The organism is Streptomyces sp. NPDC102441, assembly GCF_044765585.1.
GTDB lineage: Bacteria > Actinomycetota > Actinomycetes > Streptomycetales > Streptomycetaceae > Streptomyces.
Genome location: NZ_JBIWKH010000023.1, coordinates 56,907 through 112,305, shown reverse-complemented (window position 1 = coordinate 112,305; position 55,399 = coordinate 56,907). Strand labels below are relative to the sequence as shown.

Annotated in this window: 54 protein-coding genes and 2 pseudogenes (2 of these 56 only partly in view); 29 read left to right on the top strand and 27 right to left on the bottom strand. The window is 69.9% G+C overall.

The window, feature by feature from the left end; translation table 11 throughout:
• The 5 genes from ACIREO_RS36905 to hemB form a co-directional block, all read left to right on the top strand.
• Positions 1-573 carry the 3' portion of a redox-sensing transcriptional repressor Rex gene (locus ACIREO_RS36905; RefSeq protein WP_404118676.1) on the top strand. 207 nt of this gene lie to the left of the window's left edge, so only the last 573 of its 780 coding nucleotides appear in the window; its start codon lies beyond the left edge, outside the window; its stop codon occupies positions 571-573.
• Positions 570-2,060, top strand: coding sequence for a glutamyl-tRNA reductase (locus ACIREO_RS36900; RefSeq protein WP_404118674.1), 1,491 nt, complete (start codon positions 570-572; stop codon positions 2,058-2,060). The genes ACIREO_RS36905 and ACIREO_RS36900 overlap by 4 nt, the downstream gene beginning before the upstream one ends.
• A complete protein-coding gene (gene hemC, locus ACIREO_RS36895) occupies positions 2,057-3,043 on the top strand; it encodes a hydroxymethylbilane synthase (RefSeq protein WP_404118673.1) in 987 nt (328 codons plus the stop codon). Before ACIREO_RS36900 ends, hemC begins: the two co-directional genes overlap by 4 nt.
• The gene (locus ACIREO_RS36890; RefSeq protein WP_404118670.1) at positions 3,040-4,707 is read left to right on the top strand and encodes a uroporphyrinogen-III synthase; all 1,668 of its coding nucleotides are present in this window, start codon (positions 3,040-3,042) and stop codon (positions 4,705-4,707) included. The genes hemC and ACIREO_RS36890 overlap by 4 nt, the downstream gene beginning before the upstream one ends.
• A 132-nt stretch (positions 4,708-4,839) precedes the next feature.
• Positions 4,840-5,835 (top strand): porphobilinogen synthase, encoded by a 996-nt coding sequence (gene hemB, locus ACIREO_RS36885; protein ID WP_404118668.1) that lies wholly within the window; start codon positions 4,840-4,842, stop codon positions 5,833-5,835.
• A 17-nt stretch (positions 5,836-5,852) separates the two neighbouring features.
• Here the strand turns inward: hemB and ACIREO_RS36880 are convergent, their stop codons facing one another.
• From ACIREO_RS36880 to ACIREO_RS36870, 3 genes are read right to left on the bottom strand one after another with little or no spacing between them, the layout of a single operon-like run.
• Positions 5,853-6,512 (bottom strand): response regulator, encoded by a 660-nt coding sequence (locus tag ACIREO_RS36880; protein ID WP_404118665.1) that lies wholly within the window; start codon positions 6,510-6,512, stop codon positions 5,853-5,855.
• Positions 6,509-7,657, bottom strand: coding sequence for a sensor histidine kinase (locus ACIREO_RS36875; RefSeq protein ID WP_404118662.1), 1,149 nt, complete (start codon positions 7,655-7,657; stop codon positions 6,509-6,511). Before ACIREO_RS36875 ends, ACIREO_RS36880 begins: the two co-directional genes overlap by 4 nt.
• Complete coding sequence (locus ACIREO_RS36870) at positions 7,654-8,490, bottom strand: lysostaphin resistance A-like protein (protein ID WP_404118660.1); 837 nt, start codon at positions 8,488-8,490, stop codon at positions 7,654-7,656. Before ACIREO_RS36870 ends, ACIREO_RS36875 begins: the two co-directional genes overlap by 4 nt.
• 179 nt (positions 8,491-8,669) lie before the next feature.
• Between ACIREO_RS36870 and ACIREO_RS36865 the strand changes: the two genes are divergently transcribed.
• Positions 8,670-9,986, top strand: coding sequence for a hypothetical protein (locus ACIREO_RS36865; RefSeq protein WP_404118657.1), 1,317 nt, complete (start codon positions 8,670-8,672; stop codon positions 9,984-9,986).
• A 21-nt stretch (positions 9,987-10,007) separates the two neighbouring features.
• On the opposite strand, the gene ACIREO_RS36860 is transcribed toward ACIREO_RS36865, so the two are convergent.
• Positions 10,008-10,358, bottom strand: coding sequence for a hypothetical protein (locus tag ACIREO_RS36860; protein ID WP_404118655.1), 351 nt, complete (start codon positions 10,356-10,358; stop codon positions 10,008-10,010).
• Between the two features lie 169 nt (positions 10,359-10,527).
• Between ACIREO_RS36860 and ACIREO_RS36855 the strand changes: the two genes are divergently transcribed.
• Positions 10,528-11,817, top strand: coding sequence for a lipase (locus tag ACIREO_RS36855; protein ID WP_404118653.1), 1,290 nt, complete (start codon positions 10,528-10,530; stop codon positions 11,815-11,817).
• Between the two features lie 70 nt (positions 11,818-11,887).
• Here ACIREO_RS36855 and ACIREO_RS36850 read toward each other — a convergent pair whose 3' ends face one another.
• The 5 genes and pseudogenes from ACIREO_RS36850 to ACIREO_RS36830 all read right to left on the bottom strand — a co-directional run bounded on the left by ACIREO_RS36850 (position 11,888) and on the right by ACIREO_RS36830 (position 14,460).
• The gene (locus ACIREO_RS36850) at positions 11,888-12,343 is read right to left on the bottom strand and encodes a glutaredoxin domain-containing protein (RefSeq protein ID WP_404118650.1); all 456 of its coding nucleotides are present in this window, start codon (positions 12,341-12,343) and stop codon (positions 11,888-11,890) included.
• A gap of 11 nt (positions 12,344-12,354) precedes the next feature.
• Positions 12,355-13,074: pseudogene (locus ACIREO_RS36845) on the bottom strand (phosphotransferase family protein); the annotation flags it as partial.
• Positions 13,075-13,239: 165 nt separating this feature from the next.
• Positions 13,240-13,497: pseudogene (locus ACIREO_RS36840) on the bottom strand (aminoglycoside phosphotransferase family protein); the annotation flags it as partial.
• 52 nt (positions 13,498-13,549) lie between these two features.
• Entirely contained in the window at positions 13,550-13,675 is a 126-nt protein-coding gene (locus ACIREO_RS36835; protein ID WP_404118647.1) for a hypothetical protein, read from the bottom strand.
• A gap of 29 nt (positions 13,676-13,704) precedes the next feature.
• Complete coding sequence (locus ACIREO_RS36830; protein ID WP_404118644.1) at positions 13,705-14,460, bottom strand: DUF4232 domain-containing protein; 756 nt, start codon at positions 14,458-14,460, stop codon at positions 13,705-13,707.
• 395 nt (positions 14,461-14,855) lie between these two features.
• Here ACIREO_RS36830 and ACIREO_RS36825 point away from each other — a divergent pair, with 395 nt between their 5' ends.
• A complete protein-coding gene (locus ACIREO_RS36825; RefSeq protein WP_404118641.1) occupies positions 14,856-16,226 on the top strand; it encodes a helix-turn-helix domain-containing protein in 1,371 nt (456 codons plus the stop codon).
• Positions 16,227-16,349: 123 nt separating this feature from the next.
• Here ACIREO_RS36825 and argS read toward each other — a convergent pair whose 3' ends face one another.
• A complete protein-coding gene (argS, locus tag ACIREO_RS36820) occupies positions 16,350-18,119 on the bottom strand; it encodes an arginine--tRNA ligase (protein WP_404118639.1) in 1,770 nt (589 codons plus the stop codon).
• Positions 18,120-18,265: 146 nt separating this feature from the next.
• On the opposite strand from argS, the gene lysS reads away from it, so the two are divergent.
• Positions 18,266-20,026 carry a lysine--tRNA ligase gene (gene lysS / locus ACIREO_RS36815; protein ID WP_404118636.1) on the top strand — a complete coding sequence of 587 codons (1,761 nt, stop codon included), beginning with the start codon at positions 18,266-18,268 and terminating at the stop codon, positions 20,024-20,026.
• A gap of 63 nt (positions 20,027-20,089) precedes the next feature.
• Here lysS and ACIREO_RS36810 read toward each other — a convergent pair whose 3' ends face one another.
• From ACIREO_RS36810 to ACIREO_RS36800, 3 genes are all read right to left on the bottom strand, one after another.
• Positions 20,090-21,427, bottom strand: coding sequence for a DUF2637 domain-containing protein (locus tag ACIREO_RS36810; protein ID WP_404118633.1), 1,338 nt, complete (start codon positions 21,425-21,427; stop codon positions 20,090-20,092).
• 181 nt (positions 21,428-21,608) lie between these two features.
• Positions 21,609-22,406: a DUF3558 domain-containing protein gene (locus ACIREO_RS36805; protein ID WP_404118630.1), complete on the bottom strand. Its 798-nt coding sequence runs from the start codon at positions 22,404-22,406 to the stop codon at positions 21,609-21,611.
• Positions 22,407-22,596: 190 nt separating this feature from the next.
• Positions 22,597-23,439, bottom strand: a complete 843-nt coding sequence (locus tag ACIREO_RS36800) for a DUF3558 domain-containing protein (protein WP_404118628.1) — start codon at positions 23,437-23,439, stop codon at positions 22,597-22,599.
• A 172-nt stretch (positions 23,440-23,611) separates the two neighbouring features.
• On the opposite strand from ACIREO_RS36800, the gene ACIREO_RS36795 reads away from it, so the two are divergent.
• Positions 23,612-24,805: an RtcB family protein gene (locus tag ACIREO_RS36795; RefSeq protein WP_404118626.1), complete on the top strand. Its 1,194-nt coding sequence runs from the start codon at positions 23,612-23,614 to the stop codon at positions 24,803-24,805.
• Positions 24,806-24,871: 66 nt separating this feature from the next.
• Here ACIREO_RS36795 and ACIREO_RS36790 read toward each other — a convergent pair whose 3' ends face one another.
• Positions 24,872-25,630, bottom strand: a complete 759-nt coding sequence (locus ACIREO_RS36790; RefSeq protein ID WP_404118624.1) for an SDR family NAD(P)-dependent oxidoreductase — start codon at positions 25,628-25,630, stop codon at positions 24,872-24,874.
• Positions 25,631-25,869: 239 nt separating this feature from the next.
• Here ACIREO_RS36790 and ACIREO_RS36785 point away from each other — a divergent pair, with 239 nt between their 5' ends.
• Positions 25,870-26,370, top strand: a complete 501-nt coding sequence (locus ACIREO_RS36785) for a hypothetical protein (protein ID WP_404118621.1) — start codon at positions 25,870-25,872, stop codon at positions 26,368-26,370.
• Positions 26,371-26,421: 51 nt separating this feature from the next.
• On the opposite strand, the gene ACIREO_RS36780 is transcribed toward ACIREO_RS36785, so the two are convergent.
• Both ACIREO_RS36780 and ACIREO_RS36775 read right to left on the bottom strand, forming a co-directional pair.
• On the bottom strand, positions 26,422-27,171 hold the full coding sequence (locus ACIREO_RS36780) for a Mut7-C RNAse domain-containing protein (RefSeq protein WP_404118619.1): 750 nt from the start codon (positions 27,169-27,171) through the stop codon (positions 26,422-26,424).
• Between the two features lie 102 nt (positions 27,172-27,273).
• Positions 27,274-28,110 (bottom strand): DUF6597 domain-containing transcriptional factor, encoded by an 837-nt coding sequence (locus tag ACIREO_RS36775; protein ID WP_404118616.1) that lies wholly within the window; start codon positions 28,108-28,110, stop codon positions 27,274-27,276.
• Positions 28,111-28,183: 73 nt separating this feature from the next.
• On the opposite strand from ACIREO_RS36775, the gene ACIREO_RS36770 reads away from it, so the two are divergent.
• Positions 28,184-28,756: a TIGR03086 family metal-binding protein gene (locus ACIREO_RS36770; protein WP_404118613.1), complete on the top strand. Its 573-nt coding sequence runs from the start codon at positions 28,184-28,186 to the stop codon at positions 28,754-28,756.
• Here the strand turns inward: ACIREO_RS36770 and ACIREO_RS36765 are convergent.
• Positions 28,689-29,000: a hypothetical protein gene (locus tag ACIREO_RS36765; RefSeq protein WP_404118611.1), complete on the bottom strand. Its 312-nt coding sequence runs from the start codon at positions 28,998-29,000 to the stop codon at positions 28,689-28,691. The genes ACIREO_RS36770 and ACIREO_RS36765 overlap by 68 nt on opposite strands.
• Before the next feature lie 193 nt (positions 29,001-29,193).
• Positions 29,194-29,790, bottom strand: a complete 597-nt coding sequence (locus tag ACIREO_RS36760; protein ID WP_404118608.1) for a hypothetical protein — start codon at positions 29,788-29,790, stop codon at positions 29,194-29,196.
• Positions 29,791-30,083: 293 nt separating this feature from the next.
• Between ACIREO_RS36760 and hemL the strand changes: the two genes are divergently transcribed.
• The 7 genes from hemL to ccsB all read left to right on the top strand — a co-directional run bounded on the left by hemL (position 30,084) and on the right by ccsB (position 37,739).
• A complete protein-coding gene (gene hemL, locus ACIREO_RS36755; protein ID WP_404118606.1) occupies positions 30,084-31,391 on the top strand; it encodes a glutamate-1-semialdehyde 2,1-aminomutase in 1,308 nt (435 codons plus the stop codon).
• Positions 31,388-32,077 carry a histidine phosphatase family protein gene (locus ACIREO_RS36750; RefSeq protein ID WP_404118604.1) on the top strand — a complete coding sequence of 230 codons (690 nt, stop codon included), beginning with the start codon at positions 31,388-31,390 and terminating at the stop codon, positions 32,075-32,077. The genes hemL and ACIREO_RS36750 overlap by 4 nt, the downstream gene beginning before the upstream one ends.
• Before the next feature lie 187 nt (positions 32,078-32,264).
• On the top strand, positions 32,265-33,518 hold the full coding sequence (locus tag ACIREO_RS36745) for a hypothetical protein (RefSeq protein WP_404118601.1): 1,254 nt from the start codon (positions 32,265-32,267) through the stop codon (positions 33,516-33,518).
• Between the two features lie 67 nt (positions 33,519-33,585).
• Positions 33,586-34,191, top strand: coding sequence for a TlpA family protein disulfide reductase (locus tag ACIREO_RS36740; protein WP_404118600.1), 606 nt, complete (start codon positions 33,586-33,588; stop codon positions 34,189-34,191).
• Positions 34,188-34,961 (top strand): cytochrome c biogenesis CcdA family protein, encoded by a 774-nt coding sequence (locus ACIREO_RS36735; protein ID WP_404118597.1) that lies wholly within the window; start codon positions 34,188-34,190, stop codon positions 34,959-34,961. The genes ACIREO_RS36740 and ACIREO_RS36735 overlap by 4 nt, the downstream gene beginning before the upstream one ends.
• A gap of 4 nt (positions 34,962-34,965) precedes the next feature.
• Positions 34,966-36,660: a cytochrome c biogenesis protein ResB gene (locus ACIREO_RS36730; RefSeq protein WP_404118595.1), complete on the top strand. Its 1,695-nt coding sequence runs from the start codon at positions 34,966-34,968 to the stop codon at positions 36,658-36,660.
• Positions 36,657-37,739: a c-type cytochrome biogenesis protein CcsB gene (gene ccsB, locus ACIREO_RS36725; protein WP_404118592.1), complete on the top strand. Its 1,083-nt coding sequence runs from the start codon at positions 36,657-36,659 to the stop codon at positions 37,737-37,739. The genes ACIREO_RS36730 and ccsB overlap by 4 nt, the downstream gene beginning before the upstream one ends.
• Before the next feature lie 63 nt (positions 37,740-37,802).
• Here the strand turns inward: ccsB and ACIREO_RS36720 are convergent, their stop codons facing one another.
• Together ACIREO_RS36720 and ACIREO_RS36715 are read right to left on the bottom strand one after the other, a co-directional pair.
• The gene (locus ACIREO_RS36720) at positions 37,803-39,128 is read right to left on the bottom strand and encodes an aldehyde dehydrogenase family protein (protein ID WP_404118589.1); all 1,326 of its coding nucleotides are present in this window, start codon (positions 39,126-39,128) and stop codon (positions 37,803-37,805) included.
• A complete protein-coding gene (locus ACIREO_RS36715; RefSeq protein ID WP_404118587.1) occupies positions 39,125-39,820 on the bottom strand; it encodes a type 1 glutamine amidotransferase domain-containing protein in 696 nt (231 codons plus the stop codon). The genes ACIREO_RS36720 and ACIREO_RS36715 overlap by 4 nt, the downstream gene beginning before the upstream one ends.
• 167 nt (positions 39,821-39,987) lie before the next feature.
• Between ACIREO_RS36715 and ACIREO_RS36710 the strand changes: the two genes are divergently transcribed.
• Positions 39,988-40,428, top strand: a complete 441-nt coding sequence (locus ACIREO_RS36710; protein WP_031098390.1) for a MarR family winged helix-turn-helix transcriptional regulator — start codon at positions 39,988-39,990, stop codon at positions 40,426-40,428.
• A 2-nt stretch (positions 40,429-40,430) separates the two neighbouring features.
• On the opposite strand, the gene ACIREO_RS36705 is transcribed toward ACIREO_RS36710, so the two are convergent.
• A complete protein-coding gene (locus ACIREO_RS36705; protein WP_404118584.1) occupies positions 40,431-40,826 on the bottom strand; it encodes a PLD nuclease N-terminal domain-containing protein in 396 nt (131 codons plus the stop codon).
• An 89-nt stretch (positions 40,827-40,915) separates the two neighbouring features.
• Between ACIREO_RS36705 and ACIREO_RS36700 the strand changes: the two genes are divergently transcribed.
• Together ACIREO_RS36700 and mqnP are read left to right on the top strand one after the other, a co-directional pair.
• Complete coding sequence (locus ACIREO_RS36700; RefSeq protein ID WP_404118582.1) at positions 40,916-42,373, top strand: menaquinone biosynthesis decarboxylase; 1,458 nt, start codon at positions 40,916-40,918, stop codon at positions 42,371-42,373.
• Positions 42,370-43,275, top strand: a complete 906-nt coding sequence (gene mqnP, locus ACIREO_RS36695; protein WP_404118579.1) for a menaquinone biosynthesis prenyltransferase MqnP — start codon at positions 42,370-42,372, stop codon at positions 43,273-43,275. The genes ACIREO_RS36700 and mqnP overlap by 4 nt, the downstream gene beginning before the upstream one ends.
• A 3-nt stretch (positions 43,276-43,278) precedes the next feature.
• On the opposite strand, the gene ACIREO_RS36690 is transcribed toward mqnP, so the two are convergent.
• Entirely contained in the window at positions 43,279-43,884 is a 606-nt protein-coding gene (locus tag ACIREO_RS36690; RefSeq protein ID WP_404118577.1) for a rhomboid family intramembrane serine protease, read from the bottom strand.
• A 91-nt stretch (positions 43,885-43,975) separates the two neighbouring features.
• The gene (gene tnpA, locus ACIREO_RS36685) at positions 43,976-44,404 is read right to left on the bottom strand and encodes an IS200/IS605 family transposase (RefSeq protein ID WP_404118575.1); all 429 of its coding nucleotides are present in this window, start codon (positions 44,402-44,404) and stop codon (positions 43,976-43,978) included.
• Positions 44,405-44,453: 49 nt separating this feature from the next.
• Between tnpA and ACIREO_RS36680 the strand changes: the two genes are divergently transcribed.
• On the top strand, positions 44,454-45,668 hold the full coding sequence (locus ACIREO_RS36680; protein ID WP_404118709.1) for an RNA-guided endonuclease InsQ/TnpB family protein: 1,215 nt from the start codon (positions 44,454-44,456) through the stop codon (positions 45,666-45,668).
• 138 nt (positions 45,669-45,806) lie between these two features.
• Positions 45,807-46,472: a UbiX family flavin prenyltransferase gene (locus ACIREO_RS36675; protein ID WP_404118707.1), complete on the top strand. Its 666-nt coding sequence runs from the start codon at positions 45,807-45,809 to the stop codon at positions 46,470-46,472.
• Between the two features lie 10 nt (positions 46,473-46,482).
• On the opposite strand, the gene ACIREO_RS36670 is transcribed toward ACIREO_RS36675, so the two are convergent.
• On the bottom strand, positions 46,483-46,632 hold the full coding sequence (locus ACIREO_RS36670) for a hypothetical protein (protein WP_404118714.1): 150 nt from the start codon (positions 46,630-46,632) through the stop codon (positions 46,483-46,485).
• A 121-nt stretch (positions 46,633-46,753) separates the two neighbouring features.
• Between ACIREO_RS36670 and ACIREO_RS36665 the strand changes: the two genes are divergently transcribed.
• The 5 genes from ACIREO_RS36665 to ACIREO_RS36645 all read left to right on the top strand — a co-directional run bounded on the left by ACIREO_RS36665 (position 46,754) and on the right by ACIREO_RS36645 (position 51,298).
• On the top strand, positions 46,754-47,209 hold the full coding sequence (locus ACIREO_RS36665) for an Lrp/AsnC family transcriptional regulator (protein ID WP_404118573.1): 456 nt from the start codon (positions 46,754-46,756) through the stop codon (positions 47,207-47,209).
• A gap of 91 nt (positions 47,210-47,300) precedes the next feature.
• Positions 47,301-48,464, top strand: a complete 1,164-nt coding sequence (gene mqnE, locus ACIREO_RS36660) for an aminofutalosine synthase MqnE (RefSeq protein ID WP_404118571.1) — start codon at positions 47,301-47,303, stop codon at positions 48,462-48,464.
• Positions 48,465-48,615: 151 nt separating this feature from the next.
• Positions 48,616-49,170 carry a GNAT family N-acetyltransferase gene (locus ACIREO_RS36655; RefSeq protein ID WP_404118569.1) on the top strand — a complete coding sequence of 185 codons (555 nt, stop codon included), beginning with the start codon at positions 48,616-48,618 and terminating at the stop codon, positions 49,168-49,170.
• Between the two features lie 80 nt (positions 49,171-49,250).
• On the top strand, positions 49,251-49,547 hold the full coding sequence (locus ACIREO_RS36650; protein ID WP_404118567.1) for a DUF4229 domain-containing protein: 297 nt from the start codon (positions 49,251-49,253) through the stop codon (positions 49,545-49,547).
• 392 nt (positions 49,548-49,939) lie between these two features.
• Positions 49,940-51,298 carry a dicarboxylate/amino acid:cation symporter gene (locus tag ACIREO_RS36645; protein WP_404118705.1) on the top strand — a complete coding sequence of 453 codons (1,359 nt, stop codon included), beginning with the start codon at positions 49,940-49,942 and terminating at the stop codon, positions 51,296-51,298.
• 84 nt (positions 51,299-51,382) lie between these two features.
• Here the strand turns inward: ACIREO_RS36645 and ACIREO_RS36640 are convergent, their stop codons facing one another.
• The 3 genes from ACIREO_RS36640 to ACIREO_RS36630 all read right to left on the bottom strand — a co-directional run.
• The gene (locus ACIREO_RS36640) at positions 51,383-52,915 is read right to left on the bottom strand and encodes a recombinase family protein (RefSeq protein ID WP_404118564.1); all 1,533 of its coding nucleotides are present in this window, start codon (positions 52,913-52,915) and stop codon (positions 51,383-51,385) included.
• A 171-nt stretch (positions 52,916-53,086) separates the two neighbouring features.
• A complete protein-coding gene (locus ACIREO_RS36635; protein WP_404118561.1) occupies positions 53,087-54,292 on the bottom strand; it encodes an alpha/beta hydrolase family protein in 1,206 nt (401 codons plus the stop codon).
• 140 nt (positions 54,293-54,432) lie between these two features.
• A protein-coding gene (locus ACIREO_RS36630) for an alpha/beta hydrolase family protein (protein ID WP_404118559.1) crosses the window boundary here: on the bottom strand, positions 54,433-55,399 show its 3' portion. The gene runs 239 nt beyond the window's last position; only the last 967 of its 1,206 coding nucleotides appear in the window; the start codon falls outside the window, past its right edge; the stop codon is at positions 54,433-54,435.

The window sequence follows — 55,399 nt, the reverse complement described above, 5'->3', positions numbered from 1 at the left end:
ACGCGAGGTGTCGGGTACGACGTCGAGTATCTCGTCTACCAGATCTCCCGTGAACTCGGGCTCACCCAGGACTGGCCTGTCGCGATCGTCGGGATCGGTAACCTCGGCGCCGCCCTCGCCAACTACGGCGGTTTCGCCTCCCGTGGTTTCCGGGTCGCCGCGCTGATCGACGCCGACCCCGCCATGGCGGGCACCCCCGTGGCCGGGATCGCCGTCCAGCACACCGATGACCTGGACCGGATCATCAGCGACAACGGTGTGTCCATCGGCGTCATCACCACCCCGCCCGGTGCGGCCCAGCAGGTCTGCGACCGGCTCGTCGCCGCGGGCGTGACCTCCATCCTGAACTTCGCGCCGACGGTGCTCTCCGTGCCCGACGGCGTCGACGTGCGCAAGGTCGACCTCTCGATCGAGCTGCAGATCCTCGCCTTCCACGAGCAGCGCAAGGCCGGCGAGGAGGCCGCTGCCGACGGCAGGCCGGATGCCGACGAGGAGCAGGCGCCGCCGATGCGTGCCACGCCCACCGGCCGGAAGGGACCTGACGGGGACATGCCCGCCGTGATGCCGGCATGAGTCTCCTGGTCGTAGGACTGAGCCACCGCAGCGCCCCCGTCTCCGTACTGGAGCGGGCGTCCCTCGCGGCCGAGGCCCAGACGAAGCTGCTTCAGGACACCCTCGCCGCGGAGCCCGCGACGGAGGCCGCCGTCCTGGCCACCTGCAACCGCATCGAGCTGTACGCGGACGTGGACAAGTTCCACGCGGGTGTAGCCGAGCTGTCGACCCTCCTCGCGCAGCACAGCGGGGTCGGACTGGACGAGCTCACCCCCTATCTCTATGTGCACTACGAGGACCGTGCCGTCCACCATCTCTTCTCGGTGGCGTGCGGACTGGACTCGATGGTCGTCGGCGAGGGCCAGATCCTCGGTCAGATCAAGGACGCGCTCGCGCTGGGGCAGGAGCTCCACACCGCCGGGCGTCTGCTGAACGACCTCTTCCAGCAGGCACTGAGGGTCGGCAAGCGCGCCCACAGCGAGACCGGGATCGACCGGGCCGGGCAGTCGCTCGTCACCTTCGGTCTCGAACAGCTGGCCGACGGTGCCGAGGTCACCGGGTGGGCGGCGGGCAAGCGCGCCCTGGTGATCGGTGCCGGTTCGATGTCCTCGCTCGCCGCGGCCACGCTGGCCCGTGCGGGCGTCGACGAGATCGTCGTCGCCAACCGGACCCGGGCGCGTGCCGACCGGCTCGTCGAGATCCTCGGCCAGGCCGGTGTCCCGACGGCGCGCGCCGTGGAGATGGGCGCCGTCGCGGGCGAACTGACACGTGCCGATGTCGTCGTGTCCTGTACGGGCGCGACCGGACTCGTCCTGACCGCCGAGACGGTCGCCGGTGCGCTCGGCGTCGATTTCGACTCCGCGGAGCGGGAGCCCGAGGCCCCCGCCGCCGCGCCCGGCGAGCTGGACCAGCACGCCGCGTGGGTGGAGAACGGTTCCGCCACGGCTGCCGCACAGGACCGGGCCGTGCGCCGGGTGCCCGTGCGCCCGGCGTTCACCGGTCCGGCCAGGCTCCATCTGCTGGACCTCGCGATGCCGCGTGACATCGACGGAGCGGCCCACCGCGTCGCCGGTGTGCGCCTCGTCGACATCGAGTCGCTCGCCGAGGCGTCCGCGGACGCCCCGATGGCCGCCGATGTGGACCAGGTGCGCACCATCGTCGCCGACGAGGTCGCCGCCTTCGGAGCCGCCCAGCGCGCCGCGCACATCACTCCGACCGTCGTCGCCCTGCGCACCATGGCCGCCGATGTGGTGGCCGGTGAGATCGCGCGGCTCGACGGACGCCTCCCCGACCTGGACGAGAAGCAGCGCGCCGAGATCACGCAGACCGTGCGCCGCGTCGTCGACAAGCTCCTGCACGCGCCCACCGTGCGGGTCAAGCAGCTCGCCAGCGAGCCCGGCGGCGCCGGGTACGCCGATGCGCTGCGGGAACTCTTCGACCTCGACCCGCAGACGGTGGCCGCCGTCTCACGGGCAGACCTGAACGACCCGAATAGAGGGCGGTCATGACCGACAACTCACCCCTGGGCGGGGAGACCACTACACCGCTCCGGCTAGGCACCCGGCGCAGCAAGCTCGCCATGGCCCAGTCCGGCATGGTGGCTGATGCGGTCCGCGAGGTGACCGGGCGTGCCGTCGAGCTCGTCGAGATCACCACGTACGGGGATGTGTCCCGGGAGCAGCTGGCGCAGATCGGCGGGACCGGTGTGTTCGTCGCCGCCCTGCGCGAGGCGCTGCTGAGCGGCGAGGTGGACTTCGCCGTCCACTCGCTCAAGGACCTGCCGACCACACAGCCCGAGGGGCTCGTCCTGGCCGCGGTGCCGACGCGCGAGGACCCGCGCGACGCACTGGTGGCCCGGGACGGACTGACCTTCGAGCAGCTGCCGCCCGGTGCCCGCATCGGCACCGGCTCGCCGCGCCGCATGGCGCAGCTCAACGCGTACGCCCGTTTGCACGGCCTCGAGATAGAGACCGTCGCCATCCGCGGCAACGTCGACACGCGTATTGGTTTTGTACGAAGCGGGGAGCTGGACGCGGTGGTTCTCGCCGCCGCCGGGCTCAGCCGCCTCGGACGCACGGACGAGGTCACCGGCTTCCTGCCGGTCGACACCGTCCTGCCCGCTCCCGGCCAGGGAGCACTGGCGATCGAATGCGCTGAAAGCAGCGCGGACCTCGCCGCAGCTCTCGCCGAGCTCGACGACCCGTACACCCGGGTCGCCGTGACCGCCGAGCGCGCCCTGCTCAACGCCCTGGAGGCCGGCTGTTCCGCACCTGTGGGTGCGCTGGCCGACCTCCTGGCCGACGGGCAGGTTGTCAACGAACTGCGCCTGCGCGGTGTCGTCGGTTCAACCGACGGCGCTTCCCTGGTGCAGCTGTCCATCACCGGTCCCGTCCCCACGTCGCACGACGACGCGGCGGCCCTCGGTCGCGAGCTCGCGGCCGAGATGCTTGCCAAGGGTGCGGCCGGTCTTATGGGGGAGCGAGCACTTTGAGCCCCACCGGCCCTGTCGTATCCGACTTCCCTGTCCTGTCCTCGGGGCATGTCACCTTCCTCGGCGCCGGTCCCGGCGACCCGGGACTGCTGACTCTGCGCGCTGTCGAGGCGCTTGCGAGCGCGGACGTCCTTGTAGCGGAACCTGACGTTCTCGACGTCGTTCGCTGCCATGCAAGGGCAGGGGTAAGCACGCCTGAGATGACGGTTGTTGACACGGCGTCAACACCCGCCGGAGTACCCGTTCTCAGGGATGCCGCCAATCTTGTCATGGAGGCAGCGAAGGGCGGCAGGCGGGTGGTGCGCGCCGTCACGGGCGACCCCGGCCTGGACGGCAACACGGGTGCCGAGATGCTCGCCTGCGCTGCCGCGGGTGTGCCTTTCGAGGTCGTGCCCGGCATCGCGAACGCGGTCGGTGTGCCCGCGTACGCCGGTGTGCCGCTGCGTGACGCGCAGGGCGCTGATGTGCGCTTCGTCGACGCGCGTACCGCGTCGGACCGCTGCTGGTCCGAGGTCGGTGCGAGCGACTCGACGGCCGTCGTGTCCGCGTCGCTCGACTCGGTGGCTGCGGCCGCTGGTGAGCTGGTCTCGGCCGGCCGTAAGCCCGACACCCCGCTCACGGTCACGATCGCCGGGACGACGACGCGCCAGCGCACCTGGACGGCGACCCTCGGGACGATCGCCCAGGTCCTGAAGCAGGCCAAGGTCCTCCCGTCGCCGGACGGGCACCAGCCCGTCATAGCCGTGGTCGGGGAGCGCAGCTCCGCCGCCCAGCGGGACCAGCTCGCGTGGTTCGAGTCCAAGCCGCTGTTCGGCTGGAAGGTGCTCGTGCCGCGTACGAAGGAACAGGCGGCGTCGCTCTCCGACCAACTGCGTTCGTACGGCGCCGTGCCGCACGAGGTTCCGACGATCGCCGTCGAGCCGCCGCGTACGCCCCAGCAGATGGAGCGCGCGGTCAAGGGTCTGGTCACGGGCCGCTACGAGTGGATCGCCTTCACCTCGGTCAACGCGGTGAAGGCGGTGCGGGAGAAGTTCGAGGAGTACGGGCTCGACGCCCGTGCCTTCGCCGGGATCAAGGTCGCGGCCGTCGGTGAGCAGACCGGTGCCGCGCTGGTGGACTTCGGTGTGAAGCCGGACCTGATGCCGTCCGGTGAGCAGTCGGCCGCGGGTCTGCTGGAGGACTGGCCGCCGTACGACCCGGTCTTCGACCCGATCGACCGGGTGTTCCTGCCGCGTGCGGACATCGCCACGGAGACCCTGGTGGCCGGGCTCATCGAGCTGGGCTGGGAGGTCGACGACGTCACCGCGTACCGCACGGTCCGTGCTTCGCCGCCGCCGGCCGAGACCCGGGAGGCGATCAAGGGCGGCGGCTTCGACGCGGTGCTCTTCACCTCGTCCTCCACCGTCCGCAACCTGGTCGGTATCGCGGGCAAGCCGCACAACGTGACGGTGATCGCGTGTATCGGTCCCGCCACGGCGAAGACCGCCGAGGAGCACGGCCTGCGGGTCGACGTGCTGTCGCCCGAGCCGTCGGTCCACAAGCTGGCGCAGGCGCTGGCGGACTTCGGCGCGCAGCGCCGGGACGCGGCCAAGGAGGCCGGTGACCCGGTGACCCGGCCGAGCGAGCGGCGCCCTGGTGCGAGGCGTCGACGGTCGACGACCTGAGGGACTTGCGCCCGGATGTGTGGGGCCCGGCCGCTTCTTGGTGAAGCGGCCGGGCCCCTGCCCGTCTCCCCGCCTGTTTTTCCGGCTCGGGTGTCGGTAAACCGGTGATGTGTGCGGGTCTAACCTCGAAGGATGACCGATTACGGAAACTTCCCCGGCTCGCGGCCCCGCAGACTGCGGACGACCCCCGTCATGCGGCGCATGGTCGCCGAGACCAGGCTCGACCCGGCGAATCTGATCCTGCCCGCGTTCGTGCGCGAGGGCGTCGACGCCCCGGTCGCCATCTCGGCCATGCCCGGTGTGCAGCAGCACACCCTGGACACGCTGCGGAAGGCGGCTGTCGACGCGGTCTCGGCGGGTGTCTCGGGGATCATGCTCTTCGGTGTCCCGCTGGACGAGAAGAAGGACGCCCGGGGCACGGCGGGGACCGACCCGGAGGGCATTCTCCAGGTCGGTCTGCGGGCGGTGCGGGAAGAGGTCGGGGACGACCTGGTGATCATGTCCGACCTCTGTCTGGACGAGTACACGGACCACGGCCACTGCGGGGTGCTGACCGAGGACGGCCGCGTCGACAACGACGCCACGCTGGAGCGGTACGCGGAGATGGCCCAGGTGCAGGCGGACGCGGGCGCGCATGTGGTGGGCACCAGCGGCATGATGGACGGTCAGGTGGGTGTGGTCCGGGACGCGCTGGACCAGACCGGGCACGAGGACGTGTCGATCCTCGCCTACACCGCGAAGTACTCCTCCGCGTTCTACGGCCCGTTCCGTGAGGCGGTGGGATCGTCGCTCAAGGGCGACCGCAAGACGTACCAGCAGGACCCGGCGAACATCCGGGAGTCGCTGCGTGAGCTGGCGCTGGACCTGGAGGAGGGCGCCGACATGGTGATGGTGAAGCCGGCCGGGCCCTACCTGGACGTCCTCGCCAAGGTCGCCGACGCGGTGGACGTGCCGGTCGCGGCGTACCAGATCAGTGGCGAGTACTCGATGATCGAGGCCGCCGCGGAGAAGGGCTGGATCGACCGGGACGCGGCGATTCTGGAGAGCCTCACGGGCATCCGTCGTGCGGGTGCGCGGATGATCCTGACGTACTGGGCGACGGAGGTCGCGCAGCGGCTGGGGCGCTGAGTCCCCGGGGGAGCCGCTCAGGACACCAGGCCCTGGCGGTAGGCGTAGACGACGGCCTGGACGCGGTCGCGGAGTCCGAGCTTGGTGAGGATGCGTGAGACGAAGGTCTTGACCGTCTCCCGGCTGATCACCAGGGACGCGGCGATCTCGTTGTTGGAGAGGCCGTCCGCGATGAGGCGCAGGACTTCCAGTTCGCGTGGGGTCAGCGGGATGTCGGGTCCGTTGTCGTCGGTGGGCCGGATCCGGGCGGCGTAGCGGCCCACCAGCTGGCGTGTCACCTCGGGGTCCAGCAGTGCCGCGCCGGCGGCCACGGTCCGGATCCCGTGAAGCAGCTGGGACGGCGGTGCGTCCTTGAGGAGGAACCCGCTGGCGCCTGCGCGCAGCGCCTCGTAGACGTATTCGTCCAGGTTGAACGTCGTCACCACGAGGACCTTGACGGGGTGCAGCACTCCGGCGCCGGCCAGCAGGCGGGTGGCCGCGATGCCGTCGAGCACCGGCATGCGTATGTCCATCACCACGACGTCCGGGCGCAGTTTCTCGACGAGGTCGACCCCGGTCCGCCCGTCCCCGCACTCGCCGGCGACCTCCAGGTCGGGCTGGGCGTCGATGATCGTCGACAGCCCGGTGCGGATCAGCACCTGGTCGTCGCAGATGACGACGCGGATCGGTTCGGTCACGAAGGACTCCTGGCAGGTATGCGGACCCGGACGGCGAAGCCGCCGTCCGGTTGCCGGCCTGCGCTGAAGTCGCCGCCCAGTACGTCGACGCGTTCGCGGAGCCCGGCGAGGCCTCGTCCGCTTCCGCCGGTGAGGGAGGCCTTCTGGCTGGAGCTGTCCGTGCTGACCTCCACGGTGATCTCCCTTTCGCAGTGGCGCACACGGACCGAAGTGGCGCTGCCATGAGCGTACTTGAGCGCGTTCGTGAGGGTTTCCTGCACCACCCGGTAGGCCACGAGGTCGGCGCTGCCGGTCGGCTCGGCGGGTGTGCCCTCCTCCGTGAACTCCACCGGTTGCCCGGCCCGCCGTGTCTGTTCGACGAGCGTGAGGAGCCTGCCGACGGGCGGCGGCGTGGCCCCGGTGCCGTGGTCGGGGTTGAGCAGGTTGAGCAGGTGCCGCAGGTCGGTGATGGCCCGCCGTCCGGTGTCCGTGACGGCTGTGAGGCTCTGGTCGAGGCGTTCGGGTGCGGCGGTCAGATAGCGTGCCGCCTCGGCCTGCACGACCATCGCCGTCACATGGTGGGTCACGACGTCGTGGAGTTCACGGGCGATGCGGGTGCGTTCGGCGGTCCGGGTGTCCTCGGCCACGCGGCGGCGGCGCTCGGCTTCGGCGGCCCGGCTGGTGCGGAGCCATGCCCCGACGCCCCAGGCGAGTGCCACAGCCAGGTAGAACATCACGTACTCGCTCAGCGGCTTGCCCGGGCCGACCTCGTCGAGCGCGACCGCCAGGGGGATGTACGCCGCGGTGAAGGCGAGGGCGGTGGTGCGCCGGTGGTGTTCCAGCTGGGAGGCCACGCTGATCAGCGCGATGGGCAGTGCGGTGCCCGCGAGGGTGTGGTAGCCGCGGAGCTGGTCGAGCGCGAAGCCGAGCGAGACCACGGTGAAGCAGATGACCGGCCACTGCTTGCGTCCTGCGAGCGGGAGGCACTGGAGGGCGATGGCCGCGACCGCCAGGGCGTCGAAGGGGCGGTTCGGCAGGCCGCCCACGTCTGTCCCGTTGCTGTGGTAGACCAGCGAGGCGGCGAACAGCACCAGGGCGAGGGGGACATACCAGAGTGTGGTGCCTGACCGGCGCCACAGTTCCTGGATCCGCGGGAGTCCGGTCATCGGGGAAGTGTAGTGGTGGCGGCGGCCTTGCCGGCTCGGCGGCGGAGGGGCACCAGGTTGCCGCGACGGTGGGCCAGCCACATGAACGCGATGGTGAGCAGTACGCCGAACAGCACGGAGTAGACGCTGCCTTCGGGGCCGAAGTCGCCGCCGGTGACCCACGCCGGTCCCGATGTGACGGTGTCCAGCAGGCCCTGCGGGGTGTTGTTGCCGGAGACCTCGGTGCTGAAGATGCCGCCGGCCGCGAAGTTCCAGCCGAAGTGCAGGCCGATCGGAACCCACAGGCTGCGGGTCGCGGCGTAAGCGGCGGCGAGCATGCCACCGGCCTCGATCGCGATGGCGACGGCGCCCCACAGGCTGGCGTTGGCGTTGAGGAGGTGCATGGCGCCGAACAGAACTCCGGTCAGCGTCAGCGAGATCCAGGTTCCGGTGCGCTCCTCGATGACCCGGAACAGGACGCCGCGGAACATCAGTTCCTCGGTCACGGCGGCGGCCGCCATGAGACCGACCAGCCCGACCGCGCCGGTCGGGGAGCCGAGGCCGTTGATCTCGTAGTGGGCGTTGAAGTAGATGTTCGTTATGACGGCGCCGAACAGCGCGAGGCCGATCAGCGTCCCCCGGCCGATCGCGGGCACGGCGCCCTTGCGGGCCACTTCGGTGGACGGGCGGTGCTCGGTCCTGCGCACCACCCATCCGTAGGCGAGCACGGCGAGCACGGACACCAGGAGTCCCAGGACAAGTTGGAGCCACGGGCTGCCGTCCAGGCTGTAGACGATCTGACCGCCGATCAAGTTGGCCAACACGACGGTCAACAGTTGCCAAACGATCCTCATGAGCGCTCCTTAGCCGGCTTCGCGACCGGGGTGCCGCGGCGCCTCGAACGCTACGGATCGGGCGTCCGCGAATCGTCACCTCACGGTGGACACCTGCGTGTGGCTCACGTGGGGGACAAGCCACACGGGGAGATCAATTCGCTTGAGCGGCCCCTGCGTCTGCGGGGAGGATCGTCCGCATGTTCTCGCGCAGGAGTACCCGCCCCACGTCCCCCGATCTAGCCGCGGCCTGGGAGCGACTCGACGAGGGCGACGTGCCGGGCGCGCTGCGCGAGCTGCGGCGGGCCCCGTCGGCGCCGCTGGGGGAGGTCGCGGCGGTGGTGGGCCGGGCCGCCGGGGCGGCCGGGTTCGACGACCTCCGGCAGGCTGCCGTGGCCCTGGCCGCGCATCCCGACCGGGTGCGGCACCTCCACGCCTACGGGTACGCCTGCGTGGAACGCGGTGTGCCCTACCTGGCGATACCCGCTCTCCAGGAAGCGCTGCGTCTTGAGCCGGCGTCCTCCGGCATGCTCCGTGAGCTGGTCTCCGCGTACGAGGACGAGGGCCGGCACCGCGATGCCGTCGACGCGCTGCTCGCACACGAGGGCGGCCTCGAGGACTGGCCCGATCGCTACCTCCTGGTCTTCAACGCCGTCCTCGCGGGTGACCTGGAGCTGGCCCGCCGTCAGCACTCCCGTCTGCCCGGCCCGGACGAGGACGTCTGGCTCGGCGCGCGGGACCGGCAGAACCGTGTTCTGGGGCGCGCGGCGGCCGTCGGGCCGGTGAGTCCGCTGGACCACTCGGATCTCCGCGGCTGGCAGTACGTCATGGGCGGCACCGTGCTGGGGACGCTCTCCCCGCACGGTTACGACGCGGGGATGACCGGCCGGTACGCATGGTTCCAGGACTCCCACGACCAGTGCCTTCAGGGTCTGTTGAGGCTCAGGGCGGTGCTGGAGGCCGGCGGGGTCCGGCCGCGCTCGGTGTCCCTGCTGCCGGACCGGGGTAGCAGGATCCTCGGCCTGGCCGCGGCCGAGGTGCTGGGCCTGCCGGCGGAGCCCTTCGAGCCGGGGCGGGAGGACACCGTCGTCATCGCCTACGACCTGGAGGGCACCGCGGACAGCGACCAGGGCGCCGAGGCGCTCGGGCAGCTCTTCCACCGGGCGCCGGGCCAGGTGCTGCACGAGCACGCGAGCTGCTGGACCGACCCGCCCGCCGTCACCGCCGACAGCGTCACGCTGCTCCACCAGTCGGTCGTGCCCCCGTGGGGGGAGACTCTCCGGCTGGGCGACGACGGCGAAGCGGAGCGCGGGGAGGCCGACGGAAGGCCGGAGGCGGAGATCGCCGCCGACATCGTGGGCGCCGATCCGGCGCCGGACGGCGGGGACGGGGAGACTCCGGCCGATCCCGTCGAGAAGCTCACGGACTTCGTCTCGGCCGTGCGCGGCTCCTGGCTCCAGGGCGAACGGGCCCGGCTGATGTCTTCGGGCCCTGTGGCCAGTTCACGCTTCCTCTGACCCGGGCGGTCTTCCGTGAGGTCAGGGCCAGTCGACGAGGGCCATGAACGCCACGAAGGCGACACAGACGACTGCGGGCGCGGCTATGGAGAGCAGCACCCGAGCCGCGGCCTGGCGTCGGCGCCAGGGCAGGGCCCAACTCGCCACCAGGACGACGAGGGACAGCACGAGACCGGTGCAGAGGGCGGCCCATGCCGCGTTGAAGGAGTCGGTGAAGCGGTCGGCCTGTGCGCCGTCGCAGGAGTCGCACGCCATGGGCGACAGGCCGCCGAAGAACAGGGCGAGGGCCGCTGCGGGCAGAGTGACGAGCGTGGAGATCAGCGGCCCGGCCCAGGCGTGCGGTGAGCGGGGGTTCAGGGGGTCGTCCGGCATGCGTACGAGTCAACTCTGTTATGAGGCGGGGCACATGAGTGCTCGTACTCAGAAGTAACGTCGGTCCCGGGGGGCTCCCCCAGGGAGGGCCGGGGGCCCGCCGCACTGTGGAATCGTGCGCCCCTTGCGAGGCTGAGTGGGCAGGTATCCGTACGCACCCGGGAGCACCATGACCGTCTCCGCGACACCGCCCCCTCCGACCGCCCGGCCTCGGTCCCGCCGACTGAGGGCGCCCCTGGCCGCACTCTGCTGCGCGCTCCTGCTCGGCGGGCCGGCGGCGGCTGCCGCCGTGGCCGCGCCGCCATCTGCCCACGCGCAGGGCCGGCACCAGGGGCGGGGCACGCTGGTCTCCGCCGAGAAGCTGTACACGCTGGCCACCCCCGAGGACGTGGCCGCCGAGCTGGCGGCGGCGGGGTTCGCGGGTGACACCGTCCGGCACGGCGTGGTCGCGTACAGGCTGGTCTACCGCACCGTCGACCCGCACGGGCGCCCCACCACGGCGAGCGGGCTGTTCGTGCTGCCGCTCACGGGCGAGCGACGTCTACGAGCGGTCTCCTTCGCGCACGGCACGGGCAGCCACAAGGACGACTCCCCGTCCATGCGGCGCGCCACGTTCGTGTCCGCCCCGGTCGTCGCACACGCGGCGGCGGGGTCGACGGGGGTCGCGCCCGACTACCTGGGCATGGGCAAGGGCCCCGGTCCGCACCCGTGGATGGACATCGGCTCGGAGACCACGGCCTCCCTGGACATGCTGCGCGCGGCCCGCGCCTTCGCGCCCCGCACCGGTCACGCACTGGAGCGCGACGTCATGGTCACGGGCTTCTCGCAGGGCGCTTCGGCGGCTCTGGGCCTCGGCAGGGCGCTGGAGGCGGGCGAGGACCGGTGGTTCAGGCTGGGCGCGCTGGCGCCGGTCAGCGGCGCGTACGACTTCGGCGGTACGGAGCTGCCCGCTCTGCTCAGGGGTGACGTGAAGGGCAAGTCCGGCGCGGTCTACGCGGCGTACACGCTGGTGGCGTTCAACCGGCTCCACCACATCTACGACAGCCCGCGGGAGGTCTTCGACGACGATTACGCCGACCATGTCGAGGAGCTGTTCGACGGCGCGCACACGGGGGAGCAGCTGATGCGGGGCATCCCGGGGGACGTGGACGAACTGCTCACCGACCGTGGCCGTGAGGTGCTGGGGCATCCGGCAGGAGCGATGGCGGACGCCCTGCGTACGACGGACGCGGTGTGCACCGACTGGGTGCCGGACGCCCCGGTCCGGCTGTACATGGCGGCCGGCGACGAGCAGGCCGTCACCGCCAACACCGAGCACTGCCGGGCGGCCCTGCGGGGGAACGGAGTGGACGCCCCGGTCGTCGATCTCGGTGCGGTCGACCACCAGGAGTCGCGTCACCTGGGGTCCAACGTCGCGGCCACGTCGGCGATCGTCCGCTGGTTCGGGGATCTGCGATGAACTGAGCCCGTCGTGCCGGGGCAGCTCCGGCGGGGGCGTCGTCGGGAGGTTACGGACGGCCCAGCAGCCCTTATCGGCCGGATTCCTGTCCGTAACCTCCCGATGCCGCGTCGCGTACCCACCGAGGGTCAGGGTTGACGTGCGGTTGGCCCTTCACGAAGACGGTGGGTACGGTCTCGTTGCCGTTGTTGGCTTCTCTCACCACTGCCGCGCCGGCCGGGTCACGCCAGATGTCGACCCAGTGCAACTTGTGGGCGCTGCGGCCCAACCGGAAGCGCAGGCGCAGGCAGTACTTGCAGCCCGACCGCCAGAAGACGACGGGCCTGCCGTCGGACTCGCTACGGCGCTGCGCCTCCGACGCGCTGATCGACCTCGGGAAGACCAGAGGCGAGTACACGCTCGCGAGAGCCACGAACACCAGTAGGGATACAGCGGCTTCGCCGGGGCCCCCATCGAGGGCGCGCCCAGCTGCGACGACTGAGCCGCAGAACACAAGCAGCATCGGCAAGATCCACGCGCGCATCATGATGGCGCAGGCTATCGCCGATGCACCAGTGCTGCCAGGGCCTGGTTCAGGTTGTACTCGGCGATGTCCGCCATGAACGCGCGGCCGGGAAAGTCCCCGTCGAGCAGCCGCAGCGGGCCCGCTGTCAGCGACAGCCGCTGTGCGAGCATGTACAGCGCGACCCGGGCCTCGTCCAGTCCGTCCACCTCCAGCGGCAAGTAGGCGTCGTGCAGGCGGATCCGCAGAAAGACGTGCTCCCACTCCACGTCGAAGTACATCGCGCCCTCGATGTCGATCACCACTGGGTTTCCGTGCGTGTCCACCAGCACGTGGTCGGGACCCAGTTCACCGTGCACGACCGCGTACTCCGTGCGCGGTCGCACCTCTGCCGCCAGGCCCCGCAGCCGCTCTTCCAGCTGTTCGTGTGCTCCCGCGATCCGTGGGTCACGCGAGGCCGCCTCGGCGAGGTCCCGCAGAGCACGGTCCAGGACGACCTCCTCGCACGATGTCCCGTGCGACGTGCCTCCTCCGTCGACCACGGCGACCTTGCCGTAGGCGGGCGCCCGATGACGTCGCATCGCCTCCAGCGCGTCCCGGAGCCGGGCCATGACCGGGACAGCCGCGCTCGGGTCGCGCGCGAGCAGTTTCTCCAGGCTCTCGCCCGGAAGGTCCTCGACGATCGCGAGGCCGGCCGGACCGTGGGTGCCGTCATGGTCGAGGAGACGGATCGCCGGGACGCGGGCACCCAGGGCCTCTCGTTTGGATCAGGCTGGGCTCGCGTGCCCTGGCGCCGCACCTCGCGGCGTTGTCGTCAATCAACAACGCTCCGCGTTGCCTCAATCCTCCGCCTTGCGATGCACGGCACCAGACCCCGCTCCCTGATCCAGCCTGATCCAAACGAAAGACCCTAGTCCGTCCAGTCGCGCGTGCGCCGCTTCGAACAGGTCCGGTCCGAGGCCGGGCGAGAAGGGGTCGGCGAGGTCGTCGTCGCCCTCGGCCGCCGGCCAGTAGTTCTCGGTGTCGTCCCACACGTAGGCGATCGCCGTCGACGCGTCGTCCATCCTCAGGCGGTACACGCCCTTCTTGCTGCCGCCCGCGACCCGCTCGACCGCCTCAAGCCGCCGCCCGCCGCCCAGCGCGGCCCGCGCGGCACCCGCCAGTTGCTCCCGCGTCACTGCCCTGGGTGCCACGTCCGTACCGCCTCTCCGTCACGACAGTCCGCGCACTCTACGGGAGCACCGGCGCGGGGCGGCCGGTCGCCTGCTCGTGGTTCGCGCGCACGCCCACGGCGGCGTACTCCGGCGTGGTGCCGGTGTACGCCGCCGTGGGCGGGAGGGGTACCGCGCTTGTCACGCCCGATGCGAAGGTCCGTACATGAGCCGTCAGTACTTGAGGGCGTCATCCATCTCGGTCTGCCAGAAGGTGACGGCCAGCTTGCTGTCGACGTACACGTCCTTGGCCAGCGGGACGCTCACCATGTTGCCCGCCTGGCCCCTGTCCGTGTTCTGGAAGGCGACTTCCAGGTCCTCGGCGGTGCGGCCGTTCGAGCCGCTGCCGTCGGCCGACGAGGTCAGGACGCCGGCGTAGGCGGACTGGCCGGGGGAGAGCGTGACGACGGCCTGCGGCTGGCTCTCCTCGATGACCGGGGGGACCGACTGCGCATCGCTGAACTTCAGGAACGGGTAGTAGTAGGCGTCGCAGTCCGTCGAACCGGTGTTGGTCACCGTCAGCAGCATGTGGTTGACGGGGCGCTGGACGCTCGTCATCGTGAGCTTCGTGTTCGTGTCCGTGCAGGTGACCCTGGACTCGCTGTCGCTCTTGGTGTCCTGCGGCTTCGCGACAGTCTTCGCGACAGCCTTCGGGGCGGCGGAACCGGAATTCTTGGCGGTGCCCGAACCGGAATCGACGGTTCCGGTGTCTCCGGCGGCCGCCTCCTTGTTCTTGCCCGTGTCCGCCGCCGGAGCTGCCGGAGCCGCCGAGGTGGCGTCGGCCGGCTTCTGGGGCGCGGGGGCCTCGGCGTCGAACGCCGCCGGCGCCGGGTTGCCGCTCTGGCAGGCCGTGAGGGACAGGGCGGCGATCAGGGCGGCGGTGCCCAGGACGGAGGTGCGGGCGGCGCGGCGGAAGCGAAGGTTGCGCATGAGAAGGTTCTCCCCGTTCGAAGGCGGTCGGTGCCCGGGGCGCCGTTTTGGCGCCCTGCGGTGCGGGCGGGTGTACTGGTCGCTGACGTGTGATCAGTGGCGCTACAGGAGTGTGATGACGACTGCGATGCAGACGATCAGTACTCCTGCGGCGACCGCGTCGGTCAGGCTGAGTTCAGGTCGAGTACGCACGGTGGCTCCCGGGACAGGTGAGGGTGGGATGTACGAGTCGCGGGGAACGCCGCGGTGTGTCCACATCCTTTCCAGCCCCGGATTGCCGTGGCAACAGATGCCGGGGCATGCGGGACGCTGGAACGCTCGCAGGCGCTTGACCTGCACGAACATCGCTTCCCTGGGACGCCGTTCCGGGAAGGAAACGGAAGGGAACGGTCGGGGTGGGCACAGAGATCCAGGACTTCGCGGCGCTGCTCAGAGGGCTGAAGGAGCGGTCCGGTCTCAGCTACGGGGCGCTCGCGCAGAAGCTGCACATGAGCACGTCGACCGTGCACCGTTACTGCAACGGTGACGCCGTTCCTCATGACTACGCGCCCGTCGAGCGCTTCGCGCGGGTGTGCCGGGCGTCCTCCGACGAGTTGATGGCCCTGCACCGGAAATGGATCCTGGCCGACGAGGCGAAGCGGCGGGGCACGCGGAAGCCGGAGGCGGGCGGGTCCGCCCCTCCCGTGCCCGCCGCGCCTGAGGCTGCCGTTCCCGTGCCCGCCGCGCCCGGGCAGGTCGAAGCGGAAGCAGAACGTCAGGCGGAGACGGAACCCGCAGTGGAGTCCGTGCCGGAGGACGTGACGCCCGAGGGGGGCGGCCCCGGTACCGAGCCCCCTCCCCGCCGCCGCACCACCAGGAGGCTGCGCGTCCTGCTCACCGCGGTGGCGGTCGTGGCTCTCACCGTGCCCACGGCCCTCGCCGTGCGTGCCCTCGGCGACGACGGTCCGGCCGACGGCGACCGGCGGACAGACGCGGCGCCCAGTCACGCGCAGGCCGTTCCCAGCGGCCGTGTGAGCGGGCACGGGGCCGTGAAGCCGAGCAGGAGTGCCAGTGCGTCGGCGTCGGCCGGGGCGAGCGCTTCGGTGTCGGCAGGGGGCGGCCCCGCCAAGCCCTCGCCGTCCCCGAAAGGGCCGGTGAGCGGCAGCGCCGTGCCGGTGAACGCGACCATCAGTTCATATGACTGGGGATCGCCCTGTGGGAAGTACTACCTGCTCCACCAGGACCCTGACGACGTCCCGAAGCCCCCGGACCCGCAGGACAGGCGGAGCTGGGCGCGGGCGCGCGGAGGGGTGGACGGGGGAGGCCTGAAGCTGGAAGTCACCGTCCAGGGCCTCTCGAACGAGGTCGTCGTGCTGAAGGAACTGAACGTCCGCATCGCCGGCCGGAACCCGGCGCTCGACTGGAGCGCGTACTCGATGGGCGAGGGGTGCGGGAGCGGGATCACCCCGCAGTCCTTCGCGATCGACCTCGACGACGGAATGCCCCTGCCGAAGCCCGTCGCGGGGAAGCAGGGCGACACGGTGGTCCCGGCGACGGAATTTCCGTACCAGGTGAGTTCCACGGACGTGGAGGTGTTCCGCATCGACGCCCACGTGGAGGAGTATGACGTGGCCTGGTACCTGGAGCTCCAGTGGACCAGCGGCGGTCAGAGCGGGGTGCTGCGCATCGACGACGGAGGCCGGCCCTTCCGCACGAGCAGCATCACCGGCAGGCCGGAGTACCTCTACCAGTACGACACGAAGGTGTGGCAGGAGCGGCAGAGCTGACCGCGGGGGCGGTGCCGCCGCGAGCGCCCGCACAGGCTCGCTGCCGGGCGAGACCCCACGCGTACGACGACGGCGGCCCCGCACACCACGTCACGTGGTGTGCGGGGCCGCCGCGCGGAGCGCTCAGAGGCGCTCGGGCGTCCTGATGCCGAGCAGCGCCATGCCCTGGTGCAGGGTGCGGGCGGTGAGGTCGCAGAGGAAGAGCCGGTTCTCGACGACCTCGGCCGGGTTCTCGTCGCTCAGGACGTGGCACTGGTCGTAGAACGTCGTGTAGTGCGAGGCGAGCTGGTAGAGGTACGCGGCCAGCTTGTGAGGCTCGTACCCCGCCGCCACCTCGGACAGCACCTCGTCGAACTGGTCCAGGTGCAGGCCCAGCGCCCGCTCGGCCGGGGCCAGGTCCAGCTCCGGGTGCGCGGCGGGCTCGGCGTCGCCCGCGTTGCGCATGATCGACCGGATCCGGGCGTAGGCGTACTGGAGGTACACCGAGGTGTCGCCGTTGAGCGACACCATCTGGTCCAGGTCGAACTTGTAGTCCCGCACGGCAGAGGTCGACAGGTCGGCGTACTTCACTGCTCCGACGCCGACGTAACGGCCGTTCTCGACGATCTCGTCCTCGGTCAGGCCCACCTTCTCGGCCTTCGCGCGGACTACCGCGGTGGCCCGCTCGACCGCTTCGTCGAGGAGGTCCTCAAGACGGACGGTGGTGCCCTCACGGGTCTTGAACGGCTTGCCGTCCTTGCCGAGGACCGTGCCGAAGGCCAGCTGGTGCGCCTTGACGTCCTCGCTCAGCCAGCCGGCGCGGCGGGCCGTCTCGAAGACCATCTTGAAGTGCAGGGACTGCCGGGCGTCGACGACGTAGAGCAGGGTGTCGGCCTTGAGGTCCTGCACCCGGTTGCGGATCGCGGAGAGGTCGGTCGCCGCGTAGCCGTAGCCGCCGTTGCTCTTCTTGACGATCAGCGGGACCGGGTTGCCGTCCGGGCCCTTCACGTCGTCGAAGAACACGCACAGCGCGCCCTCGGAGCGGACGGCGACGCCCGTCTCCTCCAGGATCCGGCAGGTCTCCTCGAGCATGTCGTTGTACCCGGACTCGCCGACGATGTCGGGGTCGTCGATCTCCATGTCGAGCTTGTCGAAGACGGAGTTGAAGTAGATCTTCGACTCGTCGACGAACCGCTGCCAGTGCGCCAGCGTCTCCGGGTCACCGGCCTGGAGGGCCACCACCCGGTCACGGGAGCGCGCCTTGAACTCCTCGTCGGAGTCGAAGAGGACCCGCGAGGCCTTGTAGACGCGGTTCAGCGACGACATCGCCGCGTCGCCGTCCGCCTTGTCGCCCTCGTGCTTCAGCTCGTCCGGGTGCTCGAAGAGATACTGGATGAGCATGCCGAACTGGGTGCCCCAGTCGCCGATGTGGTGGCGCCGGACGACGTGCTCGCCGGTGAACTCGAGGATCTGGACCATCGCGTCACCGATGACCGCCGACCGCAGGTGGCCGACGTGCATCTCCTTGGCCACGTTGGGCTGGGCGTAGTCGACCACGGTGGTGCCCGCGTCGGCCTTCACCGGGACGCCGAGCCGGTCGCCGTCGGCGGCACGCGCGGCGAGCGTCCGGATGATCGCCCCGTCGGTGAGCGTGATGTTCAGGAAGCCGGGGCCTGACACCTCGATGTCCTTGATCAGGTCACCCGTGGGGAGGGCCGCCGTGACCTGGGAGGCGAGCTCGCGCGGGTTGCCCTTGAGCTTCTTGGCGAGCGCGAGGATGCCGTTGGCCTGGAAGTCGGCCCGGTCGCTTCGGCGCAGCAGCGGGTCCGCGGTGCCGGCATCCGGCAGAGCTGCCGTCAGGGCGTCCGCCAGCTGCTGCTGGAGCGTGGAAGCGAGGGAAGGGACCGAGGCCATGAGCCGGCTGCCGTTTCGGTAGAGGACAAGGGAACACCCCAGTATCCCACGGGGTGCAAAGCCGTTTTCGCGCTGCGGGTGGTACCTGGGAGAATGGGGGTGCCCTCATGGGTGACGCCCCTACGAGTCCTACACGAGAGAAGGACGTGCCGACCGTGGCTTCGAGTCAGAGCAGCACCGAGACCGACTGGGTCTCCCGCTTCGCGGACGATGTCATCGCCGAATCGGAGCGACGTGCGCCTGGCAAACCGGTCGTCGTCGCGTCCGGGCTCTCCCCGTCCGGCCCGATCCACCTGGGCAACCTCCGCGAGGTCATGACCCCGCACCTGGTCGCCGACGAGATCCGCCGCCGCGGCCACACCGTGCGCCACCTGATCTCCTGGGACGACTACGACCGCTACCGCAAGGTGCCGAACGGCGTCGAGGGTGTCGACGACTCCTGGCAGGCGCACATCGGCAAGCCGCTGACCTCTGTGCCGGCCCCGGCCGGGTCGTCGTACGCGAACTGGGCCGAGCACTTCAAGGCCGCGATGACCACGGCCCTGGACGAGCTCGGTGTGGAGTACGACGGCATCAGCCAGACCGAGCAGTACACGGCGGGCACCTATCGCGAGCAGGTCCTGCACGCGATGAGGCACCGGGCCGACATCGACGCCGTCCTGGACCGCTACCGCACAAAGAAGGACGGCGCGGCGGGCGGAAAGGGCGGCAAGAAGCCGCAGCAGAAGAAGGTCGACGAGGCCGAGCTGGAGGCCGCCGAGGGCTCCGGCGCGGCGGACGAGGACGACGGCAGCTCGAACGCCGCCGGCTACTTCCCGTACAAGCCCTACTGCGGCAACTGCGAGAAGGACCTCACCGTCGTCACGGCGTACGACGACGACACCACCGAGCTGAACTACACCTGCTCGGCGTGCGGCTTCGCCGAGACCGTCCGGCTCAACGAGTTCAACCGAGGCAAGTTGGTCTGGAAGGTCGACTGGCCGATGCGCTGGGCCTACGAGGGCGTGATCTTCGAGCCCAGCGGCGTGGACCACTCCTCGCCCGGATCCTCCTTCGTCGTCGGCGGCCAGATCGTGCGCGAGATCTTCGACGGGGTCCAGCCGATCGGACCGATGTACGCGTTCGTCGGGATCTCCGGCATGGCGAAGATGTCCTCCAGCAAGGGCGGCGTGCCGACCCCGGCCGACGCGCTGAAGATCATGGAGGCGCCGCTGCTGCGCTGGCTGTACGCGCGCCGCAGGCCCAACCAGTCCTTCAAGATCGCCTTCGACCAGGAGATCCAGCGTCTGTACGACGAATGGGACTCGCTGGGCCGCAAGGTGGCCGACGGCACGGTGCTGCCCGCCGACGCCGCCGCCTACGCCCGGGCCGTCGGCACGGCCGCCGGGGAGCTGCCCAGCACCCCCCGCCCGCTGCCGTACCGCACGCTCGCCTCGGTCGCCGACATCACCGCCGGTGCCGAGGACCAGACGCTGCGCATCCTCAGCGAGCTCGACCCGGAGAACCCGCTGACCTCACTCGACGAGGCACGGCCCCGGCTCGACCGCGCCGAGAGCTGGATCACCACCCAGGTGCCGGCCGAGGCCCGCACCATCGTCCGGGACGAGCCGGACAAGGAGCTGCTCGGCTCCCTGGACGAGCAGGGCCGTGAGTCGCTGCGGCTGCTGCTGGAAGGGCTCGACTCGCACTGGTCGCTGGACGGGCTGACCACCCTGGTCTACGGAGTGCCGAAGGTGCTGGAGGGGCTGGCGCCGGACGCCAGGCCGACGCCCGAGCTGAAGGTGGCCCAGCGCTCCTTCTTCGCGCTGTTGTACCGGCTGCTCGTCGGCAGGGACACCGGGCCGCGCCTGCCCACGCTCCTCCTCGCGGTCGGGGCGGACCGGGTGCGGACGCTGCTCGGCGCGTAGCACCCAGGATGTGAGAACGGGCGGGCCGCTCAGCGGCCCGCCCGTTCTGTCGTTCGTCGCGCCCTACGCGATGTGGTCCGCGGCCATCTCGTTGTCGAAGCGCTGCTTGAAGCCGGGCAGCAGCTTGCGGAGCAGAGCGGCGCTGCGCGGGTGACGGACGTTGTGGCCGTCCGAGAGGTGTATGTCGAGCACCTCGGCGCTCGGGTAGTCCTGGTGCTGGTGCGTGTACGCGGTGAACACGTCGTACGCGATCTCGCCGAACTCGATCTCGTCCTCGGACCGTTCGGCCGGGTCGGCCTCCTGGGCCGCGTCATGCTCCGGCTCCTGCCGCTGCCCGGGTTCCGGTTCCGCCGAGCGGGGGTGCGGGAACGCGCCGATCGTGCCCACGTTGCCGAGCGGGCGGGTCCGGCCGGGGCCCGAGGGGATCATCACCGGGGTCGGGTCCATGCCCTCTTCGTACCCCGGGTCGTATGCGCCCTCGTACGCCTCGTCCAGGACCTTGGGCGCCGCGAACCAGGGGCTGTCGTGCGAGCCGGGGTCATCCTGGGGGTACTGCTGTTGAGCCTGCTGGTGCTGGTGCTGGGGCTGGTGCTGTTGGTCGTAGGCGTCGTACGGGGTGGCCTGATGCTGCGGCTGGGGCTGCGGGTCGTACGGGAGTTGGGGGTGCTGCTGCTCGGTCTCCACAGCCGCCGGTGCGGGCGGCAGCAGCGCCGGTTCGATGCCCGCGGCGGCGAGGCCGGCCGGGGCGGTCTCGGCGAGTGGGACACCGTACTTCGCCAGACGTAGCGGCATCATCGACTCGACGGGGGCCTTGCGGCGCCAGTTGCGGCCGAATCGGGCCTGGAGGCGGGCCTGGTAGATCAGCCGGTCCTGTTCGAGCTTGATGACCTGCTCGTAACTGCGCAGCTCCCACAGCTTCATCCGGCGCCACAGCTTGAACGTGGGGACGGGGGAGAGCAGCCAGCGGGTGAGGCGGACGCCCTCCATGTGCTTGTCGGCGGTGATGTCCGCGATCCGGCCCACCGCGTGCCGCGCGGCCTCGACGGAGACGACGAACAGGATGGGGATCACGGCGTGCATGCCTGTGCCCAGCGGGTCGGGCCAGGCGGCGGCGCCGTTGAAGGCGATCGTCGCCGCGGTGAGCAGCCAGGCGGTCTGACGCAGCAGCGGGAAGGGTATGCGCATCCACGTCAGCAGCAGGTCCAGCGCGAGCAGGACGCAGATGCCCGCGTCGATGCCGATCGGGAAGACGACCGAGAAATCGCCGAAGCCCTTTTCCTCCGCGAGTTCACGGACGGCGGCGTACGAGCCCGCGAAACCGATCGCGGCGATGAGCACGGCGCCGGCGACGACCACCCCGATGAGTACGCGGTGTGTGCGTGTCAGCTGCATTGCGGCCACCCGCGATCCCCTCCCGACTTCGACGAGCCGGCTCCACTTCGGCACCCGGCGCGGGCACAGCCTGGCACATGGCTGCCCGGCGCGTTGCGTGGGGAGGGGCCGAAGCCCGGTGCTCGGGGGAGCACCGGGCTTCGTAAAGGCACCTCTGGGCAGGGGAGTCGGCGCTCCCGCCGGGTTCAGGTCACGACTTGTCGGCGCTCTTCGCGGACGACTTCGCGGACGCCTTGTCCGAGGTCTTTTCCGAAGCCTTGGCGGACGGGGAGGCCGAGGACTTCCCGTCTCCGGCGCCGACCGCCGCGACGGCCTCCTTGGCGGCCTTCTGGGCGTCCTTGAGCATGTCCGCGGAGGAGGGCTTCTTGGCACCCGCGAATCCGGCCCCGTTGTAGGTGACGCTGACGACGACGTTGCCCGTGCGAGCCACGACCGTCGCGTACTCGAAGTCCTCCTTCGACTTGCTGAGGCCGTACGTCACGGAGGTGGCCTGCTCGCCGAGACCGGTGGCGGGCTTGGCCGAGACCTTCTCGGCACCCTCGGTCGCCTGGGCCTTGGAGACCTGCTTCGTGTACTCGTCCGTCGCGCGCTTGGCGCCGCTGCCCAGGGACTGGTCCGATTCGAAACGGGTCAGGCCGACGTCGAGCCAGCGGTACTGCGAGCCCTTGACGCCGTTGTCGTCCAGGCCGTTCCAGGAGCAGCCGCCGCGGCTCGCGGTGTCGCTGGACTTGCCCGGGGTGCCGCCCTTGGTCTTGGCCTTCGGAACCAGGTCCTCGATGGTCTTCTTGGCGATCGAGGTGCAGGCGTCGGGCAGCGCGGTGAACTTCGCGGGCTCGACGGCCGGCTCGGTCTTCTTCGCGCTCGGAGACGCCGAGGAGTCCGAGCTCTTCGCGTCGCCGGAGTCCGACGAGCAGCCGGCGACGACGAGCATCACCGGAACGGCGGCGCAGGCGAGTATGCGGGACAGTCGCGGGGCTGATCGGTGCATGGTTCCTTCACTCGGACGGCACGGCGGTCTCGGTCGTGCGGTGGTCGGTCGGTACGTCGCTGCGTCGGGAAGTGCGTCGGTCGGTACGTCGGTCGGGGGCCACGGTACGACGGACGGCGACCGGATGCCGCCTTCGGCCGGAGGCCCGGGGACGTGCCCGGGACCCCGGCCGGAGGGCGCCGGGGCCCGGTCAGTCGCTGAGCGCCTCGTCCAGATTCCGCGCCAGGGCCTGGGCCTTCTCCTGCAGTTCCCTGCTGTCGGGAACCTCGGTGACGCCGGCCGGCTGCTCGGTGTAGTGCACGGTCACGATGACGTTCGATGTGCGGAATACCACGCTCACGGTGCGGTGCTGTGCGGTGGAACCTGCCCGGGTGAGCGCATCGTCCAGAAATGCGGCATCCCCGAGGTCGTCGAGCAGCCGCGGCCGGAGGTCCGCGTCGGGATCGGCGTCGGTGGTGCTGCCGGACGGGTCGGCGGAAGGGCCGGCCGACGATGTGCCGCTCGGAGAGCCGGACGGTGTGCCCCCGGCCGGTGCGGAGGCCGATCCGCCGGCCGACGTGGAGGCCGATCCGCTGGGCGTCTCGCTGGGGGTGGCCCCGGACGCCGTGGGAAGGTCGGCGGCCTCCTCCTCCTTCGTGTACACCTCCCGGGCGCGGTCGTCGTCGCTCACGGAGGGGTCGTACGACACGACGCGCTCGAAGTCGATGGACAGATTCCGGGAGGCGTCCGGGGCGTCCGACTTCCAGCGGCAGCCGACCTTGCGGTCGGTGTCGTAGGTGACGGTGGCCGTGCCCTCGTACACCTTCTCCTGCTGGTCCTCGGGCAGCTCGGCGGCGCCCGGCAGCAGGTCCTTGAGCGTGGAACGCGGTACGGCGCTGCATGACTCGGGCAGCGTCCGGTACTTCCCGGGAGGCGCGGCCGTGACCGTCGGGCTGCCGGGCTTGCTGTCGGCGTCGGGGTCGTCGGCGCCGGAGCCGGCGCTGCAGCCGGCGACGAGCGCTACGAGAAGCGCGACGCCGGGTACGTACGCCATGTGTCGCACGGTCCCAGGCTCCCTTCGGTACGAAAACGGGTTGCCGCTCGATAGCGGCCGATGGACACAATGTGTATCGCACGCACCGCTGTGGATGCCGGTCGGCCGACCTGTATGCCGACCTCGGCACCGGTTTTGCGCTTTCAGTATTTTTCGGGGGAATCGAGGGGTTATGTCGTATGTAGAGGTGCCGGGTGCGCAGGTTCCGATCCGTATGTGGGCGGATCCGGCGTCGGTCGAGGACGGCGCGATGCAGCAGCTGCGGAACGTGTCCACGCTGCCCTGGATCAAGGGCCTCGCGGTCATGCCGGACGTCCACTACGGCAAGGGCGCGACCGTCGGCTCGGTGATCGCGATGCACGGCGCGGTCTGCCCGGCCGCGGTGGGCGTGGACATCGGCTGCGGGATGTCGGCAGTGAAGACGTCGCTCACGGCCAACGATCTGCCGGGCGACCTCTCGCGGCTCCGGTCGAAGATCGAGCAGGCGATTCCGGTGGGCCGGGGGATGCACGGCGACACGGTCGACCCGGGCAAGCTCCACGGCTTCCCGACGAGCGGCTGGGACGACTTCTGGTCGCGGTTCGACGGGATCGCCGAGGCGGTCAAATTCCGGCAGGAGCGCGCCACGAAGCAGATGGGAACGCTCGGATCGGGCAACCACTTCATCGAGTTCTGTCTCGATGAGGCCGGATCGGTGTGGCTGATGCTGCACTCCGGCTCCCGGAACATCGGCAAGGAGCTCGCCGACTTCCACATCGGGCAGGCCCAGAAGCTCCCGCACAACCAGGGCCTCATCGACCGTGACCTGGCGGTCTTCATCGCCGACACCCCGCAGATGGCGGCGTACCGCAATGATCTTTTCTGGGCTCAGGAGTACGCCAAGTACAACCGCTCGATCATGATGGGCCTCTTCCAGGACGTGGTCCGCAAGGAATTCAAGAAGGCCGGGGTCACCTTCGAACCGGTCATCTCCTGCCACCACAACTACGTGGCGGAGGAGCGGTACGAAGGCATGGACCTGCTGGTTACCCGGAAGGGTGCGATCCGGGCGGGGTCCGGGGAGTTCGGGATCATTCCCGGCTCCATGGGGACCGGCTCGTACATCGTGAAGGGTCTCGGGAACGCGAAGTCCTTCAACTCCGCGTCGCACGGCGCGGGCCGGCGGATGAGCAGGAACGCGGCCAAGCGGAGGTTCTCCACGCAGGACCTGGAGGACCAGACGCGGGGCGTGGAGTGCCGTAAGGACTCCGGTGTGGTGGACGAGATCCCGGCGGCGTACAAGCCGATCGAGCAGGTCATCGACCAGCAGCGGGATCTGGTGGAGGTTGTCGCGAAGATCAAGCAGATCGTCTGTGTGAAGGGCTGAGACGGGGCCGGTCGTGTGCCGGCCCCGTCCCGCCGGGCCGCGAGGTGTTCGCGGGCCGTGGGGCGTTCACTGGGCGCGGTGGACCTTGGAGTTGGAGGCCTGGGCGCGGGGGCGGACGACCAGGAGGTCGATGTTGACGTGGCTGGGCCGGGTGACGGCCCAGGTGATCGTGTCGGCCACGTCGTCGGCGGAGAGCGGGGCGTCGACCCCCGCGTAGACCTTGGCGGCCTTCTCGGTGTCGCCGCGGAAGCGGGTGGTGGCGAACTCCTCGGTCTTGACCATGCCGGGCGCGACCTCGATCACCCTGACCGGGGTGCCGACGATCTCCAGCCGGAGGGTCTCCGCCAGCACATGCTCGCCGTGCTTGGCCGCGACGTAACCGCCGCCGCCCTCGTACGTGGAGAGACCGGCCGTCGAGGAGAGGATCACGACGGTGCCGTCCCCGCTCGCGGTGAGGGCGGGGAGCAGGGCCTGGGTGACGTTGAGCGTGCCGATGACGTTGGTCTCGTACATCTGGCGCCAGTCGGCGGGGTCGCCCGTGGCGACGGGGTCGGCGCCGAGCGCCCCGCCGGCGTTGTTGACCAGGACGGCCAGGGACCGGAAGGCGGTGGCGAATTCGTCGACGGCCGCGCGGTCGGTGACGTCCAGGGCGTAGGCCGTCGCCTGGTGGCCGGCTTCGGTGAGCTCGGCGGCGAGCGCCTCTATGCGGTCCTTGCGGCGTGCGGTGAGCACCACGCGGTATCCGGCGGCGGCCAGCTGCCTGGCGGTCGCGGCGCCGATGCCGCTGCTCGCGCCGGTGATGACGGCGATGGGGGTGGCGGCCATGCGAACTCCTCGGGCAGCTGATCGGTACGGGGCCAGGATAGGCGGGTGCCCCGGGTGCGGGCTCAGTGGTTTCGGGGGGCCTGCATGATCAACGCCATGCCGGCCAGACAGATCAGACCGAGGCCCGGCCGTCATGCGGGCAGCGGGGTGGGCGCTGCGGGTGGGCCGTGCGGGTGGGGAGGGGCGGCGAACCGGTCCGTATATAGGGGTGATTGCTGGGCAATCGGTATGTTCGGGGCATGCGAGTGACGCGTGGAGCAGTGCGGAAGGTGCCCGCCGTGACGGCGATGGTGGCGGCTGTGGTGCTGGGGCCAGGGCTGTCCGCCGTGGCCGAGCCGGCACCGCGAGGGATCGCCCCGGAGGCGGACGTGTCCCACCACGGACGCGTCTCTCTCCAGGACGAGCGGCTCTGGATCCAGCTTCGGACCGGGAACCGGGGGCCGTCGCCACTCGCCGACGCGACCGTACGGCTGCGGTTCTCCGCACCGCTCGCGACCTGGCAGAGGCTGCCCGAAGGCTGTCTGCGCAGCGACAGCCGGACGGTGCTGTGCGGGACCGGTCCGCTGCGCGTCGCCGGGGAGGCGAGGCGCACCGCCCTCGGGCTGCGCCTCGCGAGCCGGCCGGCCGAGGTCGTGGTGCGGGTGGACACCGTGTGGAACGGTGGCGCGAGCGACCGGAACCGGCGGAACGACACCCATGAGGTGCTGGCCCTTTCCACGGGTGACGCGTACGCCTTCTGAGGCCGGGGCGGGCGGGCAGGACGGCCCCCGAGGCCGCCCGCCCGCAGCCCTTCATGCCGTCGGCGCCTCGTTCCCCGCCTCGCCGAATTCGCGTACGGCGTCCGACACGATGGCTTCCAGACGGGCGTGGTGGGCGCCCCGCCAGTACACCCGCCCGCAGACGGTGCACTCTGCGAACACGTCGTAGGACGACTGCGTGCCCTGCTCCAGCCGGGAGCTCACGGAGCCCTTGTCCGCCTCCGCGAGCTCCCCGTTGCAGGCGGTGCAGCGGGTCCACGGCGCCAGTACGGGGGCGAAGCGGCCCAGGATGTCGCGGAGCTGCTCGTCGGGCCGGTCGCTGTAGACGTACGCCCCCGCCCAGATCTCCCTGCGCCTGAGCAGCCCCCGGTCACGGGAGAGCATGACGCGCCGCTGCTCTGCCGAGAGGGTGGCGAGCGCCGGGTCGCCGATGTCCTCGCTCTCGTACGCGGCGTCCACGCCCAGCAGCCGCAGCCGCCGGGCGAGCGTGCCCAGATGGACGTCGAGCAGGAAGCGCAGCGGCGCACCCGGGACCTGCTGGGGGCGTCGCACCGCCCGCACCTCGACCAGCTCGCCCGCTCCGGGGATGTGGGACACGGGCGCGGGGTGTCCGTCGACGAGGAGCTGACCGGCCTCGGTGAGCGGGATGCCGAGGGACTCCACGACGTGGCCGAGGGTCGACGAGCCGTCCGTGCTGACGGCCGTGCGTCCGCGGCGGCGGTCGTGGGCGACGAAGAGCCGCAGTTCCGGGGCTACTTCGAGGGTGATCTCGGGTCCGTTCACCCGGTCAGGATGCCATTGCGCGGGGTGCGGCGGCGAGAGGATTCCGCGGTGGCCCGCCGGTCGTCGGGGAGCCGGTCGGCCGGAGCGGGCCCGGGGCGGCTGTCAGCGCTGGGCGAAGGCCGCCGGAGGGACCCCCACCGTGGCCGCGAAGTCCCTGACCAGGTGCGCCTGGTCGCTGTAGCCGAGATCGGCGGCGAGTCCGGCCCAGTCGGGTTCGGGGTCCGCCCCGGCGCGCTGCAAGGCCTCGTGGACGCGGTGGCGGAGGATGACCCACTTGGGCCCGACCCCCACACAGGTGGAGAACAGCCGCTGCAGCGAGCGGACGGACAGGCCCCCCGCGCGGGCGAGGGCGTCGACCCGCAGCAGCGAGCGGTCCGTGCGTACGAGCTCGGCGAGCTCCGTCGCGAGCTCCGCCTGGGGGTCCGGCGGGGGCAGGAGCGACAGCAGATACGCGTCCAGTGCCGCGACCCGGGCGTCCTCGTCGGCCGGACCGAGCACGGCCCCCGCCGTCGCGGAGGCGAGCGGCCCGTGCTCCGGGGCGGCCAGCACCTCGTCGGCGGGGACCCGGCGCCCGGTCCACCCGGACACGGGCCGGTGCGGGGCGAACGGCCGGAAGGCCCCGGGCCGGAACTTCACGCCGCACACCCGTCCCCTGCCCTCAAGACGCCGGGTGAACAGGCCTTCCACGATGCCGTAGACCTCGGCGAAGCCCGCCCGCTCCGCCTCGCTGCCGTGCTCCGTCCGCTGGAAGACCAGGTGGACGCTCGGGTGCGGTACGACCTGTGAGGTGTACGGCTCAGGGAGGTCCCAGTCGATCAGCCAGTAGTGCTCCACATGCGGACGCAGCGCGGGCGAGGGGTCACGGAGGCGGAAGCGGACACGGGTGAACAGATCGGGGGCGTCGACGATGCCCCGGGTCTCACGTCCGGGTCCGGCCATGGCCGGATCCTATGGGCTGTCCCTGTCGCGTTTCTTCAAGACGCCGTGGCCGGCCGGGTGCATCGTCGGAACCATGAAGACGATCAGTGAACTACTCGAACGAGCAGCGGCGCAGGCGGTCCCCGTCGTGCGGGGCATCGACGACGGCCGGCTGGCCGGTGCCACCCCGTGCAGCGAGTACGACGTCCGGGCCCTGCTGAACCATCTCTTCCTCGTGATCGACAACTTCCGGGTCCTGGCGGCCAAGGGGTCCCCCGACTTCAGCGGGACCGATGACGTCGTCACCGGTGACTGGCGCGGCCGGTTCGAGGACGGGACGGCGCTGCTGGTGAAGGCCTGGGCCGAGCCGGGGGCGGAGGAAGGGGAATCCGGAGGCATGGCGATGCCCGCCAGGACGGTGGGGCTCATGGTGCTGGGAGACCTGACCGTGCACGCCTGGGACCTGGCACGGGCCACGGGACAGGACTTCGTGCCGGACCCGGCCGTGGTGACGGAGCTGGAGCCGGGCCTGGCGGCGATGGCCCCGCAGGCCCGGGAGATGAAGGTGTTCGGTGAGCCGTTCCCCGTGGAGCCCGGGGCTACCGCCTTCGAGCGGGTGCTGGCCGTGACGGGCCGCGATCCCGGCTGGCGTCCGGACCACCGCTGACGGCGGGGGTGTTCCCGGCCGGATGCGGGGTGGCCGGGCCGGCGTAGAGCCCGCCGAGGGCGGCGTACGAGCCCTCGACGACGGTCCCGGCCAGGATCAGTGCGTCGCGTGCGGCGGTACGGGCCGCCCGGCGGGTGTACGGCGGCGGAGGGCGCCGGCGCTGCCGTCGGCAGTCGCACACGGCGTACACCCCGCTCGCGACGACCACCGCCGGGACGGTCAGGGCCAGCAGCAGGTCATCCATGCAAGGGCCTCCTCGGGAGTCGTGCTCCTTGCATCGGCAGACCCGGCGGTGCGGCTGGAGGTCACTCTTCGGCCAATGAATGGCCGAAGGACACCCTTCGCGTCCCTGGGGCGGGGCCTCCCGGGAGCGGCCGGGCCGCCCGGTACAGGCCTGCGGCCGGGGCGGCGCGGTCGCGGGACCGGCGGTGCCGCCGTCAGGGCCACACCAGGCAGTACGCCTGGTGCCCCGCGTCGTGCAGCCGGTGGGAGAAGTCCTGCCACTCGTGGAGCAGTTGGTAGACGTGGAACGCGTCGCGCGGGCCGCCGCGGTCCGGGACCGTGGACCAGATGAAGGCCGCCGCGCCGACCGATTCCTCGCCGACGTCCCGCAGCGGGTCGACCACCGTCATCGGCAGCTTGACCACCGCGTAGTCGGGATGGAGCACGACGAGCTCCAGCGGAGGGACCTTGTTCAGGGGTATGCCCTGTATGCCGGTGAGGACCATGGCCGCCACCGTCTCGGGCTTGATCTTGCTGAACATGCCGCCCATGCCCAGCTCGTCGCCGCCCAGCTCCTCGGGGCGCATGGAAATGGGCACACGTGCGGCGGTGGCCCCGTCAGGGGCACCGAAGTACTTGTAGGTCACCCCCACCCGTCCACTGCTCCTGCTCCCCGAACCGTCGACGCCGCCCGCCTGGACGTCCCGCACGCGCTCGGCCTCGCGCTCGGCCTTGCGCCGGTGCCGCCCTCGCCGGGCAGGCTCGGGCCCCAGGTCGTCGGTCCCTTCGCCCACTCCGCCACCGCGATGCATATCTCATCCACCCGACTACTTCTTAGGAGACACAGCCCCGCCGCGCAACCCGATCATCGTCAGTGACCTCCCCCACGGGCGTGCGGTGAAACACCTGTCCGCAAGACCGTCGACGCCTCTGACACCATGGCATGTGTGAGCTTTCCCTTATGACGCCCCAGTTTCGCAGACGCGAGGAGACTGACGCCCTTTCGTTGTACGAGCCTCATACGGGCAGCGCGCGCACCCTGCTCACCGGCGGCCGGGAATACCGGCCAGGCCCCCCGAATCCCGAATCGCAGATCAGGACCAAAGTGGCGTATTCATACGAAGCCCCAGTTTCGCAGACGCTTTTCGACCGTGCGTCCCTCGTGACGCCCGGCGGCGTGAACTCTCCCGTGCGTGCCTTCCGGGCCGTGGGCGGTACGCCCCGGTTCATGGTGTCCGGTACGGGCCCGTACCTCACCGACGCCGACGGCCGTGAGTACGTCGACCTCGTGTGTTCGTGGGGGCCGATGATCCTCGGCCACGCGCACCCCGACGTCACCGCCGCCGTCCAGGACGCGGTGGCCCGGGGTACCTCGTTCGGTACGCCGGGGGAGGGCGAGGTCGCGCTCGCCGAGGAGATCGTGGCCCGGATCGAGCCCGTGGAGCAGGTGCGGCTGGTGTCGTCCGGCACCGAGGCGACCATGTCCGCGATCCGGCTCGCCCGTGGATTCACCGGCCGCGCCAAGGTCGTGAAGTTCGCCGGGTGCTATCACGGGCACGTCGACGCGCTGCTGGCCGCTGCCGGCTCCGGTGTGGCCACTTTCGGTCTGCCCGACACGCCCGGCGTGACCGGCGCCCAGGCGGGCGACACAATCGTGGTGCCGTACAACGACCTGGAGGCCGTGCGCGCCGTGTTCGCCGCGCAGCCGGGTGAGATCGCCTGCGTGATCACCGAGGCGTCGCCGGGCAACATGGGCGTCGTGCCGCCGGTGGACGGCTTCAACGCCGGGCTGAAGGAGATCTGTGCGGCCGACGGCGCGCTGTACATCTCCGACGAGGTGATGACCGGCTTCCGTACGTCCAAGGCCGGCTGGTACGGCATCGACGGTGTGCGGCCCGACCTGATGACCTTCGGCAAGGTCATGGGCGGTGGCTTCCCGGCCGCGGCCTTCGGCGGCCGCGCCGACGTGATGGCGCACCTGGCGCCCGCCGGCCCCGTCTACCAGGCGGGCACCCTCTCCGGGAACCCGGTGGCCACCGCCGCCGGCCTCGCCCAGCTGCGGCTGCTGGACGACGCGGCGTACGCGAAGGTCGACGCGGTCTCCGCGGAGCTGCGCTCCATGGTCGGCGAGGCGTTCACCAAGGAGGGCGTCGCACACACGGTGTCGGCGGCGAGCAACATGTTCTCCGTCTTCTTCACCGGCGAGCCCGTGCGGAACTACGAGGACGCGAAGAAGCAGGACGCTTTCCGCTTCACCGCGTTCTTCCACTCGATGCTGGAGCAGGGCGTGTACCTGCCGCCCTCCGCCTTCGAGTCCTGGTTCGTCTCCACCGCCCACGACGAGCGTGCGCTGGAGCGGATCGCCGCGGCGCTGCCCGCCGCCGCCCGCGCCGCATCGGAGGCCACCGCATGAGCGAGAACAGCGCGAAGGACATCACCGTCGTCCATCTGATGCGACACGGTGAGGTGCACAACCCGGACGGTGTGCTCTACGGCCGCCGGGCCGGCTACAGCCTGTCCGACCTCGGCCTCAGGATGGCCGACCGGGTCGCCGAGCATCTGGAGAAGCGCGACATCACGCATGTCGTGGCCTCCCCGCTGGAGCGCGCCCAGGAGACGGCCACGCCGATCGCCAAGTCGCAGGGCGTGGACCTGGCCACGGACGGGCGCCTCATCGAGGCCGCCAACGTCTTCGAGGGCAAGACCTTCGGGGTCGGCGACGGCGCGCTGCGCAAGCCCGAGAACTGGAAGCACCTCACCAACCCCTTCAAGCCGTCCTGGGGTGAGCCGTACATCGAGCAGGTCGTACGGATGATGGGCGCCCTGGACGCGGCGCGCGACGCCGCCCGGGGGCACGAGGCGGTCTGCGTCAGTCACCAGCTGCCGATCTGGATCGTGCGGAGCTTCGTGGAGCGGCGCCGGCTGTGGCACGACCCGCGCAAGCGGCAGTGCACCCTGGCCTCGCTGACGACCTTCACATATCAGGGCGACGAGATCGTGTCCGTGGGATACACCGAGCCCGCCCGGGACCTCGTGCCCGCGCATCTCCTCCCGGGTGCCAAGCCGGTCAAGGGGAAGTCCAAGGCGTTCGGAGCGTAGCCGCCCGTTACGTGCCGCGTGGGGCCGGGCGTGCCCCGCTGTTCTGTGCGACAGGTGCAGCACCTGTAAGGGTGCGTTCACGTAACAACTTTTGTGATTATCAGTGGAACCGTCGTGTTGGTTTCCTCATCTAAGCCATCGCCAGTTTGTATGGCTTTGAGGTAATACGACCGCAGATGGGGACACTATGCGTGAAATCAACCGAAGGGGCCTGCTCGGGGCAGGGCTCGGAGCCGCAGCCGCACTCTCGATGGCCGGCTGCGGCTCCAACGAATCACCGTCCGGCCGGCCGGATCCCGAGAAGGGCTCCAAGGGCGGCAAAGGGACGCACGGGAATGGCGGCGGCGCGCCAGGAAAACAAGTCAGGCTGATCGGTGACGGCTCCACGTCGGACACCGGAAAGCAGCCGAATCAGCCCACCGCCCCCGTCCGGCTCGAGCCCGGCCAGACGCCACCGCAGTTCGTGATCTTCTCCTGGGACGGGGCGGGCGAGGTCGGCAACGGGCTCTTCCCGCGCTTTCTCGAACTCGCCAAGGAACACGACGCGGCGATGACCTTCTTCCTCTCCGGGCTCTATGTGCTGCCCGAGTCGAAGAAGTCCCTCTACCGTCCGCCCAACAACCCCCGGGGCGCCTCCGACATCGGCTATCTCACCGATGACCACGTCAAGCAGACCCTGAAGTACGTCCGCCAGGCCTGGCTCGACGGGCACGAGATCGGCACCCATTTCAACGGGCATTTCTGCGGCGGTTCCGGAACGGTCGGCGACTGGTCGCCCGAGCAATGGCAGAGCGAGATCGACCAGGCGGTGTCCTTCGTCACCGAATGGCGGACCAACACCGGGTGGGACGACGTCGAGCCGCTGCCCTTCGACTACAGGAAGGAACTGGTCGGGGGCCGTACACCCTGTCTGCTCGGCCAGGACAATCTCCTCCCCACCGCGAAGCGGCTCGGCTGGCGTTACGACGCGAGCTCGCCGGGCGGCAGCCAGATGTGGCCCGAGAAGCGTCAGGGCGTCTGGGATCTTCCGCTTCAGGGCATTCCCTTCCCCGGCCACACCTTCGAAGTCCTCTCCATGGACTACAACATCCTCGCCAACCAGTCGAAGAATTCGACCAACGGCATGCCATCGCGCTATCCGGGGTGGCGCACCCAGGCCACCGACGCGTATGTCGCCGGATTCGACCGCGCCTACGAGACGAACCGTGCGCCCTTCTACATCGGTAACCACTTCGAGGAGTGGAACGGCGGCATCTACATGGACGCCGTGGAGGACGCGCTCAAACACATCGCGGGCAAGCCGGATGTGCGCCTCGTCTCATTCCGGCAGTACGTCGACTGGCTCGACGCACAGGACCCGGCGGTACTCGCGAAGCTCCGCACACTCCAGGTCGGACAGGCCCCCGAAGGTGGCTGGAACACCTTTTTCAAACAGGCCTGACAAGGGGCTGTACGGGCATCGAGGGGGGTGCCCAAGTTCCCCGGAACTGCCATGCGAAACTTTTCACATGAGCTCTGGCCGCGCACCCCGACGCCGCTTCACCCTGCCCGCCGCCATCGCGGCGGCCGGTGCCCTGACCCTGTCCGCGTGCTCCGGTGACGGCGCCAAGGCGGGCGGCGGCGGGAACACGAACTTCGTCACCGGCAGCGGCGGGATCTCCACCGTCGCCAAGGGCGAACGGACCGACGCACCGGAGCTCGACGGCACGACCCTGGACGGCGAGGACCTCGCCGTCGCCGACTACAAGGGCAAGATCGTCGTCCTGAACTTCTGGGGATCCTGGTGCGGCCCCTGCCGCGCCGAGGCCAAGCACTTCGAGAAGGTGTCGAAGGCGACCGAGGGCCAGGACGTCCAGTTCGTCGGCGTCAACACCAGGGACCCCCAGAAGTCCCTCGCGGTCAGCTTCGAGAAGGACTTCGGAGTCACCTACCCGAGCATCTACGACCCGACCGGGAAGCTGCTCCTGCGCTTCCCGAAGGGCACGCTGAACCCGCAGGCCATCCCGTCGACCGTGATCATCGACCGGGACGGGAAGCTCGCCGCCCGTTCGCTCGCCGCGCTCGACGCGGAGAAGCTGCGCGAGATGATCGACCCGCTGGTCGCGGAGAAGTGACTCCGGTGCTCGAACTGGCCGCGGTCACCGGCGGAAACGAGACGGTCGCCGGCGGGGCCCTCATAGTGGCCCTTCCCATCGCGCTGCTCGGCGGTCTCGTCTCCTTCTTCTCGCCGTGCGTCCTGCCGCTGGTGCCCGGCTACCTCAGCTACGTCACCGGGGTCAGCGGCGCCGACCTGGCCGAACAGCGGCGGGGCAGAACCGTCGCCGGGGCCTCGCTCTTCGTGCTCGGCTTCACCGCCGTGTTCGTGTCCGGGGGCGCGCTCTTCGGCTTCTTCGGCCAGACACTCCAGGAGTACAGCGGGACGCTCTCCAAGGTCCTCGGCGTACTGATGATCCTCATGGGGATCTTCTTCATGGGCCTCATGCCCTGGATGACGCAGCGCGAATTCCGCATCCACAAGCGGCCGGTGACCGGGCTGGCCGGAGCGCCGCTGCTCGGCGCCCTCTTCGGGATCGGCTGGACGCCGTGCCTCGGCCCGACGCTCGCCTCCGTCAACGCACTCGCGTTCGAGCAGGCGACGGCCGGACGAGGAGCGGTGCTGTCCGTGGCGTACTGTCTCGGACTCGGTGTCCCCTTCGTCCTGGCGGCGGTCGCCTTCCGCAAGGCGCTCGGCGCGTTCGGCTGGGTCAAGCGCCACTACGCGTGGGTCATGCGAATCGGCGGCGGCATGATGATCGTGACCGGAGTACTCCTGCTGACGGGTGCGTGGGACGCGCTCATCCAGGAGATGCAGGTCTGGTCCAACGGCTTCACTGTGGGGATCTGAGTCCATGAGCAACACGAACACCACGGACGAGCGCGAACTCGGCCAGGCCGGGGAACAGCTCTCCACCGCCCCGCGCGAGGAGTCCGCCTCCTCCGTACCCGCGATGGGCGTCATCGGCTGGACCCGGTGGTTCTGGCGCCAGCTCACCTCGATGCGGGTCGCGCTGATCCTGCTCTTCCTGCTGTCGCTCGGCGCCATCCCCGGCTCGCTGATCCCGCAGAACAGCGTGGACGAAATGAAGGTGCAGACCTTCAAGGAGGCCCACACCGCCGTCACGCCGATCTACGAGAAGCTCCAGTTCTTCGACGTCTACAGCTCGGTGTGGTTCTCCGCGATCTACATCCTGCTGTTCGTCTCCCTGATCGGCTGCATCGTCCCGCGCACCGCCCAGTTCGTCGGACAGCTGCGCGGCCGGCCGCCCGGCGCCCCGAGGAAGCTGACCCGGCTGCCCGCGTACACCACCTGGCGCACCGACGCCGAGCCCGAACAGGTCCGCGAGGCCGCCCTCTCCATCCTGCGCAAGCGGCGCTTCCGCTCGCACACGGTGGACGACGCGGTGGCCGCGGAGAAGGGCTATCTGCGCGAGACCGGGAACCTGCTGTTCCACATCGCGCTGATCGTCATGCTGGTCTCGTTCGCCGGCGGGCAGCTCTTCAAGTCCGAGGGCGGCAAGCTGATCGTGGAGGGTGACGGCTTCGCCAACACGATCACCCAGTACGACGACTTCAAGTCCGGCTCGCTCTTCGACAACGACGACCTCACGCCCTTCAGCTTCGACCTGCAGGACTTCGTCGGCACGTACGAACGCAGCGGCCCGCAGCGCGGAACGCCCCGGACCTACGAGGCCAGGGTGACGTACTCCGAGGGCGCCGACGGCGCACCGAAGAAGAAGGTCATCGAGGTCAACAAGCCGCTCGTCGTCGACGGCACGAAGGTCTACCTGAACGCGCACGGCTACGCACCGGTCATCTCCGTCAAGGACGGCAAGGGCAAGGAGGTCTACAGGTCCTCCGTGCCCCTGCTGCCCATCGACAACAACGTCACCTCGACCGGTGCGGTCAAGGTGATGGACGGCTACAAGGGAGCCGACGGCAAGAAGACCCAGCTGGGCTTCCAGGCCTTCTTCGTACCGACGTTCGCGGGCAACGGCCAGGGCACGATGTTCTCGCAGTACCCCGGGCTCGACTACCCGGTCCTCGCGCTCAACGGCTACTACGGCAGCCTCGGCGTCGACTCCGGGCTGCCGCAGAACGTCTACCAGCTCGACACGTCCAAGATGAAGGAATTCAAGGACAGCAACGGGGACAAGCTCAAGAAGCGACTGCGCCCCGGCGAGACCATGAAGCTCCCCGACGGTGCGGGCTCGGTCACCTTCGAGAGCGTCGAGGAATGGGCCAGCTTCCAGATCTCGCGCCAGCCCGCCAGCGGCTGGGCGCTCACCGGCGCCGTCGCCGCCATCATCGGGCTCGCCGGTTCGCTCTTCATCCAGCGCCGCCGTGTGTGGGTGCGCGCGGTCCGCGGAACGGACGGCGTCACCGTCGTCGAGATGGCGGGCCTGGGACGGAGCGAGTCCGCGAAGCTGCCCGAGGAGCTGGCCGATCTCGCGGCCGCGCTCAACACCGTGGCGCCCACCGCGCCCGAACCCGAACCCGAGACCGGACAACCTTCCGAAGAACCTGCCGAAGGGGCTGAGAAGTGAATCTCGCCGCCGCAACCAACGAGAATCTGGCGAACATCAGCAACACGCTGATCTACTCGTCGATGGCCGTCTACATGCTGGCCTTCTTCGCACACATCGCGGAGTGGGTGTTCGGGAGCCGCAGCAAGGTCGGCCGTACGGCCGCCGCGCTCCAGAACAGCTCGGCCGCCGACGGTTCCACGGTGAAGGTGCAGGTCGCGCAGCAGGGCGGCACCGCTGTGCTGGAGCGGCCCAAGGTCGTCACCCGGTCCGCAGCCGGGACCCGGGACGTCCCGGACGGCCCCGGCGCCGCGGGCGGCACCTTCAAGGGTGATCTGTGGGGACGGATCGCGGTCTCCCTGACGGTCGTCGCCTTCGCCGTCGAGACGGGCGGAGTCGTCGCGCGTGCCCTGTCGGTGCAGCGGGCCCCCTGGGGCAACATGTACGAGTTCTCGATCACCTTCTCCACCGTGGCGGTCGGCGCGTACCTCGTCCTGCTGGCGCTGAAGAAGAACGTCCGCTGGATCGGCCTCCTGCTGGTGACCACGGTCCTGCTGGACCTCGGGGTCGCCACCACGTGGCTCTACACCGACAGCGACCAGCTGGTGCCGGCTCTGCACTCCTACTGGCTGTGGATCCACGTCTCCACCGCGATCATCTGCGGTGCGATCTTCTACCTCGGCGCGGTCGGCACCCTGCTCTACCTGTTCCGCGACAGCTACGAGAACAAGATCGCCAACGGCGGCACACCCGGGAAGTTCGCGTCCTCCGTCCTGGAGCGGCTCCCCGCCGCGAAGACCCTGGACACCTTCTCGTACCGCATCAACGCCGCCGTCTTCCCGCTGTGGACGTTCACGATCATCGCGGGCGCGATCTGGGCGGGCGACGCATGGGGCCGCTACTGGGGCTGGGACCCCAAGGAGGTCTGGTCCTTCATCACCTGGGTCGCGTACGCCGCCTATCTGCACGCCCGCGCGACGGCCGGCTGGAAGGGCCGCAAGGCCGCCTACCTGGCGCTCGTCGCCTTCGGCTGCTGGCTCTTCAACTACTACGGCGTGAACATCTTCGTCACCGGCAAGCACTCCTACGCCGGGGTCTGACCGGAACACCCGCGAGGGCGCGACCGCTTCGGTGCGGTCGCGCCCTCGCGGCATGTACGGGCATCAGCCGAGCGGGGTGTCCAGGACCGCCTTGCGGTGGCTGAACGTCTCCAGGGAGTACCGGCCGTGGTAGTTGCCCATGCCGCTCTCCCCGACCCCGCCGAACGGCAGGTCCGAGACGGTCAGATGGGCCAGCGGCAGGCCGATGCCGACCCCGCCCGAGGAGGTCTCGGCCAGCAGCCGCTCCCGTACGGCGGGGGACTCCGTGAACGCGTACAGCGCCAGCGGCTTGTCCCGGTCGTTGATGAACCCGATGGCCTCGTCGAGGCCGTCCACGGTGATGATGGGCAGGACCGGGCCGAAGATCTCCTCCCGCATCACGGGGGAGTCCGGGGCGACATCGGTCAGCACGGTCGGAGCGATGTACTTCGCGTCCCGGTCGTGGGCGCCGCCCGTCACCGTACGGCCGGAGTCCAGGAGGCCCACCAGCCGGTCGAAGTGGCGCTCGTTCACGATCCTGCCGTACTCCGGACTGGTGGACGCGTCCTGGCCGAACAGCCCCTCGACCGCCGCCGCGAGGGCGTCAGCCAGGGCCGGTGCGGTCTCCGGGTCGGTCAGGACGTAGTCGGGGGCGACGCATGTCTGACCGGCGTTGAGGAACTTCCCCGACGCCAGCCGGGCGGCCACCGTCTTCAGGTCCGTGTCGCGGTCGACGAACACGGGCGACTTGCCGCCCAGTTCGAGCGTCACCGGCGTGAGGTGCTTCGCCGCGGCGGTCATCACGATGCGGCCGACCGTGCCGTTGCCCGTGTAGAAGATGTGGTCGAAGCGCTCGGCGAGCAGCGCGGTGGTCTCCGGCACCCCGCCCTCCACCACGGTGAGCGTGTCGGCGTCCAGATACTCCGGCACCAGCCGGGCCAGGGCGGCGGAGGTGGCGGGCGCCAGCTCGCTGGGCTTCGCCACGACGGTGTTGCCCGCCGCCAGCGCCCCGGCGACCGGAGCGAGCAGCAGCTGCACCGGGTAGTTCCAGGGCGCGATGACCAGGACGACACCGAGCGGGTCCTGCACGGTCTGGGCGGTGGCCCCGGCCAGGACGGCCGGTACGGGGGCGGGCTCGGGCTCCAGCCAGCCGGCCAGGCGCTCCAGGGTGTGGTCGATCTCCCGGACCGTGAAGTCGATCTCGGTCCGGTAGGCCTCCTTACGGCCCTTGCCGAGGTCGGCCCGGAGCGCCTCGGCCAGTTCGTCGCCGCGCTCGGTGAGCAGGGCACGCAGCCGCGTCAGCCGGTCCGTGCGCCAGGAGAGGTCCCTGGTGCGGCCGGTACGGAAGGCTCCACGGAGCCGGGCGACGACCTCGGCCGGGGTCTCCCGCACGGTCCCGGCGGCACTCACAGGGCCGCCAGGATCTCGCGGGCCAGCTGCTCGGAGGAGGCCGGGTTCTGACCGGTGTGCAGGTTGCGGTCGTGCACGGTGTGCACCGCCCACGGGTCGGCCGCCGAGTAGTCGGCGCCCAACTCGACGAGGCGGTTCTCCAGCAGCCATGGCGCCTTGTTGGCCAGGCCGGCCTGGGTCTCCTCGGCGTTGCTGAAGCCGGTCATGCGGTAGCCGGCGAACGGCCAGCTGCCGTCCTCGCGGCGGGCCGGCAGCAGGGCGGCGGGCGCGTGGCACAGGACGGCGACCTGGGTGCCGGAGTCCAGGGCCGAGGTGAGCAGCCGCCCGGACGCCTCGTCGACGGCGAGGTCCTCCATCGGGCCGTGGCCGCCGGGGTAGAAGACGACGTCGTAGGACGTGGGCACGACGTCCTCCAGCCGGGCGGGGATGCGGAGCGTCTCGTCGATGGCGGCGAGGTACGAGGCCACGGCGTCGGCCTGGTCCTGGTCCCCGTTGGACTCGGCGGTGAGGCTGACGCTGTCCACGGTGGGGGCGACCCCGCCGGGGGTGGCGATGGTGATGTCGAAGCCGGCCTGGGAGAAGACACGGTGGGGGGCGGCGAGTTCCTCGGCCCAGAAGCCGGTGGGGTGGGTGGTGCCGTCGTTGAGGGTCCAGTGGTCGGCACCGGTGAGAACGAAGAGTACGGAGGGCATGGGGTGCTCCCTACGAGACGCGAGACGCGTGAGACCTGAAGCTTGATATGCTCAAGCAATGCCCTTCATGTAACGGGTCAAAGTTGAGCATGTCAAATGAATGCGGGTGCGTGGCGGCCGGAGTCCGGGCCTCCGGACCACGCGTACCGATCGAAGGATGACCGACCATGACGACGGAACCGGCACCCCGCGCCGTCCCTACTCCGGACGAACTGCTCGAACCCCTCGCAGTCGTCGTCCGTGGCCACCACGACGACCTCACCGCCGTCGCCGGCCGCCACGGGCTCAGCACCTCGCAGGCCCGGGCGCTGATCGCCCTCAACGAGCCCATGCCCATGAGCGCGCTGGCCAGTCATCTGGTGTGCGACGCGTCCAACGCGACCGGTCTCATCGGCCGTATGGAGACCCGTGGCCTGGTGACACGCACCCCGGCGCCCGGTGACCGCCGCTCCAAGGTGGCCTCCCGCACGGCGGAGGGCACCGAACTGGCGCACCGCATCCGCGCCGAGATGCGCGTGGTGCACGGCGCCCTGGAGGCCCTCACCCCCGAGGAACGTACGGCGCTGCTGCCCCTGCTCGACCGGCTGGGGCGGCTGCTGTCGTCATGAGGTCATGACGTGGCGGGCGGGGCCGAGTCGTCCGGGCCGGCGCCGCTCTCCCGGCGCTTGACCTCCTCCTCGCGGCGGCGCAGGTCGGCCTCCCGCTCGTCGAGGCGCGACTCGTGGTCCTTGTCGTCCTTCAGCGACTTGAGGAAGTCCGGGTTGTCGTCCGGCGCCACCCACGTCGTCCGGCGCCCACGGGAGGGCGTGCCGCCCCCGGCGGGTGCGTGGCGCGTCTTGCCCGCGGCCAGCCAGACGATCGGCCCGACGATCCAGAACAGCAGGATGATGAAGACCCAGGCGATCTTCGGCAGGTGCTTGGCCTCGTCCTCCGGGGTGTTCAGGCAGTCGATGAACGCGAAGATCGTCAGCGCCAGCGGCAGGATGTAGATCAGGGCCCTGAGCATCGTGCAAGATCCCCCGAGGTGAGGTGAGGGGGCGCACGGACCGCCCCCGGTGACGGGCCAAGGGTAGCGGGTGTCCGATACTTGGCCTTATGGCTTACGACGATCTTCGCTCCCTGCTCCGGGCTCTGGAGCGCGAGGGCGACCTCAAGCGCATCAAGGCCGAGGTCGACCCTTATCTGGAGGTCGGCGAGATCGTCGACCGGGTGAACAAGGCGGGTGGCCCCGCGCTCCTCTTCGAGGACGTCAAGGGGGCGTCCATGCCCCTGGCCATGAATGTCTTCGGGACCGACCGGCGGTTGCTCAAGGCGCTCGGGCTGAAGTCCTACGCCGAGATCAGCGACAAGATCGGCGGCCTCCTCAAGCCGGAGCTGCCGCAGGGGTTCGTCGGGATCCGCGAGGCGTTCGGGAAGCTCGGCGCGGTGACCCACCTGCCGCCGAAGAAGGTGAAGTCCGACAGCGCCCCCGTCCAGGAGGTCGTCCTCACCGGCGACGACGTGGACCTGGAGCAGCTGCCCGCGCTCTTCACCTGGCCCGAGGACGGCGGCTCCTTCTTCAATCTGGGCCTCACCCACACCAAGGACCCCGAGACGGGGATCCGCAACCTCGGCCTCTACCGGCTGCAGCGTCACGACAAGCGCACCATCGGGATGCACTGGCAGATCCACAAGGACAGCCGCAACCACTACCAGGTCGCCGCCAGGCGCGGTGAGAAGCTGCCCGTCGCCATCGCGTTCGGTGCGCCGCCCGCGGTCACGTACGCCTCCACGGCGCCGCTGCCCGGGGACATCGACGAGTACCTCTTCGCCGGCTTCGTCCAGGGCAAGCGGATCGAGATGGTCGACTGCAAGACCGTCCCGCTCCAGGTCCCGGCGCAGGCCGAGGTCGTCATCGAGGGGTGGCTGGAGCCGGGCGAGATGCTGCCCGAGGGCCCGTTCGGCGACCACACCGGCTTCTACACCCCCCAGGAACCCTTCCCCGCACTGAAGATCGACTGCGTGACGATGCGGAAGCGCCCGCTGCTGCAGTCGATCGTCGTGGGCCGGCCGCCCACCGAGGACGGTCCGCTGGGGCGGGCCACCGAGCGGTTCTTCCTGCCCCTGCTCAAGATCATCGTTCCGGACATCGTGGACTACCACCTGCCGGAGTCGGGCGGCTTCCACAACTGCGCGATCGTCTCGATCGACAAGAAGTACCCGAAGCACGCCCAGAAGGTGATGAGCGCCGTCTGGGGTGCCCACATGATGTCGCTGACCAAGCTGATCGTGGTCGTGGACTCCGACTGCGACGTCCATGATCTGCACGAGGTCTCCTGGCGGGCGCTGGGCAACACCGACTACGCCCGCGACCTCACGGTCGTCGAGGGCCCGGTGGACCATCTCGACCACGCCTCCTACCAGCAGTTCTGGGGCGGCAAGGCCGGGATCGACGCGACGAGGAAATGGCCCGAGGAGGGCTACACCCGGGACGGCGGCTGGCCGGCCATGGTCGAGTCCGACCCGGATACATCCGATCGTGTGACGCGACGCTGGAAGGAATACGGACTGTGAGCGCCTCCGCCGCCGCTGTGCCGCAGCCCCGCAGCAAGCCCCGCGCGTTCCTGCGGCTGGTGATGATCGAGCACTCGGTCTTCGCGCTGCCCTTCGCCTACATCGCCGCGCTGACCGCGATGTTCCAGTTGGACGGCACCTTCCACTGGGGCACCCTGCTGCTCGTGACCATCGCGATGGTCGGACTGCGTACGTTCGCGATGGCCGCCAACCGGATCATCGACCGGGAGATCGACGCCCGTAACCCGCGCACGGAGGGCCGGGAGCTGGTGACCGGCGCGGTCACGGTGAAGTCCGCGTGGACCGGCGCGATCGTGGCCGTCGTGGTCTTCCTGGGCGCCGCCGCCCTGCTGAACCCCCTCTGTCTGGCGCTGGCGCCGGTCGCCGTCGTGCCGATGGTCGTCTACCCGTACGGCAAGCGGTTCACGAACTTCCCGCACGCGATCCTGGGGATCGCCCAGGCCATAGGGCCGATCGGCGCCTGGCTGGCGGTGACCGGGAGCTGGTCGTGGGACGCGGTGATCCTGGGGCTGGCCGTCGGCATCTGGATCGGCGGCTTCGACCTGATCTTCGCCTGCCAGGACGTGCGGGCGGACCGGGCCCACGGAGTGCTCTCCTTCCCCGCGCGCTTCGGGATCCCGGCCGCGCTGTGGGGCGCACGGGTCTGCCATGTGGTGACGACCGGGCTTCTGGTGTGGTTCGGACTGGCGACGGACGCGGAGATCTTCTACTGGATCGGCATGGTGATCGTCGCCGTGGCCTTCGTGTACGAGCACCGGGTCGTGCGGCCGCACGACCTGTCCCGGCTGAACCGGGCCTTCTTCTCGGTGAACGGCTTCATCGGGATCGCGCTCTTCGCCTGTGCGCTGCTCGATCTGCTGGTGCGGGGCCTCACGCCGTGAGCTTCACGCCGTGATGTAGCCCTTCGGCCCCTCGGGGAGGCGGGGGCGGCGGAAGACGAACGCCGCCGCCACCCCGCCTATGAGGCCGAAGAGATGGCCCTGCCAGCTGATGCCGGAGTCCGTCGGCAGCACGCCCCAGAGCAGGGAGCCGTAGACCGCGGCGATGACCAGGCCGACGACGATGTCCAGCGGACGCCGGTCCACGAAGCCGCGCACCAGCAGATAACCGAAGAGGCCGAAGACCACACCGGACGCGCCGAGCGTCACCGTGTCCGGCGGCGCGGTGAGCCAGACGCCGAGGCCGGCCGTCACGATCACGACGAGGACCACGGCGGCGAACCTGCGTATCCCGCCGAGTGCGGCGATGAAGCCGAGGACCAGCAGCGGGACGCTGTTGGATGCCAGATGCTCCCAGCCGCTGTGCAGGAACGCGGACGGCACGACGTCGGCCAGCTCGGCGGGCTCGCGGGGGCTGACGCCGTAGGTGTCGAGGGAGTTGTCCGTCGCCGTGTCGATGCCTTCCAGCACCCACAGCAGCGCGATCCAGGCGAGCATGACCGCGCCGGCCGTGACGGCCCGTGCGGTGGCGGTGGTGCGTGTGCCCGTCATGGTCACCTCCTGTCCATCCCCGATCTTCGCAGGGCATCCCGGCCTCCAGGCCGGGCGGGTATGCGATCTCGTGGCTGCTCTGACGTGATGGTCAGAGCGGACGTTTCTGCTGCTCGATGTACTGCTTGACGATGCTCAACGGTGCTCCGCCGCAGGACCCTGCGAAGTAGGACGGAGACCAGAAACGGCCGTGCATGATTGCCCGGTTGCTGGGCCCGGTGAACTCCTGGCGCAAGTATCGAGAGGAGACCCCTTTGAGGGAGTTGACCAGTTTGGACAGCTGGACCTTCGGTGGGTAGTGCACCAGAAGGCGGACGTGATCATCTTCGCCGTTGAACTCTCGCAGCTCTGCCTCGAAGGACTGACAGACGTCCCGCATGATCTCTTCGCAGCGGGTCAGCATGTCGTCGTTGAAGACACCGCGCCGATACCTGGTGACAAACACCAAGTGCACGTGCAAGTGGAAAACGACATGATTTCCCCTGCGGACTTCGGGATCGGTTTCCCAACGCGGTGACATCCACCAAGGGTAGTGTGTTGGACAAGCCGGGCGAAGGGGGGTGGGCTGGTTGATTCGTGCGTACAAGTTTCTGTTACGGCCCACGGTGGGTCAGGCGATCGCGCTCGGTGAGATGCTGCGTGATCACTGCTCGCTCTACAACGGTGCGTTGCAGGAACGCCGTGATGCCTACCGGCATCCGTCGAGGACGAGCATCAAGTACGGGATGCAGTCGGGGCAGCTCAAGGATATCCGGGCCTTCGATCCCGAACGGCAGGGCCGCTGGTCGTTCAGCTCCCAGCAGGCCACGCTGCGACGGCTGGACAAGGCGTTTGCCGCGTTCTTCCGTCGAGTCAAGGCCGGGGGCAAGCCCGGCTACCCGCGCTTTCGCGGGGCGAACTGGTTCGACACGGTGGACTTTCCCCGGGACGGCGACGGCTGCCGCTGGGACTCGACCCCGCACGACCCCGTTACCCGGGTCCGCTTTCAGGGCGTGGGGCACGTCCGGGTCAACCAGCACCGCCCAGTGGTCGGCACGGTCAGGACCGTCAGCGTGAAACGCGAGGGCCGCAAATGGTTCGTCGTACTCACCGCAGAACAGGCCCTGCCCGAACCACTGCCCGCAACCGGCTCCGACATCGGCATCGACATCGGCATTGCCTCGTTCCTCACCGACTCCAACGGCGTACACATCCCCAACCCGCGCCACGCCCGCAAGGCCGCCTGCAAGCTGGAGGCCGCGCAGCGGGCGCTGTCCCGGTTCCCACGGTGCAAGGCCAAGGACCGCACCCAGAACCACCAGCGGGCGGTCGAGAAGGTCGTGGCCCTGCACGGCAAGGTGCGGCGCCGGCGCCTCGACCACGCCCACAAGACCGCGCTCACCCTGGTTCGCGAGCATGATTTCATCGCGCACGAAGACCTCAAGATCCGCAACATGAGCAAAACCCCCGCACCGAAACCCGACCCCGAAACTGCGGGCGCGTTTCTGCCCAACGGGGCGGCAGCCAAGGCAGGACTCAACTATTCGATCGCTGATGCCGGTTGGGGGGTGTTCCTGACGATCCTGAACGCGAAGGCTGAGAGTGCCGGGCGGGAAGTGATGGCCGTGGACCCCCGCAATACCTCCCGCACGTGTCCCGCATGCGGGCACACCGCGAAGGAGAACCGGCCCACACAGGAGAAGTTCCACTGCGTCGACTGCGGCCATCAGGCGCATGCTGACGAGGTCGGGGCACTCAATGTTCTACGGGCCGGGCTGGTCCGTCGCCACGCCAACACGGCGTAGCGAGAAGCCCCGCCTCCAGGGCGGGGAGGAGTCACGGCTGTTCCCTCATCCGTGCACCGTTGCAACGTCCGGATCCCCTGGCTCAGTTCCTGGGAAGGGGTGCCGGATAGGCTCGGCGGTGTGAGAACCGGGACTTCGATGACTCAGCAGGAGCGCAGGCCTTGGATTGTCGGGGTGTCGGGCGCATCGGGCACGCCGTTCGCGGCCTCGGTGCTGCGTGGACTGCTGGCCGCCGGCGAGAGCGTCGATCTGGTGGTCAGCCGTGCCTCGAGGCTGACGCTCCTGGACGAGACGGGGACCGCCTTCCGTGACGCCCACTGGCAGGAGGACCTGCGGAGCTGGCTGGCGCGGGGCGCGGACGGGAAGCCGGACACCTTCCGGCCCGACATCGACGGCGTACGCCACTGGGCAGCCGGCGACCTGGCGGCAGGGCCGTCCTCGGGCTCGTATCCGGCTAAGGGGATGCTGATCGTCCCGGCATCGACGGCGTGCGTGGCCGGGGTGGCGCTCGGACTCTCGAAGGATCTGCTCCAGCGGGCCGCGAGCGTGACGCTCAAGGAGCGGCGGAAGCTGGTCGTGGCCGTGCGCGAGACACCGCTCAGCGGCCAGACACTGAAGCAGATGGTCGCGCTCGACGAGGCGGGCGCCGTGGTGCTGCCCGCCTCTCCGGCGTTCTACGCGGGGGCGACGCACATCCAGGATCTGGTGGACTTCGTCGCCGGGCGGGTGCTGGACGCGGCGGGGGTGCCGCACCAGCTGTACCGCCGCTGGGAAGGGGAGCTCGGTGGTGCCTCCCGGGGCTGAACCTCTGGGGTCAGCGCTTCTTCCCGGGCAGGCGCGGGGAGCGGGTGCGGTCGACGCGGTGGGCGGCGGCGGGCTGGTGGGCACGCGAGCGGTTGGCCAGGTCCTGCAGCTCGCGCATCCGGGCGTAGGCCATCTCGATCGAGTACACGGTGAAGTTCACTCCTGAGGATTCGAAAGCGTTTCATGAATGATGAGGAAGATTTACAGGGCCTGACCCTGTTGTGCCTTAGATTCTACACGTAAACTCGCGGCACTGCTGAACAATGGAAGGTTTCAGTCATATGGACGCGGTGGACAGGCAGCTCATCCAGGCCCTCAGGGAGAACGGCAGGGCCTCGTATGCCGAGCTGGGGCGGCTCGTCGGGCTATCCGGGCCCAGCGTCACCGACCGCATCAACCGGCTGGAAGCCGCCGGGGTCATCACTGGGTACCGCGCGACGGTCGACGCGGCATCGCTGGGGCTCGGTGTCACCGCGCTGATCGGCATCTCCCTCTCCGACGCCGCCGACCACGAGGACGTCGCGCACCGGCTCAAGGACCTCGCCGAGATCGAGGACTGCTGGTTCATCGCGGGCGACGACTCGTTCATGCTCAAGGTGCGGGTCGGCGACGTGGACGGACTGGAGAAGACCATCCGGCGGCTCAGCGGCACCAGGGGGGTCTCCAGGACCCGTACGACGGTCGTGCTCTCCACCAAGTGGGAGAACAGGGTCGGGGAGCTCCCCGAGGAGGAGTGACGCGAGCGGTGGTGGGGGTGCCCCCGACCGGAAGGCGGGGGAGTACCGTGGGCTGCCGGAACGGCTGTACAGAGACATGGGAGGGGCACTGGTGGACGCGGGACTCAAGCGTGAGCTGGAGGAGAAGGTCCGGGCCGGCGAGCGGCTGACCCGCGAGGACGGGATCGCGCTCTACGAGTCCGACGACCTCGCTTGGCTCGGCGGGCTGGCCCACGAGGTGCGTACGAGGAAGAACGGCGACGTCGTCCACTTCAACGTCAACCGTCACCTCAACATGACCAACGTGTGCACCGCGTCCTGCGCGTACTGCTCGTTCCAGCGCAAGCCGGGCGAGAAGGACGCGTACACGATGCGCATCGAGGAGGCCGTCCGCCTCGCGAAGGCGATGCAGGGCGAGAACCTCACCGAGCTGCACATCGTCAACGGGCTGCACCCCACCCTGCCGTGGCGCTACTACCCGCGCTCGCTCAGCGCGCTCAAGGAAGCCCTGCCGGAGGTGGCGCTCAAGGCGTTCACGGCGACGGAGATCCACCACTTCGAGACGATCTCCGGGCTCTCGGCCTCCGAGATCCTCGACGAGCTGATCGAGGCCGGTCTGGAGTCGCTGACCGGTGGCGGCGCGGAGATCTTCGACTGGGAGGTCCGCCAGCACATCGTCGACCACAACACCCACTGGGAGGACTGGTCGCGCATCCACCGTCTCGCGCACGAGAAGGGTCTGAAGACCCCGGCGACGATGCTGTACGGGCATATCGAGGAGCCCCGTCACCGCGTCGACCACGTGCTGCGGCTGCGGGAGATGCAGGACGAGACCGGCGGTTTCCAGGTCTTCATCCCGCTGCGTTACCAGCACGACTTCGTGGACATGAAGGACGGCAAGGTCCGCAACACCCTCCAGGCGCGGACGTCGATGGCGACCGGCGCGGAGGCGCTCAAGACCTTCGCGGTCTCGCGGCTGCTCTTCGACAACGTCCCGCACGTCAAGGTCTTCTGGGTGATGCACGGCGTGCAGACCGCGCAGCTCGCGCTCCAGCACGGTGCGGACGACATGGACGGCTCGGTCGTCGAGTACAAGATCACGCACGACGCCGACGACTACGGCACGCCGAACAAGCTCGGCCGCGAGGACCTGCTCGACCTCATCCGGGACGCGGGCTTCCAGCCCGTGGAGCGCAACACCCGCTACGAGATCCTGCGTGAGTACCCGGGCCCGGAGGCCGATCGGCGCGAGACGCCGCAGCCGATGCGCGTCTGAGGCTCACGCCCTCCCGGCGCCCCGCGCCCGTAGCGGGTGCCCCGGGGTGCCCCGCTGCACGAAAGCCCCGGCCTGCCGTCCCCCGGCCGGGGCTTTCTCGCGTGGTGGACGCGAGTTGAAGGCGCTTATTCGTAATGGCTAATCTGCACCTATGGCGCTTACATTTGAAGTGGATCCCGCGTTCGACCGAGCCCTGCGGGACGGCATCACCGCGCTCTGGACCGACGTCAGCAACGCCGGCGGAGCCGTCGGCTTCGTGCCCCCCGTCACCCACGACGAGGTCAGGCCGGAGCTGGTCAAGCATCTCGCCGGGATGGCCGAGGGCCGCACGCACCTGGTCGTCGGGCGGGACGAGGACGGCACGGTGGCAGCCACCGCCTTCCTGACCCACAACACCCACCGGCTCATGCGGCACTGGATCGGCGCCTACACCGTGATGGTCCACCCGCGTCACCAGGGCAGGGGCTTCGGGCGCGCGCTGATGGCGGCAACGGCCGACGCCGCCCTGGAGATCGACGGCATCGAGGCCATCCGGCTCACCTGCCGCGGTGGCACCGGGGCCGACCGCTTCTACGCCTCCTGCGGATACAAGGAGGTGGGCCGGGTCCCGAACGCCATCCGGGTCGCCGAGGGCGACGACCGCGACGACGTCATCATGCTGCTCCCGCTCTTCCGCCAGGCGCGCCAGGGCAACCCTGCGAACTGATCGATTTCGGGGCATGCTTCACTGGTCGGGCGAGACTCCGCACCACCGCAGGAACGTCGGACGTAGAGAGAAGGCCAGCCGTGTCCGCTGCCAAGCCGAGCGCAACGATCAGGTACACCGCCATGCGCCTGCTGATTTTCGTCGGCTGCTTCTTCGTCTCCGGCCTGGCGGTCCACTTCGGAGTGCTCCCCGCCGGCGTCGGCGGCTCCAATGTCGTCTGGGTCATCCTCCTCGGCCTGCTGCTCTCCGCGCCGCTGAGCTTCATCCTGCTGCGCAAGCAGCGCGACGAGATGTCCGAGCAGCTCATCTCGACGGTCGACCGGACCAAGGCCAGGCTCGAGGCGAACCGCACCCGCGAGGACAGCGTCACCCAGTAGGTTCCGCGTAAGGTTCCTCACACCGCACGCGTACGGACACGAAGCCCCGGACCGGAGCAGCCGCTCCCGTACCGGGGTTTCCGCGTGCCCGGGGCGGGCCCGGCCCAAATTGATCAAGAAGCGTACCTTTGAGGTTCTCAAAGTTGCAGTGTTAACGTATTGGACATGTTCACCGCAGCGCGCACCCATCACGCTCTGAGCGTTCCGCTCGTGGCGCGCCTGCATGTCGATCTCTGCCGCTGTATGTCCGCGGTCTGTTGCCGCAACGTCTGAACCGGCATCATGCAGCGGCGCCGCCCTTGACGCGGGCGCCGCACCCCCGTCCCCCGTTCGACCGCATGACCGTACGTCTGTCCTCGTACGTCCCGATGCGTCACATCTGGAGTGTGTCCGTGTCCGCGAATCCCGCGCCCACCGCCGAGACCGAAGCCGGCAAGCCGTCCGGTTCCGGCTTCCGCCTGCCCAGCATCCCGTTCTGGATACAGATAGTCGCCGGTCTCGTCCTCGGTGTCCTGCTCGGCTGGATCACCCGCAGCTACGAGATCGGCTGGCTCTACACCACGCTCGACCAGGTCGGTCACATCTTCGTCCAGCTGCTGAAGCTGGCCGTGGCGCCCCTCGTCTTCTTCGCGATCCTGGTGTCGATCACCAACCTGCGCAAGGTCAACAACGCCGCCAGGCTGGCCACCCGCACACTGCTCTGGTTCATGATCACGTCACTGATCGCCGTGGCCATCGGCCTCGCGATCGGTCTGATCACCAACCCGGGCTCCGGCACCGGCCTCACCCCGAAGGACGGCTCCAAGCCCGAGAGCGCGGGCTCCTGGCTGGACTTCCTCACCGGCATCATCCCCACGGACGTCATCACGCCGTTCACCGAGCTGAACGTCCTCCAGATCGTCTTCATGGCCGCTGTCGCCGGTATCGCCGCGCTCAAGCTCGGCGAGAAGGCCAAGCCGATCCTCTCCCTCAGCGAGTCGATCCTGGAGCTCCTCCAGAAGGCCCTGTGGTGGGTCATCCGCCTCGCCCCGATCGGCACCGTCGGCCTCATCGGCTACGCCATCGCCGACTACGGCTGGGACCTGATCGGCAAGTACGCCACGTTCACCGCCGACGTCTACATCGGCTGCGCCCTGGTGATGTTCGGCGTCTACCCGCTGCTCCTCGCCACGGTCGCCAAGGTCAGCCCGCTGCAGTTCTTCAAGGGCGCCTGGCCCGCGATCCAGCTGGGCTTCGTCTCCCGCTCCTCGGTCGGCACGATGCCCGTCACCCAGCAGGTCACCGAGCGTCTCGGTGTCCCGAAGGAGTACGCGTCCTTCGCCGTGCCGTTCGGCGCCACGACCAAGATGGACGGCTGCGCCGCGATCTACCCGGCGCTGGCGGCGATCTTCATCGCGCAGATCTTCGACGTCCAGCTGGGCATCGGTGACTACATCCTGATCGCGTTCGTCTCGGTCATCGGCTCGGCGGCCACCGCCGGCCTCACCGGCGCCACGGTCATGCTGACCCTCACCCTGTCGACGCTGGGCCTCCCGCTGGAAGGCGTGGGCCTGCTCCTCGCGATCGACCCGATCCTGGACATGATGCGCACCGCCACCAACGTGGCCGGACAGGTTGTATCGCCGTTGATCGTGGCGGCACGGGAGGGCATCCTCGACCGCGACGCGTACGACTCGGGTGGCTACTCGCCCGTTGAGGAGTTCGGGACCGAGCCCCAGGATTCCAAGGAGCGCGCGGAAGTCGCTGCCTGAGGCGTAACGAACAACAGTCTCCGGTGCTCCGGAACGGCCCTCTACCGCGCTTGCGCCCTGGTAGGGGGCCTCTTCGCGCCATGGTCAGGGGACTACCGCCTTGGTGTGCTGTTTCGGCAGAAGTGACCCCGTGGGTCGGTCGGAACTCGGGGGCGGTGTGTCGCTCGGCGAATCGCATTGATGAGTCCCTCCTCGCGGAGCCGCGACCGGCGTGATCCTGATCGATTCAGGCTCGGGCGGCTTCCTGCGGCCCCGTCCGACACTGAACACATCTACCTTCTCGAGGACCAGTGCCACGATTGCCCTGCGGCGTTCCAGGTTCTCCGCGGAGTCGTCGTCCCACACCGTCAGAGCGTCCGTCACCCGGCGCGTCTGCCTGACGACCCCTGCGGACTCGCGGGAGCGGAGGGATTGCAAGTCGCTGCGAAGGTGGCCGAGGGAGTCGAAGTAGTCCTCGTCCTCCATGTCCCCGCCCTTCCACCGCTGACGCAGAGCGCGGATACGATCCTCCAGCACTGCGATCGGCCCGGTCAGATCCTCAGTAGGAGGCTGCTGCGGTTGCGGCCGATGTTCCTGCAATGCGGCCTCGACCGCCGCATTCAGTTGCTCCTCGATCCACGCGTACGAGCGGCTGACCTTTCCGCACCCCAGTTCACCGTCGTGCCCTACCTGGCCCGAGTGACAGAGCGTCCGCCGAAACGTACGGCCCTGGATCGTGGCCCACTGAACCCGCATGGTCGACCCGCAGTACCCGCACTTGAGGAATCCTGAATACAGGTGCTTCCGCTTGCCGGATCCCTGCGCGGAGGGCGTTGCCCGGCTGTCCAGCACGACTTGGACGTTGGTCCACTCATTACGGGTGAGCGGGTGAGGGTAGATACTGTCGCCGATGTCCTGCCCCTTGTGCGTGATGATCCCCCCGATCCGCTCGGACCGGTACACCCGCTTGACTTTCTGGATCGACCAGGCCGTTCCGCCGGGAGATCGCGCACCCGCTTCGTTCCACAGCCGGGCCACGTCTCCTGGGGTCCGTCCCGGAGAGCTCATGAGCATGTCGTAACCGCGTCGGATCAACTCCACCTCCTCGGGCACGATCCTTTGAAAGCCCGAATCCCGATCGAAGCCGAAGACGCGGGGGCCTCCCGCATGCGGCCTTCCCCTCTCGCGCCGCTGGAGCAATGAACCATTGATTCGCTCCGACATGCGCTCCGTCTCCTGTTGGGCCACCGCCCCTTTGATCGTGAGGATCATGCGGCCGTTGGCCGTGGCCGTGTCCTCACCTTCCGTCGTAGCGAACGCGAAACTGTGCTCCCTCTGCTCTTCGAGGAAGCTGGTCAGCTCCGTGAGACGGCGGGTCAGGCGGTCGATCGAGTAGACGACGATCGCGTCCACCAGCCCGTCCCGAGCGTCACGCAGCATCTCCGTGTAGGCGGGCCGCTTCCGCTTACTGGTGGTGGATGCCGACATGTCATTCTCCGGATAGACCTTGTGGACCGTCCATCCAAGCCTGGCGCACAGCTCTCGGCACGCGGCCTCCTGGCGCAGGATTCCGAGTTCCTGACCTTTGCGGTCCTTGCTGATCCGTGTGTAGATCGCCACGCGCTGCGGCTTGGACATGAAAACCCTCCGACCTGTCGCACCGCGCTGCATAACGTGCATACAGGCCGGGCGGTTACGGCACGTACCGGTTAGACGCAGGTCCTGGTGATCGCTGCGGCGCGCGAAGAGGCGGCGGTGCCCCCCGGGCTCAGAACTGTGTCCGGGGGGCACCGCTGTGTGCCCCGGCCGTCAGGGCTGCTGGAAGACGACCTCGGGGTTGCCGGGTGTGGGGCCGTCCAGCAGGAGCTGGTGCCGGCCGCTCAGGTGCTCGTCGAGGAAGGCGCCGACGTAGTCACGGGTGATCCGGACCTGACGGTCGGTGGAGAGCGTGACCGTGGGGTCCAGCGTCACACCCATCCGGTCCTCCAGGACCGGTACGTCCGTGAAGCTGGAGTGGCCGGAGCCCTCGACGCCGAGCCAGCGCTTCCAGCCGTCCAGCCGCTGCCAGCCCTCGTCCCAGGACTCGTCCCCACCGCCAGGGGAGTGGAGGCCCATGGTGCCCAGCATCATGAAGGGGCGCTCGCCGAGACCTGACGCGGGAACGCGCTCCTGGAACGTGCCGTCCATGTTGATCCCCGCGTCGAAGCGCGGGTCGGCGAGCATCGCGGAGGCAGCCGCACTGCCCCCGATGGAATGGCCCGCCACGGCGACCCGGCACGGGTCGATCATGCGGGAGTTCTTCCAGGCGGGACGGTGGCCGGTCAGCCGGTCCAGTACGAAGGAGAGATCGGCGGCCCGTCCTGTGGAGACGAGCCTGCCCAGCTCCTCCCGGGCTTCGTCGGAAGGCGCGGACTCCATCTTCTCGCAGGCCACGCAGGTCAGGAGCCGGCCGTCGGGCAGTTCGGTCCCGACCGACTCGTAGGCGTGGTCGACACTCGCCACCACGTAACCGCGGCTCGCCAGGTCCTCCGCGAGCGAGGTCACCGTCGCCCGGGGGTTGCCGAATCCGGGGGAGAGCAGCACCAGGGGGAAGTGCCCAGGCGCCGTCCGTGCGCCGGTGCGGGCGTGGGTGCCGAGCGTACTGAGTGCCGTCGGCTGCACGGTGTCTTCCAGCCCGACGCCCGCCAGCACCAGCCGGGCTTCCCCGGTGCTCATGTACGGAGCGGTGACGCCCGGCCGGCCGTGGCGGGCGGGAAAATACAGGGAGACCATCAGCTCGCGGTCCCCGGCCTCGGGCACCCAGGGGTCGGTGCGGTCGTGGTCGGTGAGGTGCAGGACCTCTGCGCCGACGGTGTACGGGCCGGTCGGGCGGGGCAGTTCGAGCGTGGCGGAGGCGGGCGTGGCAGGTGCGGGTGCCGGGCCGGATAACGCCTGGGCGGTGGCGACGGGTGTGGCCAGCAGGAGTGTGGCTGCGAGGGCGGCGACGGCCGTCCGTCTGCGGAGTCTCATCGTCATGCCAGGGACGCTAGGCGGTGGCCTGGGGCGAAGGCATCGGACCCAGGAGTGATCCTGTGGGGGACCTGGGGGCTACTTCCTGCTTGCCGGTGCCCCCGGGCTCGGAGCTGTGTCCGGGGGCACCGCTGGTGCCCTGGCCGTCAAGGGCGCTGGAAGACGACCTCGGGGTTGTCCGGTGTCGGGCCGTCCAGGAGCGGCTGAGGCCGGTCCTTCAGGTGCAGGTCGAGGAAGGCCGCCACGTAGTCCCGGGTGATCTCGGTCGAACGGGTGCCGGAGAGCGGGGCCTCGGGGTCCACCGGCAGACCGAGCTGTTCGCCGAGTGCCGGGAGGTCCGTGAAGGTGAAGTGACCCGAGTCCTTGACGGTCAGCCAGCGCTTCCAGCCGTCGAGGTGCTGCCAGCCCTTGTTCCAGGACGTGTCCAGGCTGCCGGGGTAGTGGCCCGCGTCGGTGCCGAGCATCAGGAACGGGCGCTCGTCGAGGCCGGACGCGGGGATCGGTTCGAAGAAGGTGCCGTCCATGTTGACCCCGGCGTCGACGCGCGAGTCGGTGAGCATCGTGGAGGCAGCGGCGCTGCCACCGATGGAGTGGCCCGCGGCGGCCACCCGGCGCCGGTCGATCATGCGGGAGTTCTCCCAGGCTGGGCGGGGGCCGGTCAGCCGGTCGAGCACGAAGGAGAGGTCGGCGGCCCGTCCCGTGGAGACGGTCTTCAGCACTTCCCGTTCGGCCTCCTCGTCCGGCGCCGCGTCGGCCGCGTCGCAGGCAGCGCACGTGAGGACCCGGCCGCCGGGGAAAGAGGTTCCGGTGGACTCGTAGGCGTGATCGACGCTCGCCACGACATAACCGCGGCTCGCCAGGTCCTCCGCGAGGGAGGTCAGTGTGGCGCGGGGTGTGCCGAAGCCGGGGGAGAGCAGCACCAGGGGGAACCGGCCCCTGGCTGCCCGGGCGTCCGTACGGGCATGGGTGGAGGCCGAGCTGACGACGTCGGTGGGCACGATGTCGTCCAGCCCCCGCCCCGCCAGCATCAGCCGGGCCTCTTCGGTGCTCATGTACGGGGCGGGAGCGCTCCCGCTGCCGGCGCGGGCCGGGTAGTGGAGCGACACCATCAGC

Coding starts and splice junctions, on each gene's coding strand:
- ACIREO_RS36675 (WP_404118707.1), top strand. CDS start 45,807: ATGACTCAGCAGGAGCGCAGGCCTTGGATTGTCGGGGTGTCGGGCGCA.
- ACIREO_RS36705 (WP_404118584.1), bottom strand. CDS start 40,826: ATGCTCAGGGCCCTGATCTACATCCTGCCGCTGGCGCTGACGATCTTC.
- ACIREO_RS36875 (WP_404118662.1), bottom strand. CDS start 7,657: ATGACCGGACTCCCGCGGATCCAGGAACTGTGGCGCCGGTCAGGCACC.
- ACIREO_RS36800 (WP_404118628.1), bottom strand. CDS start 23,439: ATGGCGTACGTACCCGGCGTCGCGCTTCTCGTAGCGCTCGTCGCCGGC.
- ACIREO_RS36750 (WP_404118604.1), top strand. CDS start 31,388: ATGAGCGAGAACAGCGCGAAGGACATCACCGTCGTCCATCTGATGCGA.
- ACIREO_RS36830 (WP_404118644.1), bottom strand. CDS start 14,460: ATGCGCAACCTTCGCTTCCGCCGCGCCGCCCGCACCTCCGTCCTGGGC.
- hemC (WP_404118673.1), top strand. CDS start 2,057: ATGACCGACAACTCACCCCTGGGCGGGGAGACCACTACACCGCTCCGG.
- ACIREO_RS36790 (WP_404118624.1), bottom strand. CDS start 25,630: ATGGCCGCCACCCCCATCGCCGTCATCACCGGCGCGAGCAGCGGCATC.
- ACIREO_RS36770 (WP_404118613.1), top strand. CDS start 28,184: ATGAAGACGATCAGTGAACTACTCGAACGAGCAGCGGCGCAGGCGGTC.
- ACIREO_RS36865 (WP_404118657.1), top strand. CDS start 8,670: ATGTTCTCGCGCAGGAGTACCCGCCCCACGTCCCCCGATCTAGCCGCG.
- ACIREO_RS36710 (WP_031098390.1), top strand. CDS start 39,988: ATGACGACGGAACCGGCACCCCGCGCCGTCCCTACTCCGGACGAACTG.
- ACIREO_RS36795 (WP_404118626.1), top strand. CDS start 23,612: ATGTCGTATGTAGAGGTGCCGGGTGCGCAGGTTCCGATCCGTATGTGG.
- ACIREO_RS36805 (WP_404118630.1), bottom strand. CDS start 22,406: ATGCACCGATCAGCCCCGCGACTGTCCCGCATACTCGCCTGCGCCGCC.
- ACIREO_RS36855 (WP_404118653.1), top strand. CDS start 10,528: ATGACCGTCTCCGCGACACCGCCCCCTCCGACCGCCCGGCCTCGGTCC.
- ACIREO_RS36860 (WP_404118655.1), bottom strand. CDS start 10,358: ATGCCGGACGACCCCCTGAACCCCCGCTCACCGCACGCCTGGGCCGGG.
- ACIREO_RS36700 (WP_404118582.1), top strand. CDS start 40,916: ATGGCTTACGACGATCTTCGCTCCCTGCTCCGGGCTCTGGAGCGCGAG.
- ACIREO_RS36655 (WP_404118569.1), top strand. CDS start 48,616: ATGGCGCTTACATTTGAAGTGGATCCCGCGTTCGACCGAGCCCTGCGG.
- ACIREO_RS36665 (WP_404118573.1), top strand. CDS start 46,754: ATGGACGCGGTGGACAGGCAGCTCATCCAGGCCCTCAGGGAGAACGGC.
- ACIREO_RS36740 (WP_404118600.1), top strand. CDS start 33,586: ATGAGCTCTGGCCGCGCACCCCGACGCCGCTTCACCCTGCCCGCCGCC.
- ACIREO_RS36870 (WP_404118660.1), bottom strand. CDS start 8,490: ATGAGGATCGTTTGGCAACTGTTGACCGTCGTGTTGGCCAACTTGATC.
- ACIREO_RS36635 (WP_404118561.1), bottom strand. CDS start 54,292: ATGACGATGAGACTCCGCAGACGGACGGCCGTCGCCGCCCTCGCAGCC.
- ACIREO_RS36785 (WP_404118621.1), top strand. CDS start 25,870: ATGCGAGTGACGCGTGGAGCAGTGCGGAAGGTGCCCGCCGTGACGGCG.
- ACIREO_RS36715 (WP_404118587.1), bottom strand. CDS start 39,820: ATGCCCTCCGTACTCTTCGTTCTCACCGGTGCCGACCACTGGACCCTC.
- ACIREO_RS36775 (WP_404118616.1), bottom strand. CDS start 28,110: ATGGCCGGACCCGGACGTGAGACCCGGGGCATCGTCGACGCCCCCGAT.
- ACIREO_RS36690 (WP_404118577.1), bottom strand. CDS start 43,884: ATGACGGGCACACGCACCACCGCCACCGCACGGGCCGTCACGGCCGGC.
- hemB (WP_404118668.1), top strand. CDS start 4,840: ATGACCGATTACGGAAACTTCCCCGGCTCGCGGCCCCGCAGACTGCGG.
- ACIREO_RS36745 (WP_404118601.1), top strand. CDS start 32,265: ATGCGTGAAATCAACCGAAGGGGCCTGCTCGGGGCAGGGCTCGGAGCC.
- ACIREO_RS36850 (WP_404118650.1), bottom strand. CDS start 12,343: ATGATGCGCGCGTGGATCTTGCCGATGCTGCTTGTGTTCTGCGGCTCA.
- ACIREO_RS36640 (WP_404118564.1), bottom strand. CDS start 52,915: ATGTCCAAGCCGCAGCGCGTGGCGATCTACACACGGATCAGCAAGGAC.
- ACIREO_RS36900 (WP_404118674.1), top strand. CDS start 570: ATGAGTCTCCTGGTCGTAGGACTGAGCCACCGCAGCGCCCCCGTCTCC.
- argS (WP_404118639.1), bottom strand. CDS start 18,119: ATGGCCTCGGTCCCTTCCCTCGCTTCCACGCTCCAGCAGCAGCTGGCG.
- ACIREO_RS36760 (WP_404118608.1), bottom strand. CDS start 29,790: ATGCATCGCGGTGGCGGAGTGGGCGAAGGGACCGACGACCTGGGGCCC.
- ACIREO_RS36730 (WP_404118595.1), top strand. CDS start 34,966: ATGAGCAACACGAACACCACGGACGAGCGCGAACTCGGCCAGGCCGGG.
- ACIREO_RS36765 (WP_404118611.1), bottom strand. CDS start 29,000: ATGGATGACCTGCTGCTGGCCCTGACCGTCCCGGCGGTGGTCGTCGCG.
- tnpA (WP_404118575.1), bottom strand. CDS start 44,404: ATGTCACCGCGTTGGGAAACCGATCCCGAAGTCCGCAGGGGAAATCAT.